General features: G+C 61.4%; 53 protein-coding genes (1 of these 53 running past the window's edge). 22 read left to right on the forward strand and 31 right to left on the reverse strand.

The window, feature by feature from the left end; genetic code table 11:
- A partial coding sequence (locus HXW87_RS14780; RefSeq protein ID WP_239776436.1) for a LysR substrate-binding domain-containing protein occupies positions 1–504 on the forward strand: 504 nt, incomplete at its 5' end.
- Here HXW87_RS14780 and HXW87_RS14785 read toward each other — a convergent pair.
- The gene (locus HXW87_RS14785) at positions 494–1,261 is read right to left on the reverse strand and encodes a substrate-binding domain-containing protein (RefSeq protein ID WP_239776437.1); all 768 of its coding nucleotides are present in this window, start codon (positions 1,259–1,261) and stop codon (positions 494–496) included. The two genes, HXW87_RS14780 and HXW87_RS14785, sit on opposite strands and share 11 nt — an antisense overlap.
- Before the next feature lie 11 nt (positions 1,262–1,272).
- Positions 1,273–2,565 carry an MFS transporter gene (locus HXW87_RS14790; protein WP_239776438.1) on the reverse strand — a complete coding sequence of 431 codons (1,293 nt, stop codon included), beginning with the start codon at positions 2,563–2,565 and terminating at the stop codon, positions 1,273–1,275.
- Between the two features lie 425 nt (positions 2,566–2,990).
- On the opposite strand from HXW87_RS14790, the gene HXW87_RS14795 reads away from it, so the two are divergent.
- The gene (locus HXW87_RS14795; RefSeq protein ID WP_027613230.1) at positions 2,991–3,299 is read left to right on the forward strand and encodes an RcnB family protein; all 309 of its coding nucleotides are present in this window, start codon (positions 2,991–2,993) and stop codon (positions 3,297–3,299) included.
- Positions 3,300–3,309: 10 nt separating this feature from the next.
- Here HXW87_RS14795 and HXW87_RS14800 read toward each other — a convergent pair whose 3' ends face one another.
- Entirely contained in the window at positions 3,310–4,389 is a 1,080-nt protein-coding gene (locus HXW87_RS14800; RefSeq protein ID WP_095668920.1) for a sensor domain-containing diguanylate cyclase, read from the reverse strand.
- Between the two features lie 163 nt (positions 4,390–4,552).
- On the opposite strand from HXW87_RS14800, the gene HXW87_RS14805 reads away from it, so the two are divergent.
- From HXW87_RS14805 to dmeF, 3 genes are all read left to right on the forward strand, one after another.
- On the forward strand, positions 4,553–4,891 hold the full coding sequence (locus HXW87_RS14805) for an FKBP-type peptidyl-prolyl cis-trans isomerase (RefSeq protein ID WP_041073359.1): 339 nt from the start codon (positions 4,553–4,555) through the stop codon (positions 4,889–4,891).
- Between the two features lie 496 nt (positions 4,892–5,387).
- Positions 5,388–5,663 carry a metal/formaldehyde-sensitive transcriptional repressor gene (locus HXW87_RS14810; protein ID WP_182404307.1) on the forward strand — a complete coding sequence of 92 codons (276 nt, stop codon included), beginning with the start codon at positions 5,388–5,390 and terminating at the stop codon, positions 5,661–5,663.
- Between the two features lie 12 nt (positions 5,664–5,675).
- The gene (gene dmeF / locus HXW87_RS14815; protein ID WP_131671310.1) at positions 5,676–6,605 is read left to right on the forward strand and encodes a CDF family Co(II)/Ni(II) efflux transporter DmeF; all 930 of its coding nucleotides are present in this window, start codon (positions 5,676–5,678) and stop codon (positions 6,603–6,605) included.
- Here the strand turns inward: dmeF and HXW87_RS14820 are convergent.
- The gene (locus HXW87_RS14820) at positions 6,602–7,705 is read right to left on the reverse strand and encodes a cytochrome P450 (protein WP_239776439.1); all 1,104 of its coding nucleotides are present in this window, start codon (positions 7,703–7,705) and stop codon (positions 6,602–6,604) included. The two genes, dmeF and HXW87_RS14820, sit on opposite strands and share 4 nt — an antisense overlap.
- A gap of 78 nt (positions 7,706–7,783) precedes the next feature.
- Here HXW87_RS14820 and HXW87_RS14825 point away from each other — a divergent pair, with 78 nt between their 5' ends.
- From HXW87_RS14825 to HXW87_RS14835, 3 genes are all read left to right on the forward strand, one after another.
- On the forward strand, positions 7,784–8,542 hold the full coding sequence (locus tag HXW87_RS14825) for a metalloregulator ArsR/SmtB family transcription factor (protein ID WP_239776440.1): 759 nt from the start codon (positions 7,784–7,786) through the stop codon (positions 8,540–8,542).
- A 123-nt stretch (positions 8,543–8,665) separates the two neighbouring features.
- Positions 8,666–9,886, forward strand: a complete 1,221-nt coding sequence (locus HXW87_RS14830) for a putative DNA modification/repair radical SAM protein (protein ID WP_239776441.1) — start codon at positions 8,666–8,668, stop codon at positions 9,884–9,886.
- Positions 9,883–10,704, forward strand: coding sequence for a TIGR03915 family putative DNA repair protein (locus HXW87_RS14835; RefSeq protein ID WP_239776442.1), 822 nt, complete (start codon positions 9,883–9,885; stop codon positions 10,702–10,704). The genes HXW87_RS14830 and HXW87_RS14835 overlap by 4 nt, the downstream gene beginning before the upstream one ends.
- 145 nt (positions 10,705–10,849) lie before the next feature.
- On the opposite strand, the gene HXW87_RS14840 is transcribed toward HXW87_RS14835, so the two are convergent.
- The 5 genes from HXW87_RS14840 to HXW87_RS14860 all read right to left on the reverse strand — a co-directional run bounded on the left by HXW87_RS14840 (position 10,850) and on the right by HXW87_RS14860 (position 17,065).
- Positions 10,850–11,869, reverse strand: a complete 1,020-nt coding sequence (locus HXW87_RS14840) for a branched-chain amino acid aminotransferase (protein WP_239776443.1) — start codon at positions 11,867–11,869, stop codon at positions 10,850–10,852.
- 241 nt (positions 11,870–12,110) lie between these two features.
- Positions 12,111–13,484 carry a dihydrolipoyl dehydrogenase gene (lpdA, locus tag HXW87_RS14845; RefSeq protein WP_239776444.1) on the reverse strand — a complete coding sequence of 458 codons (1,374 nt, stop codon included), beginning with the start codon at positions 13,482–13,484 and terminating at the stop codon, positions 12,111–12,113.
- A gap of 4 nt (positions 13,485–13,488) precedes the next feature.
- Positions 13,489–14,769: a dihydrolipoamide acetyltransferase family protein gene (locus tag HXW87_RS14850; RefSeq protein WP_239776445.1), complete on the reverse strand. Its 1,281-nt coding sequence runs from the start codon at positions 14,767–14,769 to the stop codon at positions 13,489–13,491.
- Positions 14,770–15,828 (reverse strand): alpha-ketoacid dehydrogenase subunit beta, encoded by a 1,059-nt coding sequence (locus HXW87_RS14855; protein ID WP_041073339.1) that lies wholly within the window; start codon positions 15,826–15,828, stop codon positions 14,770–14,772.
- Position 15,829: 1 nt separating this feature from the next.
- Positions 15,830–17,065, reverse strand: coding sequence for a 3-methyl-2-oxobutanoate dehydrogenase (2-methylpropanoyl-transferring) subunit alpha (locus tag HXW87_RS14860; protein ID WP_041073337.1), 1,236 nt, complete (start codon positions 17,063–17,065; stop codon positions 15,830–15,832).
- A 185-nt stretch (positions 17,066–17,250) separates the two neighbouring features.
- Between HXW87_RS14860 and bkdR the strand changes: the two genes are divergently transcribed.
- Positions 17,251–17,739, forward strand: coding sequence for a Bkd operon transcriptional regulator BkdR (bkdR, locus tag HXW87_RS14865; protein ID WP_027613216.1), 489 nt, complete (start codon positions 17,251–17,253; stop codon positions 17,737–17,739).
- A 93-nt stretch (positions 17,740–17,832) separates the two neighbouring features.
- On the opposite strand, the gene HXW87_RS14870 is transcribed toward bkdR, so the two are convergent.
- On the reverse strand, positions 17,833–18,696 hold the full coding sequence (locus HXW87_RS14870) for an MBL fold metallo-hydrolase (protein ID WP_239776446.1): 864 nt from the start codon (positions 18,694–18,696) through the stop codon (positions 17,833–17,835).
- A gap of 91 nt (positions 18,697–18,787) precedes the next feature.
- Here HXW87_RS14870 and HXW87_RS14875 point away from each other — a divergent pair, with 91 nt between their 5' ends.
- The 3 genes from HXW87_RS14875 (at position 18,788) to HXW87_RS14885 (ending at position 21,353) form a co-directional block, all read left to right on the forward strand.
- On the forward strand, positions 18,788–19,129 hold the full coding sequence (locus HXW87_RS14875; RefSeq protein ID WP_003224002.1) for a metalloregulator ArsR/SmtB family transcription factor: 342 nt from the start codon (positions 18,788–18,790) through the stop codon (positions 19,127–19,129).
- Positions 19,130–19,298: 169 nt separating this feature from the next.
- On the forward strand, positions 19,299–20,543 hold the full coding sequence (locus HXW87_RS14880) for an FAD/NAD(P)-binding oxidoreductase (RefSeq protein ID WP_239776447.1): 1,245 nt from the start codon (positions 19,299–19,301) through the stop codon (positions 20,541–20,543).
- 9 nt (positions 20,544–20,552) lie between these two features.
- Positions 20,553–21,353: a sulfite exporter TauE/SafE family protein gene (locus tag HXW87_RS14885; protein ID WP_239776448.1), complete on the forward strand. Its 801-nt coding sequence runs from the start codon at positions 20,553–20,555 to the stop codon at positions 21,351–21,353.
- Positions 21,354–21,455: 102 nt separating this feature from the next.
- Here the strand turns inward: HXW87_RS14885 and HXW87_RS14890 are convergent, their stop codons facing one another.
- The 5 genes from HXW87_RS14890 to HXW87_RS14910 form a co-directional block, all read right to left on the reverse strand.
- Positions 21,456–22,736, reverse strand: a complete 1,281-nt coding sequence (locus HXW87_RS14890; protein WP_182403998.1) for a TRAP transporter large permease — start codon at positions 22,734–22,736, stop codon at positions 21,456–21,458.
- A complete protein-coding gene (locus HXW87_RS14895) occupies positions 22,736–23,263 on the reverse strand; it encodes a TRAP transporter small permease (RefSeq protein WP_047293601.1) in 528 nt (175 codons plus the stop codon). Before HXW87_RS14895 ends, HXW87_RS14890 begins: the two co-directional genes overlap by 1 nt.
- Before the next feature lie 76 nt (positions 23,264–23,339).
- On the reverse strand, positions 23,340–24,311 hold the full coding sequence (locus tag HXW87_RS14900; protein WP_121186013.1) for a TRAP transporter substrate-binding protein: 972 nt from the start codon (positions 24,309–24,311) through the stop codon (positions 23,340–23,342).
- 61 nt (positions 24,312–24,372) lie between these two features.
- On the reverse strand, positions 24,373–25,266 hold the full coding sequence (locus HXW87_RS14905; RefSeq protein WP_239776449.1) for an SMP-30/gluconolactonase/LRE family protein: 894 nt from the start codon (positions 25,264–25,266) through the stop codon (positions 24,373–24,375).
- A 30-nt stretch (positions 25,267–25,296) separates the two neighbouring features.
- Positions 25,297–26,121, reverse strand: coding sequence for an NAD(P)-dependent oxidoreductase (locus HXW87_RS14910; RefSeq protein WP_239776450.1), 825 nt, complete (start codon positions 26,119–26,121; stop codon positions 25,297–25,299).
- A 204-nt stretch (positions 26,122–26,325) separates the two neighbouring features.
- Here HXW87_RS14910 and HXW87_RS14915 point away from each other — a divergent pair, with 204 nt between their 5' ends.
- A complete protein-coding gene (locus tag HXW87_RS14915; protein ID WP_239776451.1) occupies positions 26,326–26,550 on the forward strand; it encodes a hypothetical protein in 225 nt (74 codons plus the stop codon).
- Here the strand turns inward: HXW87_RS14915 and HXW87_RS14920 are convergent.
- Both HXW87_RS14920 and HXW87_RS14925 read right to left on the reverse strand, forming a co-directional pair.
- A complete protein-coding gene (locus HXW87_RS14920; protein ID WP_239776452.1) occupies positions 26,529–27,824 on the reverse strand; it encodes an OprD family porin in 1,296 nt (431 codons plus the stop codon). The genes HXW87_RS14915 and HXW87_RS14920 overlap by 22 nt on opposite strands.
- 170 nt (positions 27,825–27,994) lie before the next feature.
- A complete protein-coding gene (locus HXW87_RS14925; RefSeq protein ID WP_239776453.1) occupies positions 27,995–28,945 on the reverse strand; it encodes a polysaccharide deacetylase family protein in 951 nt (316 codons plus the stop codon).
- Positions 28,946–29,193: 248 nt separating this feature from the next.
- On the opposite strand from HXW87_RS14925, the gene HXW87_RS14930 reads away from it, so the two are divergent.
- Together HXW87_RS14930 and HXW87_RS14935 are read left to right on the forward strand one after the other, a co-directional pair.
- Entirely contained in the window at positions 29,194–30,849 is a 1,656-nt protein-coding gene (locus HXW87_RS14930; protein WP_239776454.1) for an MFS transporter, read from the forward strand.
- The gene (locus tag HXW87_RS14935) at positions 30,846–31,988 is read left to right on the forward strand and encodes an HlyD family secretion protein (protein ID WP_239776455.1); all 1,143 of its coding nucleotides are present in this window, start codon (positions 30,846–30,848) and stop codon (positions 31,986–31,988) included. Before HXW87_RS14930 ends, HXW87_RS14935 begins: the two co-directional genes overlap by 4 nt.
- An 86-nt stretch (positions 31,989–32,074) precedes the next feature.
- On the opposite strand, the gene copD is transcribed toward HXW87_RS14935, so the two are convergent.
- Positions 32,075–32,932: a copper homeostasis membrane protein CopD gene (gene copD / locus HXW87_RS14940; RefSeq protein WP_239776456.1), complete on the reverse strand. Its 858-nt coding sequence runs from the start codon at positions 32,930–32,932 to the stop codon at positions 32,075–32,077.
- Positions 32,933–32,935: 3 nt separating this feature from the next.
- Entirely contained in the window at positions 32,936–33,298 is a 363-nt protein-coding gene (copC, locus tag HXW87_RS14945) for a copper homeostasis periplasmic binding protein CopC (protein ID WP_239776457.1), read from the reverse strand.
- A 138-nt stretch (positions 33,299–33,436) separates the two neighbouring features.
- On the opposite strand from copC, the gene HXW87_RS14950 reads away from it, so the two are divergent.
- On the forward strand, positions 33,437–34,057 hold the full coding sequence (locus HXW87_RS14950; RefSeq protein ID WP_064587091.1) for a TetR/AcrR family transcriptional regulator: 621 nt from the start codon (positions 33,437–33,439) through the stop codon (positions 34,055–34,057).
- An 82-nt stretch (positions 34,058–34,139) separates the two neighbouring features.
- Here HXW87_RS14950 and preA read toward each other — a convergent pair whose 3' ends face one another.
- From preA to hydA, 3 genes are all read right to left on the reverse strand, one after another.
- Positions 34,140–35,414 carry an NAD-dependent dihydropyrimidine dehydrogenase subunit PreA gene (preA, locus tag HXW87_RS14955; protein WP_182404316.1) on the reverse strand — a complete coding sequence of 425 codons (1,275 nt, stop codon included), beginning with the start codon at positions 35,412–35,414 and terminating at the stop codon, positions 34,140–34,142.
- Positions 35,415–36,782 (reverse strand): NAD(P)-dependent oxidoreductase, encoded by a 1,368-nt coding sequence (locus HXW87_RS14960; RefSeq protein ID WP_239776458.1) that lies wholly within the window; start codon positions 36,780–36,782, stop codon positions 35,415–35,417.
- Between the two features lie 158 nt (positions 36,783–36,940).
- Entirely contained in the window at positions 36,941–38,380 is a 1,440-nt protein-coding gene (gene hydA / locus HXW87_RS14965) for a dihydropyrimidinase (protein ID WP_239776459.1), read from the reverse strand.
- A 623-nt stretch (positions 38,381–39,003) separates the two neighbouring features.
- On the opposite strand from hydA, the gene HXW87_RS14970 reads away from it, so the two are divergent.
- Both HXW87_RS14970 and HXW87_RS14975 read left to right on the forward strand, forming a co-directional pair.
- Positions 39,004–40,488 (forward strand): NCS1 family nucleobase:cation symporter-1, encoded by a 1,485-nt coding sequence (locus tag HXW87_RS14970; RefSeq protein ID WP_239776460.1) that lies wholly within the window; start codon positions 39,004–39,006, stop codon positions 40,486–40,488.
- A 154-nt stretch (positions 40,489–40,642) separates the two neighbouring features.
- Positions 40,643–41,926 carry a Zn-dependent hydrolase gene (locus HXW87_RS14975; RefSeq protein WP_239776461.1) on the forward strand — a complete coding sequence of 428 codons (1,284 nt, stop codon included), beginning with the start codon at positions 40,643–40,645 and terminating at the stop codon, positions 41,924–41,926.
- 129 nt (positions 41,927–42,055) lie between these two features.
- Here HXW87_RS14975 and HXW87_RS14980 read toward each other — a convergent pair whose 3' ends face one another.
- The 9 genes from HXW87_RS14980 to HXW87_RS15020 form a co-directional block, all read right to left on the reverse strand.
- Complete coding sequence (locus tag HXW87_RS14980) at positions 42,056–42,265, reverse strand: hypothetical protein (protein WP_239776462.1); 210 nt, start codon at positions 42,263–42,265, stop codon at positions 42,056–42,058.
- 220 nt (positions 42,266–42,485) lie between these two features.
- A complete protein-coding gene (locus tag HXW87_RS14985; RefSeq protein WP_239776463.1) occupies positions 42,486–43,874 on the reverse strand; it encodes an amidohydrolase family protein in 1,389 nt (462 codons plus the stop codon).
- A gap of 12 nt (positions 43,875–43,886) precedes the next feature.
- Positions 43,887–45,242 (reverse strand): nucleobase:cation symporter-2 family protein, encoded by a 1,356-nt coding sequence (locus HXW87_RS14990; protein WP_041073301.1) that lies wholly within the window; start codon positions 45,240–45,242, stop codon positions 43,887–43,889.
- A gap of 315 nt (positions 45,243–45,557) precedes the next feature.
- The gene (locus HXW87_RS14995) at positions 45,558–46,598 is read right to left on the reverse strand and encodes a GTP-binding protein (RefSeq protein WP_182404320.1); all 1,041 of its coding nucleotides are present in this window, start codon (positions 46,596–46,598) and stop codon (positions 45,558–45,560) included.
- 102 nt (positions 46,599–46,700) lie between these two features.
- Positions 46,701–47,330, reverse strand: coding sequence for a UbiX family flavin prenyltransferase (locus HXW87_RS15000; protein WP_239779157.1), 630 nt, complete (start codon positions 47,328–47,330; stop codon positions 46,701–46,703).
- Positions 47,331–47,341: 11 nt separating this feature from the next.
- A complete protein-coding gene (locus HXW87_RS15005) occupies positions 47,342–48,727 on the reverse strand; it encodes a UbiD family decarboxylase (RefSeq protein WP_239776464.1) in 1,386 nt (461 codons plus the stop codon).
- A 309-nt stretch (positions 48,728–49,036) separates the two neighbouring features.
- Positions 49,037–49,942 carry an amidohydrolase family protein gene (locus tag HXW87_RS15010; RefSeq protein ID WP_003224037.1) on the reverse strand — a complete coding sequence of 302 codons (906 nt, stop codon included), beginning with the start codon at positions 49,940–49,942 and terminating at the stop codon, positions 49,037–49,039.
- Between the two features lie 4 nt (positions 49,943–49,946).
- On the reverse strand, positions 49,947–50,876 hold the full coding sequence (locus tag HXW87_RS15015; protein WP_086792694.1) for an amidohydrolase family protein: 930 nt from the start codon (positions 50,874–50,876) through the stop codon (positions 49,947–49,949).
- A 337-nt stretch (positions 50,877–51,213) separates the two neighbouring features.
- Positions 51,214–52,104 carry a LysR substrate-binding domain-containing protein gene (locus HXW87_RS15020; RefSeq protein WP_239776465.1) on the reverse strand — a complete coding sequence of 297 codons (891 nt, stop codon included), beginning with the start codon at positions 52,102–52,104 and terminating at the stop codon, positions 51,214–51,216.
- Positions 52,105–52,222: 118 nt separating this feature from the next.
- Between HXW87_RS15020 and HXW87_RS15025 the strand changes: the two genes are divergently transcribed.
- The 4 genes from HXW87_RS15025 to HXW87_RS15040 form a co-directional block, all read left to right on the forward strand.
- Positions 52,223–52,687, forward strand: coding sequence for a (2Fe-2S)-binding protein (locus tag HXW87_RS15025; RefSeq protein WP_041073291.1), 465 nt, complete (start codon positions 52,223–52,225; stop codon positions 52,685–52,687).
- Positions 52,687–54,900, forward strand: coding sequence for a molybdopterin cofactor-binding domain-containing protein (locus HXW87_RS15030; protein WP_239776466.1), 2,214 nt, complete (start codon positions 52,687–52,689; stop codon positions 54,898–54,900). The genes HXW87_RS15025 and HXW87_RS15030 overlap by 1 nt, the downstream gene beginning before the upstream one ends.
- A 6-nt stretch (positions 54,901–54,906) precedes the next feature.
- Positions 54,907–55,800, forward strand: a complete 894-nt coding sequence (locus HXW87_RS15035; protein WP_095668952.1) for a LysR substrate-binding domain-containing protein — start codon at positions 54,907–54,909, stop codon at positions 55,798–55,800.
- Between the two features lie 188 nt (positions 55,801–55,988).
- A protein-coding gene (locus HXW87_RS15040) for a helix-turn-helix transcriptional regulator (protein ID WP_239776467.1) crosses the window boundary here: on the forward strand, positions 55,989–56,432 show its start. 1,053 nt of this gene lie beyond the right edge of the window; the window shows 444 of its 1,497 coding nt (coding positions 1–444); it begins with the start codon at positions 55,989–55,991; its stop codon lies beyond the right edge, outside the window.

The following is a 56,432-nucleotide window of genomic DNA, read 5'->3' on the forward strand; positions in this document are numbered from 1 at the left end:
AGTGCGGTGGTCAATGGCGAGGCGGATTTCGGTTTGAGCTTCATCGGCACACAGGATGCCAAAGTCGATTTCGAACCGCTTGTGCAGGAGTGCTACGTTGTCGCCTGTCGCCGTGATCATCCGTTGGCCGGGCGCAGCAGCGTGAGTTGGGACGAGTTCTATCAGCAGGATTACATCTCGCTGGACAAGACGTCCGGCAACCGGTTTCTGCTCGATCAGGCCTTGAGCCGAGTGGTGCCGCAACGCCAGAGCATCTGCGAGACGCGGCATGTGACGACGATGATTGGTCTGGTGGAAGCGGGGCTTGGCGTGGCGGCGGTGCCGCTGATGGCGATGCCCGGGCCGGATCATCCGATCCTGACCCGGATGCCGCTGACCGATCCGCAAGTGATGCGCAGTGTCGGCATCATCAAGCGCCGGGGTCGCACGTTGACCCCGGCAGCACTGGAGTTGGAACGGCTGGTGGTGGAAATGAAAGTCCAGCCGCCGACGCTCAGCGCTTGACCGAATCCAGCCCGGTGGCCTGTACGTCAGCCTGAGCGGCAGGCGCGGCGAGGTAGTCGAGCAGGGCCTTGGCCTCTTTTGGATGCTGCGCACCGACCGGGATGCCGGCGGCAAAACGCGTCACCGACTGCACCGATTCCGGAATCTTGCCGACAAAACTGACCCCCGGCACCGGCAGCAATTCGCTGACCTGCTGGAAGCCCAGTTGATAATCGCCGGTGGCAACCACTGAACCGACCGGGACTTTCGGGACCATCTTCGCTTTCGGTTTCAGCTGCTCCTCGATACCGAGTTTGTTGAACAACTCCTTCTCGATGTACACGCCGCTGGCACTGTCGGAGTACGCCACCGATGTTGCGTCGAGCAGGGTTTTCTTCAGGCTTTCGACGCTGCTGATGTCCGGCTTCGGCGCGCCCTCACGCACCACCAGACCGATCCGCGAATCCGCCAGTTCGACCCGCGAGGCCGGGTCGACCTTGCCTTGTTTGATCAGATCATCAAGGGCATAGCCGACCATGATCACCACGTCGGCGTGTTCGCCACGGGCGAGGCGGTTGGGGATCGCTTCCGGCGCCTTGCCCATCGACGGGCCGAGCTGGGTGTCGAGGGTGTTGCCGGTGGCCGCCGCGAATTTCGGGCCGAGGATTTTGTAGGCGGCGGTGAAACCGCCCGACGTCATCACGTTCAGCTGTTCAGCATGGGCCAGGGCGCTGAACGCGAAGAGGGCGATGGCGGTGAAATTGATCAGTTTTTTCAAGGTGTTGCTCCTTATGCGGCAACCGGTTGCAGACGGCCGCCTGCGCGGCGATAGAGGTACAACGTGGCGCCCAACGCGCACAGTGCGCCGACGCTCATCCAGTAACCCGGCGCGGCCTTGTCGCCGGTGTACTGGATCAGGAAGGTCGACATCGCCGGGGTGAAACCACCGAAAATCGCGGTCGCCAGACTGTAGGCGAGGGAGAAGCCGGCCACCCGCACTTCCACCGGCATGATCTCGGTCAGCGCCGGAATCATTGCGCCGTTGTACATGCCGTAGATGAACGACAGCCACAACAGCGACAGCAACATGTGGCTGAAGCTTGGTGCCTGCACCAGGTACGACAGCGCCGGATAAGTGGTGGCCAGCGCCAGTAGCGACATCGCAATCAACACCGGACGCCGGCCGATGCGGTCGGACAACATGCCGCCAATCGGCAGCCAGAAGAAGTTCGACACGCCCACCAGCAAAGTCACCAGCAACGCATCGGAGGTGCTCAGGTGCAGCACGGTTTTGCCGAAGGTCGGCGCGTACACGGTGATCAGGTAGAACGCGGTGGTGGTCAACGCGACCATCAACATGCCACCGAGTACCACGCCCCAGTTCTGGCCGAGGGTGCGGAACACTTCCTTCATGCTCGGGCGGTGTTTGCGTGCGGCGAATTCTTCGGTTTCCGCCAGGTTACGGCGCAGCAGGAAGATGAACGGCACGATCAGGCAGCCGACGAAAAACGGAATCCGCCAGCCCCAATCGGCCACCACGCTCGGCGCCATCCACGCGTTCAGCGCATAGCCCAATGCTGCCGCGACGATGATCGCGACCTGCTGACTGGCTGACTGCCAAGCGGTGAAAAAGCCTTTGCGGCCCGGTGTGGCGATTTCCGACAAGTACACCGAAACACCACCCAGTTCCGCACCGGCGGAGAAACCCTGCAACAGCCGTCCGACCAACACCAGCGCTGGCGCAAATAGACCAATGGTCTCGTATCCGGGCACCAGCACAATCAGGATCGTGCCGCTGGCCATGATCGACAGGGTGACGATCAGCCCCTTGCGACGACCGACGTCGTCGATATAGGCGCCAAGCACAATAGCGCCCAGCGGACGCATCAGAAAGCCTGCGCCGAATACGGCAAAGGTCATCATCAGGGAAGCGAACTCACTGCTCGCCGGGAAGAACACCGCCGCGATCTGCGTGGCGTAGAAGCCGAACAGAAAGAAGTCGAACTGTTCGAGGAAGTTGCCCGAGGTTACCCGGAAAATGGCGCCGGCCCGCGAGCCGCCGTGTGGGATTGAGGCTGTCATAGAAAAAATCTCCACCGCTTTTATGACGTGCGCGACGTGGAAGCGGCGCACGGTTGTTATTGCGGCGGATGGTCGCGCAGCTGTAACAGGATGTTAATTGCATTGTTGGCATGGATTGATGTGCAAAGTGGATCAATCCTGAAAACACCGTCTAACCTGTGGGAGCGAGCTTGCTCGCGAAAGCGGTGGTTCAGGCGGAAAAGTGTTGAATGTGCCGGCCTCTTCGCGAGCAAGCTCGCTCCCACAGTTTTGCGGGGCGATCACACATCCTGTTTCATCAGCGGACCTTGTGGGAGCTGAATTGCCAGCGATGACGTTCTGCCTGCCAACGACAAATCCCCAGCCAGCTCAGGCAAAAAACAAGGAATGATTCCAGTCCTCCGCAGTCGGAGTTCAGGTATCACACATCTGAAGGAGGTTCACCGATGAACAGCAAAACCCTAATCGCCAGTCTGGCCCTCGTCGCCGGCATTGCCGGGATCAGCCCACTTGTTCAAGCGGCGCAAACCTCAAGCGAACCCACCGTCCAGTCGCCGACCAGCGACCGTGAATTGAAGGTCAACGACCGCGCTCCAGACATTTATCAGCGCAGCGACAAAGCATTGAAAAACTGGAAACAGAAAGGCTTGAAAGCACCGGTTGACCAGGCGCAGTGGGTGCAGATCAACGACAAGTACGTGATGGTCATGATCACCAACGGCACCATTGTCGAGATGCAGCCTGTCGAGCGTTAAGTTCCCGGACTTAAAGGCCCTGGGCGTGCAACCGCGCAGGGCTCTCGCCCCCCAACCGATACTGATTATTCCCACTGCGCTTGGCCTCATACATCGCCAGGTCGGCAATGTGCAGCAGTCGGTCCATGGTCGGCGCATGGTCGGGAAATACCGCGACGCCAAGGCTGGTGCCGATGTGGCGCTGGTCGTTGCCGATGCTGATCGGCGGCGACAGTTCGATGAAAATCTTCTGACAGATGCTGCGGGCTTCCTCCTGCAGGTTGAGGCTCGGGGCCAGGCCTTGCAGGATCACCACGAATTCGTCGCCGCCAATCCGCGCGACGGTGTCGGTGGCGCGCAGGATGCGTTTCAGACGCGTCGCAGTGGTGATCAGCACGCGGTCGCCGGCGGCGTGACCGTAATGGTCGTTGATCGCCTTGAAACCATTGAGATCGATAAACACCAGTGCCACGCGGGTCAGGCTGCGGCGCGCCTGTTCCAGTGCTTCGGATAAACGCTCTTCAAGCACCAGACGATTGGGCAAACCGGTCAACGGGTCGAAGTGGGCGAGGTGCTGAAGGTAACTCGCCGAGGCTTTTTCCTCAGTGATGTCGCGCACCACACCCATCATCTTGATCACCGCATCGTGGTCGTTGCGCACCACATTGCCGGTTTCCCGCAGCCAGCGAATCGTGCCGTCGGGCCAGACCACGCGGTATTCCTCGTCATGGTTTTCACCGGTCTCCAGACAACGCAATTCACCCTCGCGCACTCTGACGCGGTCGTCCGGGTGCACACAGGCGCAGAACAGCGCATAAGACGGGGTGATTTCGCCGATCTTGAACCCGAACATGCCGTAGATCGCGTCCGACCAATACAGCCGGTCGGTGTCGACTTCCCAATCCCAAGTGCCGATGCGGGCAAAGTACTGGCTGCGTTTGAAACGCTCGGCGTCACCGTCCTGGTGGATGTTCTGGCGTTCGGCGGCGCGGGTCAGCAGCTCGCGGTATTCGTCCAGTTGCTTGCGCAAGCCGCGCTCGCGCCAGATCAGGACGACGATCAATCCAAGCATGACAACGCCAAGGGCAAGGCTGATCCAGAGGTCAGTCATTCGGGAACTGCCAGCATGAACAATCGATCCGTGAAGTAATGGCGGTTGGCTATCTTAATGGGTTGGCAGTCACTTCGGATACAGCGCCAATCTTCGTTAATGAGTTGCGAACAGCCGACATTTCTGGGAAAACGGCGGCCAGCTGAACAATAGAGTGAATGGCATGAATGATGAACTGCAGGTAATCGATCTCCAGGTGGGCGAGGGCAAGGCTGCCGTCAAAGGTGCACTGATCACCACCCACTACACTGGCTGGCTGGAAGACGGCAGCGAATTCGACTCTTCCCACAGCCGAGGCAAACCTTTCCAGTGCGTGATTGGCACGGGCCGGGTGATCAAGGGCTGGGATCAGGGGCTGATGGGCATGCAGGTCGGCGGCAAGCGCAAACTGCTGGTGCCGGCGCATCTGGGGTACGGCGAACGAACGATGGGCAAGATTCCGCCGAATTCGAATCTGGTGTTTGAGATTGAGTTGCTGGAGGTTTTGACGCGGGAGGATTGAGGCGGGCAACCGCCGATCAATCAATTTCCATGTAACCTGTGGCGAGGGGATTTATCCCCGATGGACTGCGCAGCAGGCCTTCTTGAGGTATCGCTTGGCGATCCCCCTCGTCACGGTTACTCAGGTCACCATTGCCATCGCGTTCTGCGCCCGGTGCCGATCCCGCTCATTGAGGCCCATGGCGACTTATGCGACGACGACGTGGGCATCTGTTTTATTGGTCATGTGAAATTCTCCTTTGCGCCGTTTTCCTTGTGGCGAGGTAGCTTGCTCCCGCTGGGTTGCGAAGCGACCCCAAGATCCATCGATCCGGATCGGATCCGGATTTCGACTGCCGTGCAACTAGCAGGTCCACCGCTTTCGCGAGCAGGCTCACTCCCACAGGGGGAGTGAAGTCGCTTTCCGCATCCCGTTCATCCCTTGAATGCTCACCGAACTTGCGATTGCCCAAGCCATCGGCGACTATGCGCGCCATATAGGGGTAGGGGGTATAGGTATGTCGCACATTCACGAACACAAAGACGAGTTGCTCAACCGCGTGCGGCGGATTGCCGGGCAGGTGCAGGCGGTGGAGAAAGCGCTGGAAGGCGATGCCGATTGCGCCAAGACCTTGCACCTGGTGGCGGCGATTCGCGGGGCGGTCAACGGTTTGATGGAGCAGTTCATTGAGGCTCACACCCGTGAGCACGTGGCGCATCCCGACCTCACCGACGAACAGCGTGCCGAAGGCGCCGAAGATCTGTTGCAAGCCATCCGCCGTTATTCCAAATAGAGCATCCGCCTCATGAGCCTGACCCCAAGCGCTGAGCGTTTCAGCCACGATCACCAGTTTCTCGGCGCATCTCACGACGAAAACGCCCGCCGCACTTTGTGGGTGGTGGCGCTGACGTTGGTGATGATGATCGGCGAGATTGCCGCCGGCTACATCACCGGCTCCATGGCCCTGCTGGCCGACGGTTTCCACATGGCGACCCATGCCGGCGCGTTGGGTATCGCCGCGGCAGCCTATGGTTTTGCCCGGCGTAATGCCAACAACCGCCGCTACAGTTTCGGCACCGGCAAAGTCGGCGATCTGGCCGGATTCGCTTCGGCGATGGTGCTGGGGCTGGTGTCGCTGGGCATTGCCGGCGAGTCGATTTTTCGTTTGTTCGAACCGACCACCGTGGCGTTTGGCGAAGCGACTGTCATTGCGATTGTCGGCTTGGGCGTAAACGTCCTCAGCGCCTTCCTGTTGATGGGCCATCACGGCCATGACCACGGCCATCAGCATGACCACGGTCATGATCATCATCACCATCACGACAACAATCTGCGCTCGGCCTACGTCCATGTGCTGGCCGATGCCCTGACCTCGGTGCTGGCGATTGCCGCGTTGCTGGCCGGGCGCTATCTCGGTTGGGTATGGCTGGACCCGGCGATGGGGATTGTCGGTTCGATTGTCATCGCGAAATGGGCGTACAACCTGATGCGCGACAGCGCCGCGGTGCTGCTCGACACCACCGACGAACCGGTGGCAGCGGAGATCCGCGAGTTGCTGGAAACCTCCGACGATGTGCGCATCAGCGATCTGCATGTCTGGCAGGTCGGCCCGCAGGCGCGGGCGGCGATTGTCAGTGTGGTCGCGGCGGCGGGCGTGACGGCGGAGGCGATTCGCGAGCGGCTGGCGCCAGTGCATGAGCTGTCGCACCTGACCATCGAGTTGCGCAGCGCTTAAGGCTGCACTGCGCTGAACAGTGGAATCCGCCCATTGAGCGATGGGCGGTAATGCCACGTCAGTTGTTGCAGATTCACGCCCTGATCAAGGATTTCTCTGACAGTCGCAGCGGCAATGCTCAGCGCCAGCGTCTGCCCTGGACACTGATGCCGGCCGCTGCCAAAGCTGAAACTGCGCCGGTCAGGACGATCCAGCAGAAACCGCTCGGGCTCTGCATTTAACAAAGGATCGCGGTTGGCCGAGGCCAGCAGCACCAGAATCACCTCGCCAGCCTCGAGCCGCACGCCATCGATCTCGCAAGTCTGTGCGACAAAGCGCCGAGTGTTCTGCACCGGCGGATCAAAGCGCTGAACTTCAGCCAACAGTGCGTCCACAGAGGCATCGCGCAACTCAGGTTCACGCCGTAACGCAATCAGTGCATTGCCGATCAGCCCGGCTGTCGCCTCAAATGTCTGCGAGCAGAGTCCGATCAGGTTGGCGATCAGGGTTTCTTTGTCCCCCGCGAATCGCTGCTCGATCGCCTGGAGCAAATCGCTGTTGGCTTCAGCCAGCAACTCGATGAAGTAACCGCGCAATTGCTCAGCCGCCGCATGCGCCGCCGCCAGTTGCAGGTCATTGCTCAGCGGCGACAGGCAGGCGACGAAATCCGCCGTCAGCTCACTGATCGCCCGACCTTGCGTCGGGGTGAAGCCGAGCAGCGTCGCGACCACACACACCGGGCCGCGAAACATCGCCTTATATAAGCCGTCCGCGTCCGCTGTCATCAGCCGTGCTGCCACCAATGCGCGTACCTGATCGTCATCGATCAACTGCAGCGCCGGTTCCACCGCAGAGCGTGGGCAGCGCTGACGCTCGCCATCGTTCATCCGCATCAACTGTCCAAACACCTTGCCAGCCAGCCCCGAGGCAATCGCCTTGGGCACCGGTTCCTGCGACGGTCGCACCCGACAATCGGCATGCGTCAGCACCGCACGCACCGCTCGGGCGCTGCTGGCGACCCACAGTTTCAAGCCATGATCAAAGGTCAGTCCGCCCTCGGCGCGCAGTTTGGCGTAGTAAGGGTAGGGATCGGCATGCGTCGCAGCGATGATCGGGTCCATGGTGAACAGCCTTGTCGTCGGGAAAGTGATGCGAGTATCTTCAGTTCGCAGCGAGGACGATTCGTCGGGGAGCGAAATATGCACGCAGAACATCAAGACATCGGCGTTTCGCAGGTAGCGGCTGCCATCGCCGAACCGGCACGCACCAAAATCCTCTGCTCGCTGATGGACGGCCACGCCCGCACCAGCACTGAATTGGCCGCCGTTGCCGAGGTCAGTGCCTCCACTGCCAGCGCGCACTTGGCCAAACTCAAGGAGCTGTCGCTGGTGCGCTTGCACGTGCAGGGCCGCCATCGTTATTACAGCCTTGCCGATCAACGGGTGGCGCAGGCGCTGGAAGCGTTGATGGTGATCGGCCAGAACGCCGTGCCGAGCTTCAAGCCGCACACTCCAGATCGTCTGCAATTCGCGCGCACCTGCTATGACCATATGGCTGGCACGCTGGCGGTGTTGCTGCATGACCGTTTGCTCGCGGCGGGATGGCTGGTGGAAACCGACGAGCGGGCTTATCGCTTGAGCGAGAGTGGCAAGGCGCTGTTCGAGGGCTTGGGGATAGAGGTGCAGGACTTGAGTACCTTGCGCCGCAAGTTCGCTTGCCCGTGCCTGGACTGGAGCATGCGTCGGCCGCATCTGGGCGGTTCGTTGGGCGCGGCGTTGTTGCAGATGGCGTTGAAACGCAAGTGGGTGACGCAGGATCTTGACAGTCGGGCGTTGGCACTGACCGTGGCGGGGCGCAAGGCAATGGGTACGCGGTTTGGTCTTGAGTTGCCGTTAGACGCGAAGGTCAAAAGATCGCAGCCTGCGGCAGCTCCTACAGTAATCGCGTACACCCGATAATTCTCGGCCCTGCCCAGTCCCTGTAGGAGCTGCCGAAGGCTGCGATCTTTTGATCCGGTTTTGCACCTTGTGCCAATCCAACAGACTCGATACTGTACGCATAACCAGTACAGGGTCTTCGCCATGCAAATCATCGACAAGCTCAGCATTCTCGCCGACGCCGCCAAGTACGACGCCTCCTGCGCCAGCAGCGGTGCGCCCAAGCGCAGCTCCGAGGGCAAGAGCGGGTTGGGTGCGACCGACGGCATGGGCATCTGCCACAGCTACACGCCGGACGGTCGTTGCGTGTCGTTGCTGAAAATCCTCCTGACCAACTTCTGTCTCTACGACTGCCAATATTGCGTCAACCGCCGCTCCAGCGATGTGCCGCGCGCACGCTTCACCCCCGAGGAAGTGGTGACGCTGACCCTGGATTTCTACCGGCGCAACTGTGTCAGCGGGCTGTTTCTCAGTTCCGGGATCATCCGCTCGGCGGACTACACCATGGAACAACTGGTACGCGTGGCGAAGCTGTTGCGCGAACAGCATGAGTTTCGCGGCTACATTCACCTCAAGACCATTCCCGAGGCCGATCCGGCATTGATCGAGAAGGCCGGGCGTTATGCCGATCGCCTCAGCGTCAATATCGAATTGCCCACCGATGCCAGCCTGCAAACCTTGGCGCCGGAGAAGCAGATCGGTTCGATCAAGCAGGCGATGAGCACCATTTACACCGGCGTGCAAACGGTGCTCAACGAACCGCGTTCGGCGAAATTCGCTCCCGCCGGGCAGAGCACGCAAATGATCGTCGGCGCCGATGACACCGACGACAGCACGATCCTGCACAGCGCTCAGTCGCTGTATGGCAACTACCGCTTGCGCCGCGTCTACTACTCGGCCTTCAGTCCGATTCCCGACAGCCCGAAAAGCGTGCCGCTGGCCGCGCCACCGCTGATGCGCGAACACCGTCTGTATCAGGCCGATTTCCTCTTGCGCAGCTACGGCTACAACGCTGATGAGTTGCTCAAGGGCCCGGGTAATCTGGCGCTGGACATCGACCCCAAACTGGCCTGGGCGCTGCAGAATCGCGAAGTGTTTCCGCTGGACCTGAACCGCGCCGAGCCATCGCTGATCGCGCGCATCCCGGGCATTGGCCTGCGTACCACCGAGCGTCTGGTGCAATTGCGCCAGCAACGGCGCATTCGCTACGAAGACGTGGCGCGCATGCGCTGTGTGCTTGCCAAGGCCAAGCCATTCATCATCACCTGCGACTACCACCCGCAGCAGGCTGAAGTCACCAGCCACATGCTCTATCAGCAACTGCGCGACCGGCCGCAGCCGCAACAGATGGGATTGTGGGGATGATCAATCTCGATTGCGATGACCTGTTCGACACCTGGCGTCAGCAGGCGCGCTGGCTGCTCAGCCATGAAGTCGACCCGAGTCTGGTGAGTTGGGCGTCGGAAGGGGTGAGCGATCTGTTTGCCAGTGACGTACATGTGCCGGAGGGGCAGGGACCGTTTCAGGCGCGCATCCCCCGTGCACTGCTTGATACCCTGGAGCAAGCCGCACGCTACCGGGGCGAACAGCGCTGGAGTCTGTTGTATGAAGTGCTGTGGCGGGTCAGCCACGGCGACCGCACGGCGATGATGGCCGGCGATAAACTCGGCAGCGAGTTGCAGCGGCGCATCAAGCAGGTACAGCGGGAAGCCCACCATTTGCATGCGTTCGTGCGCTTCATCGAACGCCCGCAGGATCAGCCGGGCCCGCAATACGTCGCATGGCACGAGCCGGCCCACGACATCCTGCACAGCGCCAGCGAGCATTTCATCGGGCGCATGGGCCGGCATCGCTGGTTGATCGCCACGCCGCGTGACGGGGTTTATTACGATGGCGAGCAATTGATCCATCAACGCCAATGCCCGCTGGAATGGCAGCAACTGGCGCAGAACGTCGATGACCCGCACGGCGAGTTGTGGCTGACGTACTACAGCCACATCTTCAACCCGGCGCGGTTGAACGAGAAGGTCATGCAAGGGCACTTGCCGGTGCGTTTCTGGAAGAATCTGCCGGAAGGGGAGTTGATTCCCGGATTGATTACCCAGGCGCGCACGGGCAAGCAACAGAATGGTCAGGCCAGCGGGATCGCCGCGCGAGGCGGCAAACGGATTGCGCTGAAATAGAAAATCAAAAGATCGCAGCCTGCGGCAGCTCCTACAGGAGATCTGTGTAGGAGCTGCCGCAGGCTGCGATCTTTTGATCTTGCTTCCAATAAAAAGCCCCCCATCGATCACTCGATGAGGGGCTTTTGTGCAACTGGCCGTCAGATCAAACCTTGACGATCCAGCCCGCTGGCGCTTCGATGTCGCCGGTCTGCACGCCAGTCAGCTCTTTGTAGAGCTTCTGGGTGACCGGACCGACTTCGGATTCGCTGTGGAACACGTGCAGGTGGTCGTTGTAGCTGATGCCGCCGATCGGGGTGATCACCGCAGCGGTACCGCAGGCGCCGGCTTCCTTGAAGTCCGACAGCTTGTCGATCAGCACGTCGCCTTCCACCACTTCCAGGCCCAGACGGGTTTTCGCCAGTTCGATCAGCGACAGGCGGGTGATGCCTGGCAGTACGGAAGGCGAGTTCGGGGTGACGAACTTGTTGTCGTGGGTGATCCCGAAGAAGTTGGCCGAACCGACTTCCTCGATTTTCTTGTGGGTCAGCGGATCCAGGTAGATGGCGTCAGCGAAGTGCGCCTTCTTGGCTTGGGAGCCCGGCATCAGGCTGGCGGCGTAGTTGCCACCGACCTTGGCCGCACCGGTGCCTTGTGGGGCAGCGCGGTCGAAGCTGGAGATCTGGAAATTGTGCGGGGTCAGGCCGCCCTTGAAATAGGCGCCGACCGGGATCGCGAACACCGAGAAGATGAACTCTGGCGCGGTGCGCACGCCGATGTTGTCACCCACGCCGATCACGAACGGACGCAGGTACAGCGCGCCGCCGGTGCCGTATGGCGGGATGAAGCGCTCGTTGGCGCGAACCACTTCTTTGCACGCTTCGATGAACTGCTCGGTCGATACGTGCGGCATCAGCAGGCGGGCGCAGCTGCGCTGCATGCGCGCGGCGTTCTGGTCGGGACGGAACAGGTTGATCGAGCCGTCCTTGCAACGATAAGCCTTCAGGCCTTCGAAGCACTGCTGGCCATAGTGAAGGGCCGTCGAGCCTTCGCTGATGTGCAGCACGTTGTCTTCGGTCAGGGTGCCTTTGTCCCACTCGCCATTGCGAAAGTACGACAGATAGCGTTTGTCGGTCTTGATGTAGTCAAAACCCAGCTTGTCCCAATTGATGCTTTCGTTACCCATGACACCCTCTATCACTGAACAACCGTCGAAACGGTTCAAGGCTTCTGACGTTTTTTTGGATGGGCACAACAATACTTCATTCTGGAGCGGTTTCGCAGCCCGGACGATGGGGGAAAAAACAGATTTATTAGCCTGCTTATGAAAAATCCTTGTCCATCGCTGAAAAGATCGCAGCCTGCGGCAGCTCCTACAGAATCGGCAACCCCCGTAGGAGCTGCCGCAGGCTGCGATCTTTTGATCTTTAAAGGTGCAACGCATGCCCCAAAGCCCGCAACGCCGCTTCCTGCACCGCTTCACCCAGGGTCGGATGCGCATGGATGGTGCCGCCGATGTCCTCCAGGCGCGCGCCCATTTCCAGGCTTTGCGCAAACGCGGTCGACAATTCGGAAACACCTGCTCCGACCGCCTGCCAGCCGACAATCACATGATTGTCGCGACGCGCGACTACGCGCACGAAGCCGCTTTTCGATTCCAGGGTCATCGCCCGGCCATTGGCGGCGAACGGGAAGCTGGAAACGATGCAGTCCAGCCCGGCAGCCTTGGCCTCGTCCGGGGTCTGGCCGACCACCACCAGTTCCGGGTCGGTGAAGCACACGGCGGCAATGGCGGTCGGATTGAATTCGCGGTGCTTGCCGCTGATCAGTTCGGCAACCATTTCGCCCTGGGCCATGGCGCGGTGCGCGAGCATCGGTTCGCCGCTCAGGTCGCCGATGGCGTAGACGTTGCGCATGCTGGTCTGGCAGCGGTTGTCGATCTGGATCGCCGAGCCGTTCATGTCCAGATTCAGCGCTTCGAGGTTCCAGCCCTGCGTATTCGGCTTGCGACCGACGGCCACCAGCACCTGATCGGTTTCCAGATTGAGGGTGTCGCCGTTCGGGTCACGCACCTGCAGAGTGCCGTCGAAACCCAGCACGCTGTGCTTGAGATAGAGCTTCACGCCCAGTTGCTTCAGCGCTTCGTGCACCGGTTGCGTCAGCTCGGCGTCATAGGCCGGCAGGATGCGATCCTGCGCCTCGACCACGCTGACTTCGGCGCCGAGCTTGCGGTAAGCAATGCCCAGCTCCAGACCGATGTAACCGCCGCCGACCACCACCAGACGTTTGGGTACCGCTTTCGGTGCCAGCGCTTCGGTGGAGGAGATGATCGGCCCGCCAATCGGCAAAATCGGCAGGTTGACGCTGGTCGAACCGGTGGCCAGCACCAGATGTTCGCACTGGATCCGCGTGTCGCCGACTTCCACGGTTTTGCCGTCGATGACTTTGGCCCAGCCATGGATGACCTGGACCTTGTTCTTTTTCAGCAGCGCGGCGACGCCGGTGGTCAGGCGATCAACGATGCCGTCCTTCCACTCGACGCTTTTAGTGATGTCGAGGGTCGGCGCGGAAACGCTGATGCCCAGTGCCGAATGCTGGTTGTGGTGTTGAGTCTGGTGAAACTGCTCGGCGACATGAATCAGCGCTTTCGACGGAATGCAGCCGATGTTCAAGCAGGTGCCGCCGAGCGATTGGCCTTCGACCAGAATCGTCGAGATGCCCAGTTGCCCGGCGCGAATCGCCGTGACGTAGCCGCCGGGGCCGCCGCCAATGATCAGCAGCGTGGTGTTCAAGGTTTGCATGGCGTCACTCCACAAACAGGGTCGCGGGTTGTTCGAGCAGACCACGAATGGCCTGGATGAAGAGCGCCGCGTCCATGCCATCGACCACGCGGTGATCGAAGGAACTGGAGAGGTTCATCATCTTGCGGATCACCACTTGGCCTTTGACGACCATCGGCCGTTCGACGATTTTGTTCACGCCGACGATGGCCACTTCCGGCAGGTTCAGCACCGGCGTGCTGACGATGCCGCCAAGGGCGCCGAGGCTGGTCAGGGTGATGGTCGAGCCGGACAACTCGTCGCGGCTGGCCTTGCCATTGCGGGCGGCATTGGCCAGACGCGAGATTTCTGCGGCGCTGTCCCACAGGCTGCGCGCCTCGGCGTGACGCACCACCGGCACCATCAGGCCGACATCGCTTTGGGTGGCGACGCCGACATGCACCGCGCCAAGGCGGGTGATGACCTGGGCTTCGTCGTCGTAACGGGCGTTCATCTGCGGAAAGTCGCGCAGGGCCACGACCAGTGCGCGGACGAGGAACGGCAGTAGGGTCAACTTGCCCCGGCTGGCGCCGTGTTTCTCATTCAGATGCGCGCGCAGTTCTTCGATGGCGGTGACGTCGATTTCCTCGACGTAGCTGAAGTGCGCGGCACGCTGGGTGGCGTCCTGCATGCGTTGGGCGATCTTGCGGCGCATGCCGATCACCTGAATCTGTTCTTCGTCGTTGCGCTGGGCGTAAGCGGCGGCGAGCGGTGCCGAAGCGTTCGACTGCCCCTGCGCCAGGTAGGCTTCGAGGTCTTCGTGCAACACGCGACCGGCCGGGCCAGTGCCGCGGACCAGACGCAATTGAATGCCCAGATCCAGCGCATGTTTGCGCACGGCCGGCGAGGCCAGCGGACGTTCATCGGCTTCGCGGGCAACCATCGGGCCCTGGCACACTGGCGCCGGACGCGGTGCGGCAGCGGCGGCAGGTTTGCTTTCAACGACAGCTTCAACTTTGGGTGCGACTGGCGTTTCTTTCGCCGCAACAGGCGCCGGTTTGTCCGACTCCTTCAGATTGCCGGCACCTTCCACTTCGATGCTGATCAGCACACTGCCGACCGCCATCACTTCCCCCGGCTGACCGCCGAGGGCAATCACTTTGCCGTGGACCGGTGACGGAATATCGACCATTGCCTTGTCGGTCATCACGTCCGCCAGCACCTGGTCTTCAACGACCAGATCACCGACCTTGACGTGCCACTGCGACAGCTCTACTTCTGCGATGCCTTCGCCGATGTCCGGCATCTTGATAACGTGCGTGCCCATTCAGACCTCCATGACCCGTTTCAACGCCGCGCCCACTCGGGACGGCCCTGGGAAATACGCCCACTCTTGCGCGTGCGGGTAGGGCGTGTCCCAACCGGTGACGCGTTCGATCGGCGCTTCCAGGTGATGGAAGCAATGCTCTTGCACCAGCGCTACCAGCTCGGCGCCGAAACCGCAGGTGCGAGTGGCCTCGTGTACCACCACGCAACGCCCGGTTTTTTTCACCGATTTGACGATGGTGTCCAGGTCCAGCGGCCACAGGCTGCGCAAGTCGATGACTTCGGCATCCACGCCGGATTCTTCGGCAGCAACTTGCGAAACATACACGGTGGTGCCGTAGGTCAGCACGGTCACGTCCTTGCCTGGACGGGTGATCGCGGCGACGTCCAGCGGTACGGTGTAGTAACCGTCCGGCACCTGAGCTTGCGGGTGTTTCGACCACGGGGTTACCGGGCGGTCGTGGTGGCCGTCGAACGGGCCGTTGTACAGGCGTTTTGGCTCGAGGAAGATCACCGGGTCATCGTTTTCGATCGAGGCGATCAGCAGGCCCTTGGCGTCATACGGATTGGACGGCATCACGGTGCGCAGGCCGCAGACCTGAGTGAACATCGCCTCGATGCTCTGGCTGTGGGTCTGGCCGCCGTAGATGCCGCCGCCGCAGGGCATGCGCAGGGTCATCGGCGCGGTGAACTCGCCGGCCGAGCGATAACGCAGGCGCGCGGCTTCGGAAATGATCTGGTCAGACGCCGGGTACACGTAGTCGGCAAACTGGATTTCGGCCACCGGACGCAAGCCGTAGGCGCCCATGCCCACCGCCACACCGACGATGCCGCTTTCGGAGATCGGTGCGTCGAATACCCGCGAGGTGCCGTACTTGGTCTGCAGGCCTTCGGTGCAACGGAACACGCCGCCGAAGTAGCCGACGTCCTGCCCGAACACCACCACATTGTCGTCACGCTCAAGCATCACATCCATGGCCGAGCGCAGGGCCTGGATCATGGTCATGGTGGTCGTGGTCATGGCGGTTTCCAACTGAATATTGTTGTTGTGATCGTTCATGTCAGATCCCCAACTGCTGACGCTGGCGCTTCAAGTGCTCCGGCATCTCTTTGTAGACGTCTTCGAACATGGTCGCGGCGCTTGGAATCTGGCCGCCGGCGAGGGTGCCGTACTGTTCGGCCTGTTTCTGCGCGGCAATCACCTCGGCTTCGAGTTCGGCGCTGACGGCGGCGTGCTCTTCTTCCGACCAGTGGCCAACCTTGATCAGGTGCTGCTTCAGGCGGGCAATCGGGTCGCCCAGCGGGAAGTGGCTCCAGTCGTCAGCAGGACGGTATTTCGACGGATCGTCGGAAGTCGAGTGCGGGCCGGCGCGGTAGGTGACCCACTCGATCATGGTCGGGCCGAGGTTGCGCCGGGCGCGTTCAGCCGCCCAGGCGGAGGCGGCGTAGACTGCGTAGAAGTCGTTGCCATCGACGCGCAACGAGGCGATGCCGCAACCGACGCCGCGTCCGGCGAAAGTGGTGGCTTCACCTCCGGCGATGGCCTGGAAGGTCGAGATTGCCCATTGGTTGTTGACCACGTTGAGAATCACTGGCGCGCGGTAAACGTGGGCGAAGGTGAGGGCGGTGTGGAAGTCCGATTCGGCGGTGGCACCGTCACCGATCCACGCCGAGGCGATTTTGGTGTCGCCCTTGATTGCCGAGGCCATGCCCCAGCCGACGGCTTGAATGAACTGAGTGGCGAGGTTGCCGGAGATGGTGAAGAAGCCGGCGTCCTTGACCGAGTACATGATTGGCAACTGCCGGCCCTTGAGTGGATCGCGCTCGTTGGACAGCAGCTGGCAAATCAGGTCGACCAGCGGCACTTCGCGGGCCATCAGGATGCTTTGCTGGCGGTAGGTCGGGAAGCACATGTCGTCGATGTTCAAGGCCAGGGCCTGGGCGCTGCCGATGGCTTCTTCGCCAAGGCTTTGCATGTAGAACGACATTTTTTTCTGGCGCTGGGCGACCACCATGCGGTTGTCGTAGATCCGCGTCTTGAGCATGGCGCGCATGCCCTTGCGCAGGATGTCGACTGGCACATTTTCAGCCCAGGGACCGAGAGCGTTGCCCTGATCGTCGAGCACCCGAATCAGCCCACGCGCCAGGTCGGCGGTGTCGGCAGGTTCGACGTCAATGGAAGGTTTGCGCACTGTGCCGGCATCGGTCAGATGCAGGTAGGAGAAGTCGGTTTTGCAGCCTGGGCGGCCCGAGGGTTCAGGGACGTGCAGACGCAGCGGTTCATACGCTTGGGTCATGGCTTCTACGCTCGATCTTGTGAATTTCTTGTAGTGAGCTGGCAATCATTCTTGGGTGAAAGAAATCTTGTCCTACAACAATCATAGGCCCGGCCAAGAAGAATATTTCTCTCTGTTTCGTTGCGTTGGAGACGATTTGCAGATAGAAATTCTGCATAAACATAAAAAACAGGTGGTTTTGTCTCATGCGCAAACTGGACCGTACCGACATCGGCATTCTCAACAGCCTTCAGGAGAATGCGCGCATCACCAATGCCGACCTCGCACGCTCGGTGAACCTGTCGCCGACGCCGTGTTTCAACCGGGTCAAGGCAATGGAGGAATTAGGCCTGATTCGCGAGCAGGTGACGCTGCTGGATGCCGATCTGCTGGGGCTGCACGTGAACGTGTTCATTCACGTCAGTCTGGAGAAGCAGGTCGAGGAGGCGTTGCAGCATTTCGAAGAGGCGATTTCCGACCGCCCCGAGGTGATGGAGTGCTACCTGATGGCCGGCGACCCGGACTATCTGATCCGGGTGCTGGTGCCGACGATTCAGGCGCTTGAACGCTTCATGATGGACTTTCTGACCAAGGTGCCGGGGGTGGCGAACATCCGGTCGAGTTTTGCCTTGAAGCAGGTGCGCTACAAGACCGCGTTGCCGTTGCCGGCGAATGGGTTGACGCTGGGTTCTTGAAGATCAAAAGATCGCAGCCTGCGGCAGCTCCTACGCAGGGCACGCACAAACCATGTCCCTGTAGGAGCTGCCGAAGGCTGCGATCTTTTGCTTTTAGAGCTTATTGATCGGCACCTTCAGGTAAACCACACCATTGTCCTCGGCCGCCGGAAAATTCCCCGCCCGCACATTCACCTGAATCGCCGGCAGCAACAGCGTCGGCATGCCCAACCCCGCATCGCGCTGGGTGCGCATCTCGACAAACGCCGCCTCGTCGATCCCGTCATGTACATGAATATTGCTCAGACGCTGCTCACCGACCGTGGTCTGGCACTGCGCGGCGCGGCCTTCGGGCGGGTAGTCGTGGCAGACGTAGAGTTTGACGCTGGCGGGGAAGGCCAGCAGTTTGTGGATCGAGCTGAACAGCTGATGCGCATCGCCGCCGGGGAAGTCGCAGCGGGCGGTACCGACATCGGGCATGAACAACGTGTCGCCGACCAGGATCTGCTCGCCGTCGATCAAGTAGGCCATGTCCGCCGGGGTGTGGCCGGGGACGTGCAGGGCGGTGGCTTTGAGATTGCCGATCCTGAACGACTCGTTCGGGGCGAACAGGTGATCGAACTGCGAGCCGTCGACGCAGAATTCCGGCTCCAGATTGAACAGCGTCTTGAACACATTCTGCACTTTGCTGATCGACTGACCGATGGCGATCTTGCCGCCCAGTTCGCGGCGCAGGTACGGCGCGGCGGACAGGTGGTCGGCGTGGGCGTGGGTTTCCAGCAGCCATTGCACCTGCAGGCGGTGGTCACGAACGAAGGCGATGATTTTGTCGGCCTGTACGGTGCTGGTGCGACCGGCGGCGCCGTCGTAATCGAGGACCGGATCGACGATTGCACATTGCCCGCCATCGGCTTCATAGACCACATAGCTGTAGGTCGAAGAGGCGGGGTCGAGGAAAGCTTCAATCTGCGCGGGCATGGACACCAACCTGAATCAGGGAAATGGGTTGCAACACTTTATCTAAAAACATAATGTTCGCAGCTTAAGTGACGTTGAAGGCATCGTGCAAATGCAATCCAGTCTGACCGAATGTGAAGTCGCCCAATTGCGGGCCTCCGCCTCCAAGGCCTGCGCGCTGCTCAAGGCGTTGGCCAATGAGGACCGTCTGTTGATCCTGTGCCAGCTGACTCAGGGCGAACGCAACGTCGGCGAGCTGGAAAAAATGACCGGTGTGCGCCAGCCGACGCTGTCCCAGCAACTGGGCATCCTGCGCGACGAAGGCCTGGTGGCGACCCGCCGTGAAGGCAAATACATCTTTTACGGCCTGGCCAGCCCTGAAGTGATTCAGGTGATGAAGACCCTTTCCGGGTTGTATTGCGGGGCGGTGCTCAAGAGCTGGGGCCACCCATAAATGTCAGCCAACACAATACAAAACCTGTGGGAGCTGGCTTGCCAGCGATGGCGGAGTGTCAGTCGCCATCAATAGCGGTTGACACGTCCCTATCGCTGGCAAGCCAGCTCCCACAGGTTTCGTGGTTTGATTCGAAAAAATCCTTGCGTGCAGCAATAAGGAACAAGCAATGAACGATCAACACTGGGGCCCATCCATCAGTGCAGACATCGTGGTCATCGGCGGCGGCACCGCCGGCATCGGTTTTGTCGCCAGTCTGCTCAAGCGTGATCCCACTCTGAACATCACCGTGATCGAGCCGAGCGCCCACCACTACTACCAACCGGCGTGGACGCTGGTCGGCGGTGGCGCCTATGACGTCAAGGACACCGTGCGGCCGATGAGCAAAGTGATGCCGCGTCAGGCCACCTGGATTCAGGCGGCGGTGACAGCGGTGGATCCCGGCACACGTCACCTCACGCTCAACGATCAACGCCGCGTCAGCTACCAGAACCTGATCGTCTGCCCCGGCCTGCGTCTGGCCTGGGAGAAAATCGAAGGCCTGCAGGAAAGCCTCGGCCAGCATGGCGTGACGTCCAACTACAGCTATCAGCATGCGCAGTACACCTGGGATCAGGTGCAGAAACTGCGCGGCGGCAAGGCGCTGTTTACTCAGCCGGCGATGCCGATCAAATGCGCTGGCGCGCCGCAGAAGGCGTTGTACCTGTCGTGCGATCACTGGCACAAGACCGCTGTGCTGAACAACGTTAACGTCGAGTTCAACCTGGCCGGTGCCGCACTCTTCGGTGTCGCGACCTTCGTCCCGCCGCTGATGAAGTACATCGAGAAGTACAACGCGCACCTGGCCTTCAACAGCAATCTGGTCAGGGTCGACGGCCCGGCGAAAACCGCCTGGTTCGAGATCAAGGACGCTGACGGCAACGTCACCACACAGGCGAAAACCTTTGACCTGCTGCATGTCGTGCCGCCGCAAGTCGCGCCGGACTTCATCGCCCAGAGCCCGCTGGCCGACGCCGCCGGCTGGTGCGAAGTCAATCCGCACAGCCTGCAACATCCGCGTTACCCCGAAGTGTTTGGTCTCGGTGACATCTGCGGCACCCCTAACGCAAAAACCGCTGCCGCCGTGCGCAAGCAGGTCGTGGTCGTCGCCGAAAACCTTCTGGCGCTGCGCAAGCGGCAGCCGTTGCCACTGAAGTACGACGGCTATGGTTCCTGCCCGCTGACGGTGGAGAAGGGCAAGGTGATCCTCGCCGAGTTCGGTTACGGCGGGAAGTTGCTGCCGACCTTCGCCCTTGATGCGACCGTGCCGCGCCGCTCGGCGTGGTTTCTCAAGGCGACGCTGCTGCCGTGGTTCTACTGGAATGGCATGCTCAAGGGCCGCGAGTGGCTGACCGGTTTGTCCAAAGTCGACTGAGAACTCCCTATGTTGCTGGCAAGTCTGTTTGGCGTGTTGATGGGGCTGATTCTCGGGCTGACCGGGGCGGGCGGCGGGATTCTCGCGGTGCCGGCGCTGGTGCTCGGCCTCGGCTGGAGCATGACTCAGGCCGCGCCCGTGGCGTTGTTCGCGGTGGGCAGTGCGGCAGCCGTCGGTGCCATCGACGGTTTGCGTCATGGCTTGGTGCGTTATCGCGCGGCGCTGCTGATTGCCGCGCTCGGTGCGGTGTTTTCGCCGCTGGGCATCTATTTTGCGCACCAGTTGCCGGAGAAGATCCTGATGATCCTCTTCAGCCTGCTGATGGTCATGGTCGCCTGGCGCATGCTGCGCCGTGAGCGTGCGCAAGAGGGGCCGAGCGACCACGGCCATGCGAGCTGGGGGCAGAAGAACTGCATGCTCAATGAACAGACCGGTCGCTTCGACTGGACCGCCAAATGCACCGCGACTCTTGCGGCCCTGGGCGCGGTGACCGGCGTGGTTTCGGGCTTGCTCGGCGTCGGCGGAGGGTTCCTGATCGTGCCGGCGTTCAAGCAACTGACCGATGTGCAGATGCGCGGGATCGTGGCGACGTCGCTGATGGTGATCAGCCTGATTTCCGCGATTGGCGTGATCGGATCGTTTCACGCAGGCGTGCGGATTGACGCACAGGGCGCGGCGTTTATCGTCGCCAGCATCGTCGGCATGATCATCGGGCGCAAGCTTTGTGAGCGGGTGCCAGCGCGGACGTTGCAGGTGGGGTTTGCCAGCGTGTGTCTGGTGGTGGCGGGGTATATGTTGTTGCGTGCCTGAATGTTGGCAGATCAAAAGATCGCAGCCTTCGGCAGCGCCTACAGGAATCGCATTCCCATGTAGGAGCTGTCGAGTGAAACGAGGCTGCGATCTTTCAGGCTGTTACAACACCAAGTGCGGTAGCCACAGGGAAATGGCGGGGATGTAAGTGACCAGCATCAACACCAGAAACAGCACGGCATAGAACGGCAGCAGCGCTTTCACGGTGCGCTCGATACTGACCTTGCCCACCGCCGAGCCGACAAACAGCACCGCGCCCACCGGCGGTGTTATCAGCCCGATCCCGAGGTTGACCAGCATGATCATGCCGAATTGCACCGGGTCGACACCGATGCCGAGAATCACCGGCATCAGAATCGGCGTGAGGATCAGGATCAACGGCGCCATGTCCATCACCGTGCCGAGCAACAGCAGCATGACGTTGATGCACATCAGGATCACGTAGCGGTTGTCCGACAGGGTCAGGAACAGCGTGGTGATCTTCGCCGGGATCTGCATCAGGGTCATGATGTAGCCGAAGCTTGCGGCGAAACCGATCAGGATCATCACGATCGAAATCGTCCGCACGGTGCGGTGCATCAGTTTCGGCAGTTCGCTCCACTTGTAATCGCGGTAGATGAACATGGTCACGAAGAATGACCACAGCACGGCAATCGCCGCCGATTCCGTGGCGGTGAAGATCCCCGAGAGGATGCCGCCGAGGATGATCACCATCGCCATCATGCCCCAGAGTGCTTCGCCGACGATTTTCAGCGCCTGGCGCATCGGGATCACTTCACCCTTGGGGTAGTTGCGCTTTTTCGCGAAGATCAGGCACAGCACCATCAGGCAAGCGCTCATCATCAAGCCCGGCACGATGCCGGCCATGAACAGCGAGGCAATCGAAACCGTACCACCGGCAGCCAGAGAATAGAGCACCGAGTTATGGCTTGGCGGCGTGAGCAGGGCTTGCACCGAGCCGCTGACGGTCACCGCGGTGGAGAAGTCTCGTGGATAGCCCTTGCGTTCCATTTCCGGAATCAGCACTGAACCCACCGACGCGGTGTCGGCCACCGAGGAACCGGAGATCGCGCCGAAGAAGGTCGAGGCGACGATGTTGACCAGCGACAGACCACCGCGCACGAAGCCCACCAGCACTCCGGCACATGCCACCAGCCGGCGGGACATGCCGCCCTCGGCCATGATCGCACCGGCCAGGACGAAGAACGGAATGGCCAGCAGTGAGAATTTGTTCACCCCCGACGCGACCTGAATCATCACCGCCTGGAACGGGATGTCGATCCACCATGCACCGATCAGTGCGGCGGCGCCCAGCGCGTAGGCGACTGGCATGCCGATCAGGATCAATACGATAAAACTGCCCAGCAGAATCAGAGCGTCCATTAAGCGGCACCTTCGCTTTCTTCAACCAGATCGAACTGCACGACACGCCGTTTGCTCTGGTCACCGAGCAAGAGCTTTTCCAGAACGAAAACCAGCGTCAGCAAGCCGCCCACGGGAATCGGCAAGTAGGTCACGCCAACCCGCAGATCGGGCAGGGCTGCCATGAACTGATTCCAGGTGGACATGCACAGCTTGGCGCCCCAGATGGTCATGAAAATGCAGATCGACGCCATGAGCAGTTGCGAGAATATCGCCGCCGCAGCTCTCAGTTGTGGGGGCATGCGATCGGTGAGCATGGCCACGGCCATGTGTGCGCCGGCGCGGTAACTGGCGGCGGCGCCGATGAAGGTAAACACCATCATCAGCAGGATCGCCGTGGGCTCTGGCCAGCTCGAACCGGTGCCCAGGACGTAGCGGGCGAACACGCCCCAGGGAATCATCAGGGAAATCGCCAGGACGGCAAGGCCGGCGACCCAGATGCACGTCATGTAGATCTTGTCGTTGATACGCAGCAGCAGATTCTTCATCGGGTTCCACCGTAACCGGGCGCACCTGAGTCATCAGGTGCGCCGGGCCTGGTTAATGAGTACGGAGCGGGAGGCGTTACTGAACGGCTTCGATTTTCTTGATCAGGTCGGCGTACGCCGCGCCATACTTTTCCCGCACTGGCGCGGTGGCGTCGTAGAAGGGTTTCTTGTCGACCTGGATGAACTCGACGCCCGCGGCCTTGAGTTTTTCTTCGCTGGCAGCGGACTTCTTGTCCCACAGCACGCGTTCTTCAGCCTGGGCAGCCTTGGCGGCGGTCTTGACCAGCGCCTGTTGTTCCGGGGTGAGTTTTTCCCAGGTGATTTTTGACATCACAATCGGCTCCGGCAGGATCAGGTGACCGGTCAGGCTGTAGAACTTGGCGTTCTGGAAGTGGTTGTGTTCGAGCAGGGTCGGCGGGTTGTTTTCCGCGCCGTCGATCACGCCGGTCTGCAAAGCGCTGAAGATTTCCCCGGTGTCCATGGCGATACCGTTACCGCCCATGGCGTTCATCATGTCGATGAACATCGGGTTGCCTTGCACGCGAATCTTCATACCCTTGAGGTCTTCGAGCTTGCGTACCGGTTTCTTGGTGTAGACGTTGCGCGTGCCGCCGTCCATCCAGGCCAACGCCACCAGGCCGAATTCGGAGTGGGTGATTTTGTCGAGGATCTCGTCGCCCACCGGGCCATCGATGACGTTACGCATGTGTTGATGGTCGCGGAAGATAAACGGCATGTTGAACACGTTCACGTCCGGGACCACGGGGCCGACAATACCCAGGCTGACGCGAGACAGCTGCACCGCGCCGACTTGCATCTGCTCGATGACTTCCTTTTCAGAGCCCAGCACGCCGCCGGGGAAGTATTGGAAGGTCAGCTCGCCGTTGGTTTCCCGGGTCAGGGTCTTGCCCATGTTTTCTTCGGCCACTACCGTTGGATAACCGGCGGGGTGGATGTCAGCGAATTTGAGTTGCAGGGCCTGGGCGGCGCCAGTGAAGGTAAACATCAGTGGGAGTGCGGCGGCCAGCAAGGTGCGTTTGAAGTTCATGGGGGTGAGTCTCCAGTCTTGTTATTGTTGTGTTCAAGGCGCAGCGGTGCAGCAGAGGGGTTTAAAGCAGATCGTTGAACAAGGATTCGGCAAGGCCTTTGACGTTGGGCTTCAACGCGAACACGCCGCCGGCCAGGGATTGCGGATCGCGGTCGTCGCCGGGACGAATCGAGGCGACAAACAACGTGTCCATGTCGCTGCCGCCGAAGGCACACATCGTCGGTTTCTGCACCGGCACTTGCAGCGAGAAGTCGAGGCGCCCGTCCGGAGCAAAACGGTGAATCAGTCCGGCGTCGTTGGCGCAAATCCAGTAGCAGCCTTCGGCATCCACGGCAGCGCCATCCGGTCGGCCGGGGAAGTGGTTCATGTCGACGAAAACGCGGCGGTTCGATGGCGTGCCGGTCTCGGTGTCGTAATCGAAGGCCCAGATCAATTGCACGTGCGGATGTGAGTCCGACAGGTACATCGTCTTGCCGTCGGGGCTGAAGCCGAGGCCGTTCGGCACGATGAACCCGTCGAGCTGCGCTTCGATCACGCCTGACGAGACGGCGCCGTAGCGGTAGAGTCGGCCTGCAGGCGCGTTCAGGCCCATGTTCAGCACCATGCTGCCGGCCCAGAAACGGCCCTGGCGGTCGCAGCGACCATCGTTGAGGCGCATGTCTGCCCGGCTGTGCTCGACGGTGGCGAGTCGTTCGCTGTCGAGGCTGCCATCGCTGTGCGGATGCAGATGAAAAAAGCCGCTCTCCATGCCGGCAACCCAGCCGCCACCGCTGTGACGGGCGATGCAGGCGAGCATTTCAGGGGTTTTCCAGGCGTGCACATGGCCGGTGTCAGCGCTCCAGCGTTGCAGCCCGCCGTTGGGAATATCGACCCAATACAGCGCGTTTTCCTGCGGCACCCAGACCGGGCTTTCACCCACGGCGTTGCGAGCATCGACGATCAATTCGGCTTGCATACTCATTCCTTTGCGTCGTTGTCAGGGTGTTCAGTCGCCGAAGGGGCCGGCGGCGACGAACGCGCCACCCTGGTAGATCCGTGCCGGGTCATCGGCGGCGGGCATGGGTTGCGCTTCGACTTTTTCACGGAACACTTCGGAGCTGTCCCTGGCTTCAAAACCGAGGTGGCTGGCGAAGCGGTTGTCCCACCAGACGTCCTTGTTGGCGGACATGCCATAGACCACGGTATGGCCAACATTGGGCGTGTACAGTGCGCGTTCGAGCAATTGGGTGAGGTCGTCGAAGCTGAGCCAGGTGTGCATCATTCGGCGGTTCTGCGGCTCGGGAAATGAGGAGCCGATGCGGATGCTGACGGTCTCGATGCCGTAGCGATCGAAGTAGAAACTGGCCATGTCTTCGCCGTAGGACTTGGACAATCCGTAGTAGCCGTCGGGGCGGCGGGCGCAGCTGGCGTCGAGCGGTTCGTCCTGTTTGTAGAAGCCGATGACGTGGTTGGAACTGGCGAAGATCACTCGCTTGACACCATGGCGGCGTGCAGCTTCGTAGATGTGAAATACGCCGCAGATGTTGGCGCCGAGGATCTCTTCGAAGGGCCGCTCCACGGAGACACCGCCGAAATGCAGGATCGCGTCGACGCCTTCGACCAGTTGGTGCACCGCCTGTTTGTCGGCCAGATCGCAGGGGATTATTTCTTCGCGATCATCAACGGCCGGGGCGAGAGCCGCGATGTCCGACAGGCGCAGGACACGGGCATAAGGGCGCATACGTTCGCGCAGGACTTTGCCCAGGCCACCGGCGGCGCCGGTCAGCAGCAGACGATTGAACGGGGCACGGGGAATAGAGGTGGACGTCATGGCACTCCCTTACACGTTGTTATTAGGTTTGTTGTAGGTTGTCGTATGACTGTGCTGAAGTATCGGTAGGCTTTCCGGAACTTGTCAACGCGACTTTTGGTGTAAATGACGGAAGGGGCTCATTTACTTTTCAATCACCGCGATGCCTTCGTTGCACTGCAATTTCCTTGTGGGAGCGAGCCTGCTCGCGAAAGCGCTGTGGCAATGAACATCAATGGTGAATCTGCCGCCGCCATCGCTGGCAAGCCAGCTCCCACCGGTACCAGCGTTGTTTTCAATGACCGCATTCACTACAAATTCTGTGGGAGCTGGCTTGCCAGCGATGTGGCCATCCAGGCAACGCTTGCATCGACTGACAAGGCGCCTTCGCGAGCAGGCTCGCTCCAACAGGGTAAAGCGAAACCTGCTTACAACAACGAAATCGGGTAGCTGACAAAGATCCGGTTCTCATCGAACTCATTGGTGCTGAAGTCCCGGCGTATCGTCGCGTTGCGCCATCTCACATTGAGGTTTTTCAGCGGCCCGCTCTGCACGGTGTACCCCAGTTCCGACTCGCGGCCCCATTCCTTGCCGTCGGTAATCGTCCCGGTGTGCACGTTGTCGCCGCTGATGTAGCGGTTCATCAGGGTCAGGCCGGGAATGCCGAGGGCGACGAAGTTGTAGTCATGCCGCAACTGCCAGGAGCGCTCTTTGGCGTTGTCATAACTGGCGTTATAGCTGTCGTTGGCCAGGGTGCCGCCGCTGGTGCCGTTGACCCGCATCCAGGCGTCGTCGCCGCTGAGTTTTTGCAAACCGACGTAGAAGGTGTTGCCGCCGTAGCGGGCCGAAAGCAGGGCGAACGCAGTCTTGTTATCGAGGTCGCCGGCCAGGGCGCTGCCGTCTTCCTTGCCGGTGAAGAAACCGAGGTTGGCGCCCAGCGTCCAGTCGCCCAGCGGCTGACTGTGGCTGAGGTTGAAATACTGCTGCTGGTAGATGTCGCTGAGTTCGGCATACCACACGCCGAGCAGGGTGCGCTTGTCGTTGAAGGTGTATTCGCCGCCACCGAAGTTGAAGCGGTCGGAGGTGAAGGCACCGCGGCCGTTCATCGACATGTCTTCCATGCTGGCATCGTTGCGTGGGCTGTTGCCACGGAACTGCCCGCCGTAGAGGGTCAGGCCGTTGATTTCGGTGGAAGTGACCTGGCCACCGCGAAAGGTCTGCGGCAGGGAGCGGCCATCGTCCGAGCGCAGAATCGGCAGCACCGGCATCCATTCGCCAACCTTCAATTCAGTCTTCGACACCTTGGCCTTCAGCGCTACACCCAGGCGCCCGAAATTGTCTGCCGGGCGACCATCATCGTGGATCGGCAACAGTTGCGTACCGCCGGTGCCTTTGCCGCCATCGAGTTTTTGCGAATACATGCCCAGCACATCGAGACCGAAACCGACCGTGCCTTGGGTGAAGCCGGATTTGGCATCGAGGATGAAGTTCTGCGTCCACTCTTCAGCCTTGCCCTGCGGATAGTTCGGGTTGACGAAGTTGCGATTGAAGTAGGCGTTGCGCAGGTTCAGCGTGGCTTTGCTGTCTTCGAGGAAGCTTTCGGCGTCTGCGCTCATGGGCAAAACCAGAGCGAGGCTGCTGCAGCCGATCAAAGTCAGGGTGGAACACGGGCGGGGCATGGAAATACGGGACGTGCGAACGGAATTGCAGACGAGTGTGCTCACGGTGACGCTCCCTGTTTCATTTGTTGTTTTTATTATTGTTATACGTCGTCGTACAACATGGTTGCGGATAGTTGCGAGGTTTTCCGCAAAAGTCAACAGGGCTTTTTACGATGAGTTTTGCGCGAGTTGGCAGCCCTCCAGATGCTGCGAAGAGGGCTGTTTTCGGCGGCTTACCGGTTGTAGAGCGCCTCCGCGTTGTCGATCAGCGGGTTTTTCTCGGTCAGGACGACCCGGGCGATCTGATCCTTGCGCATGAAACTTACCTTCGGATGCGCTTGCGCATAACGAATGAACCGCTCCATCGCCTCGACCATCGCCGGTGTGCCGCCGATGCGGTCGTGCAGACTCACCGACATCATCCGTCGCTGGCTCGCGCCTTCGGCGTACAGGCGATCAAATTCCAGCATCAGTTGCTGATAGAACTGCTCGGCGGAGAAATGCCGGCCCTCGATCAGCACGATGTCGTTATTGCGCAGGGTGTACGGCACCACGGCAAATTTGCGTCCACGGACCATGGTCACGAACGGTTCGTCGCGGCTGACGTCATCGATGTGATAGGTGAAATTCAGGTCTTGCAGAATCTTCAGCGTATTGGGGCTGCGCCGCAGCCAGTTGGCGTTGTAGCCCACTGAGCGCTGGCCGGTAAGTTTTTCCACCGCGTTGACACCGTCGCCGATGAACTGTTTTTCCTGGTCGTAACTCATGTTGTACGAATCGGCCCAACGCATGCCATGGGCCGCCAGTTCATGGCCGCGCGCAGCAATCGCTTTCGCCAGTTCCGGGTGCTTGAGCGCCGCTTCGCCGACCACATGCGAGGTGACCTTGATGCCGGTGCGATCCCACAGGTCGAGCATCCGCCACAAGCCTTCCTTGTAGCCATAATCAAACCAGGTCTGCGCCGGCAGATCCGGATAACCCTTGGGCAGCGGCGTGCCGGAGAACGGACTTTCCGCGCCTTCAGGCTGACCGCCGGTTTCGAACTGCATCGACACCGAGATCACCAGTTGCGAACCGTCCGGCCACGGGCGTTCCTGAGCGAAGGCGAGGGCAGGCAGCAGCAGGGCGGTCGCCACAAGGTTTTTTAAAAGATGTAGGGAGCGTTGCCGGTGGGGCGTGGTCATAACGGGCACCTTGCAGGTTGAGAAGGGCTGCAAGGGTGGCAGTTGCCCGGTGCGGGAAAAATCCGTTGCGGGCGAGAAGACCTTTAAACAGAATTTACGAATCCGCCGCAAACCTGTGGGAGCGGGCGGCCGGTCACCCTGTTGCCGAGCCGAGTGTCGCCATCGCTGGCAAGCCAGCTCCCACAGGATTGTGGGTTTGCCGCAAGATGTGCGGCAAACTCCCGGCAACACAAGCACAAGGTCTTTCAATGGATCGATACGCCCCGCGCAACTGGCAGCCGCACGAGAAGCCCAGTCTGCCCGGTTCCCCCTCGACGCCGCTGCACTCCAACCCCAAGCGCCTGGCCTATGCGCTGGTCGGGCTGTTGGTGGCGGTGACCGGTGGTCTGGGCAACTCGCTGGTGGTCGCCAACCTGCCTTACCTGCAAGGTGCGCTGGGCGCGACCACGGCAGAGATGGCCTGGCTGCCGGCCGCGTACGTGATGACCAACGTGTCGATGAACCTGCTGCTGGTGAAGTTTCGTCAGCAGTTCGGCCTGCGTGCATTCACTGAGGTGTTTCTGGTGCTGTATGCGCTGGTGACCTTCGGCCACCTGTTCGTCAACGACTTGAACTCGGCCATCGCGGTGCGCGCGGCGCACGGCATGGTCGGTGCGGCGCTGAGTTCGCTGGGTCTGTATTACATGATCCAGGCATTTCCGGCCAAGTGGCGGCTGAAGGCGCTGGTGCTGGGCCTGGGGGCTTCACAACTGGCGCTGCCGCTGGCGCGCCTGTTTTCCGAAGACTTGCTGCAGATTGCCGAATGGCGCGGCTTGTACCTGTTCGAATTGGGCATGGCCTTGTTGTCGCTGGGCTGCGTGTTGCTGCTCAAGTTGCCGCCCGGTGACCGCTTCAAAACCTTTGAACCGCTGGACTTTCTGACCTTCGCCATCCTCGCCAGCGGCGTGGCCCTGCTCTGCGCGGTGTTATCGCTGGGGCGGATTGACTGGTGGCTCGAGGCCGACTGGATCGGCTATGCGCTGGCGGCCTCGATTGCTCTGATCCTCGCGGGCCTGGCGATCGAGCACAACCGCAGCAACCCGATGCTGATGACCCGCTGGCTCGGCAGCGGCACGATGATCCGCCTGGCGCTGGCGGTAACCCTGATTCGCATGGTCACCTCGGAACAATCCACCGGCGCGGTCGGTTTCATGCAGAACCTCAACATGGGTTATGAGCAACTGCACAGCCTCTACGTGGTGATGCTGATCGGCAGCATCGCCGGGCTGGCGACCAGTGCGCTGACCATCGACCCCAGGCACCTGCTGATGCCGCTGATCATCTCGCTGGCGCTGATGGCCACCGGCTCGGTGATGGACAGTTTCTCCAACAACCTGACCCGTCCGCAAAACCTGTATTTCAGCCAGTTCCTGCTGGCCTTCGGCAGCACGTTTTTTCTGGGCCCGACCATGGTCTTCGGCACCCGCAACGTATTGACCAACCCGCGCAATCTGGTGAGTTTTTCGGTGTTGTTCGGGATCTGCAACAACCTCGGCGGCCTGCTCGGCGCGGCGTTGTTGGGCACATTCCAGATCGTGCGCGAGAAGTTCCACTCCAGCCACCTGGTCGAGCACCTGACGCTGTCCGATCCGCTGGTGGCCGCCCGCGTACAGAGCGGCGGTTCGGCCTATGGCTCGTTGCTGGCCGACCCGAGCCTGCGCAATCTGGCCGGGATTCGCAGCCTGTCCAACGCGGCCACTCGTGAAGCCAACGTGCTGGCCTATAACGATGTGTTCATGCTGATCGCCGTGATTGCGGTGCTGACCATGATCTGGCTGTCCATTCGTGCGCTGTGGCTGATGAGCACCACCAAAGCCGTCGACCCAGCGCCTTCCGTACCTCCTGACGGTGCCTCCCATTCATGACCGATCCGACCACCACAACCACCAATGCCATCGCCGCCACCCCGGAAGGCGTGGCGCCGCCGTCCTCGCCGAACACCGAGCCGCGCTCGTTGCGGGTACGGATCATCTCGTCGCTGGGCTTTGCCGCGATTGCCATCGTCGGCGTGCTGATCGTGCTCTACGCCTGGCAACTGCCGCCGTTCAGCAGCGCCGTCGAAACCACGGAAAACGCCCTGGTGCGCGGGCAGGTGACGATCATCGGCCCGCAGCTCAGTGGCTACGTGTTCGAGGTGCCGGTGCAGGATTTCCAGTACGTGAAGGCCGGCGACTTGCTGGTGCGCCTGGATGACCGGATTTACCAGCAACGCCTCGATCAGGCGCTGGCGCAACTGGCGGTGCAGAAAGCCGCGCTGGCCAATGTGGTGCAGCAACGCAACAGTGCCGAAGCGACGATCAAGTTGCGTCAGGCGGTGGTGGCCGACAGCGAGGCGCAGTTGCGTAAAAGCGAGGCGGATCTGCGCCGTAACAAGGAGCTGGTGAGTGACGGCTCGGTGTCGAAACGCGAAATGGACGTGGCGCTCGCGGCCAATGCACAAGGTATTGCGGCGGTGGCGCAGGCCAAGGCTAATCTGGAAATCGCCCGGCAGGATCTGCAGACGGTGATCGTCAATCGCGGTTCGCTGGAGGCGGCGGTGGCCAGCGCTGAAGCGGCGGTGCAGCTGGCGCGAATCGACTTGTCGAATACGCGCATTGTCGCCCCGCGAGACGGCCAGCTCGGGCAGATCGGCGTGCGCCTGGGCGCCTACGTCAATTCCGGGGCGCAGCTGATGGCGTTGGTGCCAAACCAGAAATGGGTGATCGCCAACATGAAGGAAACCCAGATGGACAACGTGCGCGTCGGGCAGCCGGTGCGCTTCACCGTTGATGCGCTGAACCACCGCCAGTTCACCGGGCATGTGCAGCACATTTCGCCCGGCACCGGTTCGGAGTTCGCCCTGTTGCAGGCGGATAACGCCACGGGCAACTTCGTGAAAATCGCCCAGCGCGTGCCGGTGCGGATCACCATCGATCCGGATCAGCAGGAAGAGGAACGCTTGCGCCCGGGGATGTCGGTGGTGGTCAGCATCGACACCGCAGCGGGCGACACGCAACCGCATTGAGAGCAAAAAGATCGCAGCCTTCGGCAGCTCCTACATTGGAAGGCGATTCCCTGTAGGAGCTGCCGAAGGCTGCGATCTTTTGCTTTTCAGACTGCAATCATCGGCGGCAGGGTACCGAGCAGGGAGACCGCCGCCACCGCACCCATTCCCAACAACCACTCCAGCAGGACACTGCGCTTGAGCGCGTCCATCCGCTGTTCGCAATCCTCGATCCGCAAGCGGTTGAACAGCGCCAGTGCAAGCATGCCCAGCACCAGCAACGCCTTGATCAGCAGGATCAGGGCAAAGCCACTGAACAGCGGCGTCGGCCACCATTGCCCGGTCAGCACGCGCACATTGATCAGGCCGGTAATCAGCAGCCCGCCAACAATGGCGTAACCGACACCGCTGAAGCGTTGCAGGATCCGGCTCATCGTTTCGCCGGGTTGACGCAGGATCAATACCAGCAGCAACAGCCCGCCGAGCCATGCGGCGACGCAGGTCAGGTGAACGATCTGGTTGAGGATCAGCAGTTGCCCATTCAGACCGTCGAGCATCGCGCCGTGACCGACCGGCGCCAGGGTTGCCAGGAGCAGCGCGCTCAAGCCCAGGCGCAGCGGCAGGCTCGATCGCCACGGCGTAAACAGCAACGCCAGCAACAGCGCGTTGATCAGCAGATGCCAACGCCAGACCTGACCGAAAAACGTATTGCCCAGCACCAGGCTAATCGTGTCCGGATCGAACGCGGCCGCCGCTGAACCGGCCATGCTCGCGGTGATCAGCAGCGCCCAGGTGACACCGCTGACCAGCGCAATTGCCGTCAGCCAGCGCGCCAGTTGCGCCAGATGCCGATCCAGTGTCGGCACTGGTGCCTTGAGCAGCCGTGGCCGAAACAGCCAGGCGCCGAACAGCATCAATACCGCGCTGAAATGCACGAAGCGGCACAGCACCAGCGCTTCACTCATGAATTACTGGCCGACCTTGAACTGATAGGCGCCTTCGCTCTTGTGCGTGTCGACCGACACCGCATGCCATTCGACTTTGTATTCACCGGCACTGAGTGGCGCGGCGGGGGTGACGATCAGGGTTTTCTTGTCGCCTTCGGTACTCAAAGGTTTGATGGCGACCGGGGCGCCGTCGTGGGTCAGGCTGACTTTGGTGAAGCTGGCCTCGACGCCTTCGGAAAAGGTCAGGCGCAGATCGGTCGGAGCGGCGACGGTGCTGTCGGCGGCCGGGGTCTGGCTTTTCAAGTGGGCGTGGGCAAAAACGGAGGATGCGGCGCACAGCGAAGCGAGCAGGGCAGTGGTGGTCAGGACGTTCTTGAACAGCATCGCGGGTACCTCTGAGGCAGGACAAAGAAACGCCAGTTTAGCCATGCGCAGACCTTCGTACGAAGTTTTGTTTGCAGCGGTCGCCCCGAGGCCAGAGCGGATGCTAGTCTTCAACAACGTCGTTGTCAGGGAGCCCTCATGGGCAATCACAAGATCGAGATTCGTCGCAGTAACGTCGAGAAAATCCTGCTGGCGGCGGAAAAAGTCTTCGCCGAAAAAGGCTTCGGCGGCACCGCCATGGCCGATATCGCCGCCGAAGTGCAACTGCCGCGCTCCAACCTGCATTACTACTTTTCCACCAAGAGCGAACTGTACAGCGCGGTGCTGTTCGACCTGCTGGAGGTGTGGAAACAGGACGCGCTGTGCTTTGAGATGTTCGACGATCCACGGGTGGTGCTCAGCAGCTACATCCGCGCCAAGATGAACCACTCGCGCAGCCGGCCTTATGGTTCGAAAGTCTGGGCCAACGAGATCATCCACGGTGCGCCGACCCTGGGCGAGGCGCTGGACGTCAGCCTGTACGACTGGGCAAAGATGAAGGAAGCGAAGATCCGCCAGTGGGTGGAGGACCAGCGGATTCTGCCGGTGGAGCCGTCGAGCCTGCTGTACATGATCTGGGCCTCGACCCAGCACTACGCCGACTTCGATCATCAGGTGAATATTCTGAACGAGCACCAGCCGCTGTCGGACATGCAGTTCGAGCGGGCGGTGCAGACGGTGACCAGTGTGATTTTGCGGGGGATCGGGTTGGAGCCATAAATCAAAAGATCGCAGCCTGCGGCAGCTCCTACAGAGATCGGTGTAGGAGCTGCCGCAGGCTGCGATCTTTTGATCTTAAGAATCAGACCGCGACATGATAGGGATTGCGCGGATCATGATTCCAGTCCAGAAACGGCTTGCCGGTCTCCATCGGCACCATCTCGATACAGTCCGCTACCGGGCAGGTGATTTGGCACAGGTTGCAGCCGACACACTCATCATCGATCACTTCATATTTATGCGTGCCGTCGGCCTGCTTCAGGCTGCTGATCGCCTGGTGTGACGTGTCCTCGCAAGCAATGTGGCAACGCCCGCAACCGATGCACGCGTCCTGATCAATCCTGGCAATGACCTGATAGTTGATGTCCAGGTACTTCCAGTCAGTGGTATTGCCCACCGCACGCCCGGAAAACTCGGCGATGTTGGCGTAGCCTTGGCTGTCCATCCAGCGCGACAGCCCGTCCTTCATCTCCTCGACAATCCGGAAGCCATGCAGCATCGCCGCCGTGCACACCTGCACCGCGCCGCTGCCCAGCGCCATGAACTCCGCCGCGTCACGCCAGCTGCCGATGCCGCCAATGCCGCAGATCGGCAGGCCTTGGGTCTGCGGATCACGGGCGATCTCGGCGACCATGTTCAGCGCAATCGGTTTGACCGCCGAGCCGCAATAACCGCCGTGGGTGCTTTTGCTGCCGACGGTGGGCAGGGCGACCATGTGTTCCAGGTCGACGCTGGTGATCGAGTTGATGGTGTTGATCAGCGACACCGCATCGGCGCCACCGCGATGGGCCGCGCGGGCGGCGACGCGGATGTCGGTGATGTTCGGCGTCAGCTTGACGATCACCGGCAACGAGCAATAGGTCTTGCACCAGCGAGTGACCTGCTCGACGTATTCCGGCACCTGACCCACCGCCGCGCCCATGCCGCGTTCGGGCATGCCGTGCGGGCAACCGAAATTCAGCTCGATGCCGTCAGCGCCGGTGGCCTCCACCAGTGGCAGGATGTGTTTCCACGATTCCTCCACGCACGGCACCATCAACGAGACGATCAGCGCACGATCCGGCCAGTCCTTCTTCACCTGGGTGATTTCACGCAGGTTGATTTCCAGCGAGCGGTCGGTGATCAGTTCGATGTTGTTGATCCCCAGCACCTCGCGGTTGTTGCCGTAGTGCGCCGAGTAGCGCGACGAGACGTTGACCGCCGCCGGGTCTTCACCCAGGGTTTTCCAGACCACACCGCCCCAGCCGGCCTCGAAGGCGCGGACCACGTTGTAGGCCTTGTCGGTCGGTGGCGCGGAGGCCAGCCAGAACGGGTTGGGGGCTTTGATACCGGCGAAGACAATCGAGAGATCGGCCATTTACGCAGCCTCCACGTTGAGCATCAGTTGTGCGTTGATCGCCTCGGCGGCGCGTTTGCCGTGCTGTACGGCTTGCACGGTGAGGTCTTGATCGAGACTGGTGCAGTCGCCGCCGGCATACACGCCGGGGATGCTGGTGCGCAGGTTGTCGTCGACCTGAATCCGTTCGCCCTGACGCTTGAGTTCATGCGCCAGCGGGTCGGCGAGGGCGCTGCTGTCGAAGGCCTGGCCGATGGCTTTGAAGATCGCGTCGGCGGCCAGTTCGAAAGTTTCGCCCGTGGTTTGCAGGCGACCGTCGACCAGATCGGTTCGGGCAAAACGCATGCCGCGCACCTTGCCTTGCGCATCGAGCAGCACTTCTTCCGGTTGCGCCCAGGTCAGCAGGCGTACCTGATTGGCCTTGGCAATGTCCTGTTCATGACTGGTCGCGCCCATGTCCGCCGCACCCCGGCGATACACCAGATTCACGTCACGCGCTCCGAGGCGGGCCATTTGCACGGCCATGTCGATGGCGGTGTTGCCGGCGCCGAGGACGATGCAGCGTTCGGCCAGTGGCAGTTGCGTCAGGTCATCGGCCTGGCGCAGTTCGCGGATGTAGTCAGTGGCGGCGAGCAGGCCGGGCGCGTCTTCGTGGGCCAAGCCGAGCTGTTTGCTGGCATTCAGGCCGAGGCCGAGGAACACCGCGTCGAACTGCTGATGCAGCTCGCTGAGGGACAGATTCTCGCCGAGTTTCTGTCCGTGACGGATTTCGATACCGCCGATCTGCAGGAGGAAATCCAGCTCCTTTTGCGCGTAGTCGTCGACCAGTTTGTACTTGGCGATCCCGTATTCATTGAGGCCGCCTGCCTTTTCCCGTGCTTCGAAAATCACCACGTCGTGGCCGTGCATGGCACTGCGGTGGGCACAGGACAAACCCGCTGGCCCGGCGCCGACCACGGCGATGCGCTTGCCGGTGCTCGCCGCACGCTGGAACGGGTGCTCGGTGAAATTCGCGTTGTCCACGGCATAGCGCTGCAGCAGGCCGATCAGCACCGGCGCACATTCCTGAGCGTTGTTGCGCACGCAGGCTTGCTGACAGAGGATTTCCGTCGGGCAGACCCGGGCGCAACTGCCGCCGAGGATGTTCGCCGAAAGGATTTTCTGCGCCGCACCGGGCACGTTGTCCTGATGGATGTTGCGGATGAACGACGGAATATCGATCTCGCTCGGGCACGCATTGACGCAAGGCGCGTCATAGCAATACAGGCAGCGCGAGGCTTCAAGATGTGCCTGCCGGGCATTGAGCGGTGGTGCCAGATCAGTGAAATGGCCGGCGAGGGCGGCCGCACTTTCGTGCGGGTGCGGGAGATGGTTCAGGGTCTCGATCACGGTTTTTTGCCTCACGGTTATTGAGGTTCTCTGCCTCTGTCGGGCAGTGGTTTTTGTGTTGTCTGGACGGGCCTCTTCGCGAGCAAGCTCGCTCCCACATTTGGAATGTGTACACCCTGTGGGAGCGAGCTTGCTCGCGAAGGCCGAAGGCCTGGATTTCAGCGTTTCACAGCCGTCGGCTTATGCATCTCAGCCCGCTTGCTCAGCAAATCAAACACCGCCGGATACGCCGGCCGTTCGATGTATCGCCCGGCGCCGCGCTCGGCGCGCAGGTCGCCGTCGGCCCAGACCACTTTGCCCTGGCTGACGGTATGGCTCGGCACGCCGCGCACGGTCTTGCCTTCGAAAATGTTGAAGTCCACCTGCTGATGGTGGGTCTTGGCGGAAATGGTGCGGGTGCCGTGCGGGTCCCACAGCACCAGGTCGGCGTCGGCGCCGACGCGAATCGAGCCTTTGCGCGGGTAGAGGTTGAAGATTTTTGCGGTATTGGTGGAGGTGAGGGCGACGAAATCCTGCATCGACAAACGGCCGCTGTTGACCCCTTCATCCCACAACACCGCCATGCGGTCTTCGATACCGGCGGTGCCGTTGGGGATCTTGCTGAAGTCGTCGCGCCCGGCGGCTTTTTGCTCGGCGCAGAAGCAGCAGTGGTCGGTGGCGGTGGTGTGCAGATTACCGCTCTGCAGGCCATGCCAAAGGGCCTCCTGATGCCCGCGCGGGCGGAACGGCGGGCTCATCACGTAACCGGCGGCGGTCTGCCAGTCCGGGTGCTGGTAGACACTGTCGTCGAGCAGCAGATGCCCGGCCAGCACTTCGCCGTATACCGGTTGGCCCTTGCTGCGGGCGTAAGTGATTTCATCCAGCGCTTCTTTGGTCGAAACGTGCACCAGGTACAACGGCGTGCCGATGGTCTCGGCAATGCGAATCGCCCGGCTCGCCGCTTCGCCTTCCACCTGCGATGGCCGCGACAGAGGATGGGCTTCCGGCCCGGTGATGCCCTGGGCCATCAACTTGCGTTGCAGGTGATAAACCAGTTCACCGTTTTCCGCATGCACGGTCGGCACGGCGCCGAGTTCCAGGCAGCGCTCGAAACTCGCCACCAGCGTGTCGTCGGCGGCCATGATCGCGTTCTTGTAGGCCATGAAATGCTTGAAGCTGTTGATCCCGTGGTGGCTGACCAGCTCGGCCATTTCCTCGCGCACCTGCTCGCTCCACCAAGTGATCGCGACGTGAAAGCCGTAGTCCGAGGCGGACTTTTCGGCCCAGCCACGCCACTGATGAAACGCTTCCATCAATGACTGCTGCGGATTGGGAATCACGAAGTCGATGATCGACGTGGTACCGCCAGCCAGACCTGCGGCAGTGCCGCTGTAAAAGTCTTCACTGGCCACGGTGCCCATGAAGGGCAATTGCATGTGGGTGTGTGGATCGATGCCGCCGGGTATCAGGTATTGGCCGCTGCCGTCGAGCACTTCGGCACCGGCGGGAATATCCAGGTTTTGACCAATGGCGTTGATCACGCCGTCGGCGCAATAGACGTCGGCGCGATAACTTTCATCATGGGTAACAACGGTGGCGCCACGGATCAACAGAGACATTCCGAGTTCCTCGCAGGCATGACCGACTTGTGCCGGTTCTCATGTTTTATTGATGTACAACGCTGATCGGCGTATTCCTGTCAGCGCTGTCAGGAATAGAAGCTAGCCGCAGTTCTGCAATTGATCAAGATTATTTTTTATAAGCTTATTGCTGTTTTAACTCATTGAAAAATAACGATAAAAAACATAAATCACCAAAATGGTGAGGCTGTTCACCATTTTGACGCACTTGACAGGATGAAAATATGAGCAAGATTTCCTATGTGAAATCAGCTGCTTGAAGTTGAGCTGCGGTTAATCGCCTGTAATGAAAAAAAGTGCAGTGCACCAGATTGAGTCCTGACAGTTCGGACAACTTGGCAAACGTTTAGCCTGAGCGTGCAGACAGGTTTTCGCGGACTCCTCCGGTGAATAATTAAAAGCGTGAATTATCAGAAAGTTGCAATGCGTTTGTAGCACCGCCTGAGCGTCAGACGGAGTACCCGGCACGTTTATTGATGCCGCCGCTGACACCATGGCCGGTGCAAGAAAGTTGTCAGTTCCTCCGGCCATCGTCCGGCTCGCACCTTGGTGTGCAGCCGTCTGATGAGCAAAAAAATAATCAGAAGAACAGTGGAGCGGCCATGCAACAGAACAGATCGCAAGTGACCGAGCGCGACGGCTTGTTCGAACTCGAAGCCGGCAGCGACGTCCTCGACAGTCCCCGTTACAACCACGATATGGCACCGACCAAGGTGCGCGAGCGGACCTGGAACAAATGGCACATCACCGCGCTGTGGGTCGGCATGTCGATCTGCGTGCCGACCTACACCCTCGGCGGGGTGCTCACCGCTTACTTTGGCCTGACTGTCGGCGAAGCGCTGATGGCGATTCTGCTGGCCAACGTCATCGTGCTGATCCCGCTGACCCTCAACGCCTTTCCCGGCACCAAGTACGGCATTCCATTCCCGGTGCTGCTGCGTTCGTCGTTCGGCGTGCTTGGCTCCAACGTGCCGTGCCTGATTCGTGCGCTGGTGGCGTGCGGCTGGTTCGGGATCCAAACGATGTTTGGCGGGCTGGCGATTCACCTGTTTCTCGGCTCGGTATTCGAGGGCTGGAAATCCCTCGGCGGCACGGGGGAGGTGATCGGCTTCATGATTTTCTGGTCGCTGAACCTGTGGGTGGTGATCCGTGGCGCCGAGTCGATCAAATGGCTGGAAACCCTGTCCGCGCCGTTGCTGGTGGCGGTCGGCATCGGCCTGCTGGTGTGGGCGATGCCCAATGTGTCGATGAGCGAGCTGCTGGCGATTCCACCGAAACGCCCGGAAGGCGCGAGCGTGGTCAGTTACTTCGCTGCGGGGCTGACGGCGATGGTCGGCTTCTGGGCCACGTTGTCGCTGAACATTCCCGACTTCAGCCGTTACGCCAAAAGCCAGAAAGACCAGATCCTCGGGCAGATTTTCGGCCTGCCGCTGACCATGTTCCTGTTCGCTTCGCTGGGGGTGGTGATGACCGCCGCGTCGGTGAAGCTGGTCGGTGTCACGGTATCGGATCCGGTCAGCCTGATCGGCCATATCCAGAGCCCGCTGTGGGTGGCGGTGGCCATGGCGCTGATCATCATCGCCACGCTGTCGACCAATACGGCGGCGAACATTGTTTCGCCAACCAACGACTTCCAGAACATCGCGCCCAAGGTGATCAACCGTACCAAAGCGGTGTTGCTCACCGGCTTCGTCGGGCTGGCGTTGATGGCCCACGAGCTGCTGAAAAAGCTCGGTCTGATCGTTTCCGATGTCAGCCTGGAAACCGTGTATTCCAACTGGCTGCTCGGCTATTCGAGCCTGCTCGGACCAATCGCCGGGATCATGGTGGTGGACTATTTCCTGATCAAGAAGCAGCAACTGGACCTGGCCGGGTTGTACCGGGACGACGTGTATCCGGCGTGGAACTGGGCCGGGTTTGCCGCGTTTGGCGTGCCGGTGGTGCTGACCTTGCTGTCGCTGGGCAGCGATGCGTTCAGCTGGTTTTACAGTTATGGCTGGTTTACCGGTTCGGCGCTGGGCGGGGTGATTTATTACGGGTTGTGCGTGATGCGGGCGCAGCCTTCGGTCGTGAAATCACCGGTGTGAGGGAGGGCCTCATCGCTGGCAAGCCAGCTCCCACAAAGATCAAGTCGTACACAAACCATGAGTTCACTCAAAACCTGTGGGAGCTGGCTTGCCAGCGATGGCGGCCTGGAAAACACCAAAGAAATACCCTAAGAAACTGCCTGAGGAGATCAACATGAACGCAGCCGTAGACGTTCTGCAATCCACCCATCAGCACATCAACCGCGACCGCCTCTGGGCCTCGCTCATGGAACTGGCCAAGCTCGGTGCCACGGTCAAGGGCGGGGTCTGTCGCCTGGCCCTGACTGACCTTGATCGCCAGGCCCGTGACCTGTTCGTGCAGTGGTGCAAGGACGCCGGATGCAGCGTCACGGTGGATGAAGTCGGCAACATCTTCGCCCGTCGTCCGGGGCGTAACCCGAACCTGCCGCCGGTGATGACCGGCAGCCACATCGACACCCAGCCCACCGGCGGCAAGTTCGACGGCTGCTTCGGCGTGCTTGCCGGGGTCGAAGTGCTGCGCACCCTCAATGACCTCGGCGTGGAAACCGAAGCACCGCTGGAAGTGGTGGTCTGGACCAACGAAGAAGGCTCGCGCTTTGCTCCGTGCATGATGGGTTCCGGCGTGTTCGCCGAGAAATTCACCCTCGAAGAAACCCTGGCCAAGGTCGATGCCGACGGCGTCACGGTTGGCGAAGCGCTCAACGCCATTGGTTACGCGGGGTCACGCAAAGTCAGCGGGCACAAGGTTGGCGCCTATTTTGAAGCACACATCGAGCAAGGCCCGATCCTCGAAGACGAGCAGAAAACCATCGGCGTGGTGCTCGGCGCGCTCGGGCAGAAGTGGTTTGATCTGAAACTGCGCGGCGTCGAAGCGCACGCCGGGCCAACGCCGATGCACCTGCGCAAGGACGCCCTGGTCGGCGCCTCGGTGATTGTCGGTGCAGTCAACCGCGCCGCCCTCGGCCACCAACCCCACGCCTGCGGCACCGTCGGTTGCCTGCAAGCCTACCCCGGTTCGCGCAACGTCATCCCCGGCGAAGTGCGCATGACCCTCGACTTCCGCCATCTGCAGCCAGAGCGCCTCGATTCGATGATTGCCGAAGTGAAGCAGGTCATCGACGCGACCTGCGAAGAACACGGCCTGACCTATGAACTGACCCCGACCGCCGACTTCCCGCCACTGTACTTCGAAAAGGGCTGCGTCGAAGCCGTGCGCAGCGCGGCGAAAGGCCTGGGCTTGTCACACATGGACATCGTCAGCGGCGCCGGCCACGACGCGATTTTCCTCGCCGAACTCGGCCCGGCCGGGATGATCTTCGTGCCGTGCGAAGGCGGCATCAGCCACAACGAAATCGAGAATGCCGCGCCGGATGATCTGGCGGCCGGGTGCGCGGTGTTGTTGCGGGCGATGTTGGCGACATCGGCGATGGTAGCGGCGGGGCAGCGCGCGGCCTGAAGATCAAAAGATCGTCCGATCGCGGCCCGAGCCTGCGGCAGCTCCTACAGGGGATTTGTATCCATCTCTGTAGGAGCTGCCGAAGGCTGCGATCTTTTAGTGATCACCTGTAGGAACGATTTGGTTTGATCAACCGGGTCGGTCATTTTTACTCGCAGTGCCCTGGCGTCTGTCCAGTCCGTTGGGGTTGCCCACATCCAGCAACCGTCGTTCGACCAACACATTCTCCAGTGCCTGACGCTCGACCGGCGCCATCTGGTGTTCGCGCTTTTTCAGCTCCAGCAGAATCGGGCTGGACCAGGTGCGATAAGTCTGTTCGATGTTGCGACGCGACGTCATCAGTCTCTCCTTGATCAAGAGCCCGGTGTAGCTGGCAGGGGCTCAATCCGATGAGGGAATAACGTTAGTCGACAAACCCCGAATCCGCGAATGACTCAATGTTTTGTGGGAGCTGGCTTGCCAGCGATAGCAGTGGGTCAGTCTCTGCTGCATTGACTGAACGCCCGCCATCGCTGGCAAGCCAGCTCCCACAGGGTTTTGCATTGAATGTGAGATCGGATCAATCGTCGACATTCATCATCGCCTGCACACCTTCCCACGCCTCGGCGCGCATCCGCTCAATATCCAGCCCCGGAATCACGCCGTTATCGACCACGATCCGGCCGCCCACCACACTGTATTTCACCGTGATCGGTTCCCCTGCGACGACGGGTGCAACCGCGCTGTCGTGGAAGCCGAAGAAGCGTGGATGGTCGAGGCTGTAGATCACCAGATCCGCCGCTTGCCCGACTTGCAGTGTACCGACCGCGCCCAGTCCCAATACCTGGGCGCCGCCCGCTGTGCCCCAGTGGATCACGTCTTCGGCGGTGGTCGCCGAGGCGCCTTGTTCGGCGCGGTGGATCAGCCACGCGGTGTTGGCTTCGCCGACCATGCTCCCGGATTCGTTGGACGCCACGCCGTCGACGCCGAGGGAGATCGGCACGCCAGCCTCAAACATTTGCGGCACCGGCGCGACGCCGCTGCCCAGGCGTGCATTGCTTACCGGGCAGTGCGAGACGCCGCTACCGGTCTGGGCGAGCATGCGGATTTCCCCCGGTTGCAGGTGCACGGCGTGGGCGAACCAGACGTCGGGGCCGAGCCATTCGTGTTCGGCGACGAACTCCACCGGGAGGCAGTTATATTTCTCGCGGCAGAAATTCACGTAGTTCTGCGTTTCCGACAGGTGTGTGTGCAGGCGCAAACCGAGGCCGCGCGCGGTGTGCGCCAGTTCGCGCAGCAGGGTCGGCGGCAGCGAGAAGGTCGGCGTGGTGGGCGCGACGACCACTCGGCGCAGGGCGTCCGGGGTGTCCTGGTGATACCGCGATTTCAGCCGCTCGATATCGCCGACCATTTGCTCTAGGCTTTCCGGTTGCAGCGCGGTTTTCGAGAAGCCCGGGTGCGCGCTCGCCGATTCCAGCGCGCCACCGCGACACAACACAAAGCGCAGGCCGAACTCATCGGCCAGATCAAACAACAGATCCCCGGTCTCGGTGCTGCCGTGGGCATGGTAGAGATAGTGGTGATCGGCGCATGTCGTCACACCCGATAGCAGCAACTCGACCATGCCCAGACGGGCGGCGATCCTTGCCAATTGCGGGGTAAAGCGGTTCAAACGCGGGTAGGGCACACTCGCCAGCCAGCCTTGCAGATCCTGATTCAAACCTTCGGGCACGGCTTTGAGCAGGTTCTGGAACAGGTGATGGTGGGTGTTGATCCAGCCCGGATAGACCACGCTGTTGCGCGCATCGATCACCCGTTCGCCGGGGTGTGGCTCAAGGTCGGCGGCCATTTCGGCGATGCGTCCGTTGATCACGCGAATGTCCACCGCGCCGGCCCGGGCACGTGGACCGCGCAGGCCGGTCATCACCGCGAGCGGATTTTTGATCAGGATGTTTTGAAGTTGAGTCATGGCAGGCTCCAGTCAGAGAATGTGCGAGGCGGATTTGCCGGGTGTGGTGTCTGGCACGCTGACGCCGTTGAGCGCCGCGTTGAGCAGCACCGACACCAGGCAGGCGATGACCACGCTGCTGTGCAGGAACGGCTGTGACCACTCGGGCAGTTGTTTGAACAGGGTCGGGGCGAGCACCGGTACCAGCGCGGCGGCGATGGTGAAGCCGACGATCAACACGTTGTAGCGATTGCGTTCGTAGTCGACCTTGGCCAGGGTCTGGATGCCCGCCGCTGCGACCACGCCGAACATGGCAATGCCGGCACCGCCCAGCGCCGCCGTCGGCATCGAGGCGATGATCGCCCCGGCCTTGGGCACCAGCGCAATCGAACACATCAGCAGGCCACTGACGGCGACCACCCAACGGCTGCGCACGCCGGTCAGGATCACCAGACCGACGTTCTCCATGAAGGCGATAAACGGGAATGCGGCGAACATTCCGGCGATGGTGCTGGCCAGGCCATTGGCGCGCAGGCCGTTGACCACTTGCTGGTCTTCCACCGGTTTGTCGACGATGTCGCCGATGGCCACGAACAGCCCCATCGACTCGACCATCTGCACGATCATCACCACCACCATGGTCGCAATAGGGATCAGGCTGAACGTCGGCAGGCCGAAGTAGAACGGGTAGGGCACGGTCAGCCACGGCGCCTCTTCAACACTGTGGAAATTGCCCATGCCCAGACCGTAGGCCAGACCGGCGCCGACCAGCATGCCCACCAGCACCGCCATGTTGCGCAGCAGCGGACTGCCATAGCGATTGACCAGCAGAATGGTCAGCAGCACCACCACCGCCACCGCGAGAAAGGCTGGCGCGCCGAAGTTGCTCGCGTTGCGTCCGCCACCGACCCATTCATAGGCAATCGGGAACAACTGCAGACCGATCACGGTGACGATGCAACCGGTCACCACCGGCGGGAAAAACCGCCGTAATCGGCCCACGAACGGCGCCATCAGCAGGGTAAAAATCCCGGCACCGATCACCGCGCCGCAGACCCCGGGGAAGCCCACCTCGGGGTTGCTGCCGATGGCGATCACCGGGCCGACGCTGCTGAACGCCACGCCTTGCAGGATCGGCAGGCGCACGCCGAATTTCCAGAAACCGACGGTCTGCAACAGGGTGGCGATGCCCGAGCAGAACAGCGTGGTGCTGATCAGCACCACGGTATCGGCGTGGGACATTTTCAGGGCGCTGGCAACGATCAACGGCACGGCGATGGCGCCGATGTACGAGACGGCCATGTGTTGCAGGCCGAGGGTGAGCATCTGTCGCACCGGCAAAACGCGGTCGACGGGGTGCACGGTGGAGGAAGGAGTGGCTGACGACATGGGGAATCACCTCTGGCTGTTGTTATGCGGTAGAGAGGGGTATTCGTCTGATGCCTGCTGCAGATCCCCTGTAGGAGTGAGCCTTTGTGGTGAGGGGATTTATCCCCGATGGGGTGCGAAGCCCCCCCAAAACTTGAACTTGCGGTTTACCAGACAAACCGCATGTGCTGGATTTGCGGCTGCTGCGCAGCCGATCGGGGATAAATCCCCTCGCCACGGGTGACCTCATTATCGGGTTCACTCCACAGATTTCAGTGCCACTGGGCATCAGTCATTCGTGCCCGAAGCCGCCATCCACCGGCTCCGATGCCTTGTTCAGCCTGCCAGGCAGGCGGCAAAGCCCTGGTTCAGCGCCGCGCGATCCAGGTCGCGGCCGATGAACACGATCTTGCTCGAGCGGGGCTCCGTGCCCCAGGCGGTCGAGGCGCGGAACTCCACCAGGCTGTGCACGCCTTGCAGCACGTAGCGCTGGTCTTCGTTGGCCACGGCGAGCACGCCTTTCATGCGGTAGAGGTTATCGGCCTGGGACGAGCGCAGTTCGCTGATCCAGCGGTGGAACGCCATCAGGTTGACCGCACCGTCCACGGCGATGCCCACCGATGACACGCTCGGGTCGTGTTCGTGGTCGGGCTCATCATGGTCGTGGTGGTCATGGTGAGCGTGCTGTTCAGCGCCGATTTCCATGAGCTTCTGCGTGCATTCGAAGGCGCCGATGCCGAGGATTTTCGTCAGATCGATCTGCGCATGAGTGGAGGTCACCAGATCCGCCGTGGCGTTCAAACCACGGATCTTGTCGCGCAGGGTTTCCACTTCATCGCTGCTGACCAGATCGACCTTGTTGATGACGATGCGGTCGGCGCAGACGATCTGATCCACGGCCTGATTGTCGACGCCATCCAGTTGCAGATCCTCCAGATGCTGGGCGATGTGCTTGGCATCGACCATGGTCACGATCGCATCGAGTTCGACGTCTTCGGCAATCGGGTCATTGATGAAAAAGCTTTGCGCCACCGGGTACGGATCGGCGAGGCCGCTGGTCTCGATCAGGATGTGATCGAGGCGCACCGGGCGCGCCACCAGTTCGCGGACGATGCGCACCAGATCCTCACGAACCTCGGCGGTGCAGCACACGCAGCCATTGACCATTTCGTAGATTTCTTCGGTCTCGGAGCTGAGCACCAGATCGCCGTCGATGCCGACCTCGCCGAACTCGTTTTCGATCACGGCGATCTTGCGTCCGTGGTTTTCCTTGAGGATGTAGTTGAGCAGGGTGGTTTTGCCGGCACCGAGGAAGCCGGTGAGGATGGTCACGGGGATTTTGGTATTGCGGGTTGGGGCGTTGAAGGGGGTGTTCATCTGGAGCTCCTTTGATTGGCGTTTGTGGCGAGGGGATTTATCCCCGATGGGTCGCGAAGCGGCCCCAAAATCTGCAATTGCGCTGTGTCAGGAAAACCTCATTCACAGGTTTTGCGACTGCTGAGCAGTCGGTCGGGGATAAATCCCCTCACCACAGGTATTCATATCCACATTGGGATTTGGGTGTTCTTTCCAGCGGGCGGCAACGCCAGCATCGAGGCCGAACAGGTCGAGCACTCTGCCCAGGCTGTGATCGACCATCTGCGCCAGGCTTTCGGGCCGGGCATAGAACGCCGGCACCGGCGGGGCGATGATCCCGCCCATCTCGGTCACGGCCGTCATGTTGCGCAGGTGGGCGAGGGTCAGCGGCGTTTCGCGGGCCATCAGCACCAGCGTGCGGCGTTCCTTGAGGGTGACGTCGGCAGCGCGACCGATCAGCCCGGACGACGTGCCGGTGGCAATCTCCGCCAGGGTGCGCATCGAACACGGCGCGACCACCATGCCCAGGCAGCGAAACGAACCGCTGGCGATCCCGGCGGCGACGTCATCGGCGCGGTGGTAGTGGCTGGCGAGCGCAGTGACCTCGGCCAGTTTGTAGTCGGTCTCGTGGGCCATGGTCAGCAGCGCGGCGCGGCTGATGATCAGGTGGCGCTCAATGTCCAGTTCGGCGAGCAATTGCAGCAGACGCACGCCATAGATGAAGCCGGACGCACCGCTGATGCCCACAACCATCCGCTGGCGGCTCACGATGCAAGGCCTTTGAGCAACACCCGCGCACGTTCAAGCACATCCTGATCCAGCTGCGCCTTGATCCCGTCGAAGCCCGAGCCACGGGTGGCGTCAAGACCCATGCGCGACGTGGTGCCGTTGACCGAGGACGACGGGTCCAGCGGGCTGCCGGGCAAACCGTCGATCATGAACAGGTCCAGATGCGGCTGGAAGTGCGTGGCCAGTGCCCACAACACCTGACTGTCGTCGGTGATCTCAATATCGCTGTCCACCGCGATCACGTTTTTCAGGTACGGATCCCAGCCGAGCAGGGCGAGCATGATCTGCCGCGCCTCGCCGTCACGGCTCTGATCCAGCGCCACATAGCAATGAAAGTGGGTGCCGGAATTCGGGTAGTGCACGGCGGTGACAGCGGGGAAACGCGCCTTGAGTTTCTCGCTCATTTCCGCTTCGCGGGGCAGTCGGGCGAGGGTCAGGTGTTCGGCGTAGCGGCCGCCCATCACGTCCACCAGCCAGGCATCCTTGCGCCGCAACAGGGTGTCGACGCGCAGCACGTTGTTGGTCGAGCGATCCGAGGAATAACCGCTGAACTCACCGAACGGGCCTTCCTCGGCGTAGGCCGTCGGGTCGATGGCGCCTTCGAGGACGAACTCGGCGTATGCCGGGACGCCGATGCCGTAACGCGGGGTCTCGACCAGTTCCAGCGGCGCGCCGAACAAGCCACCGGCGACGGCACGTTCATCGCTGCCGTAGGGCAAGCGCGCTGCCGCCGCGAGCATGAACAGCGGATGCGCGCCGACCACCATCGCCACGCGCAATTCTTCACCGCGTTCACGAGCGGTCTGCAGCATCCGCCACAAATGTCCGCGCGAGTGCAGGCTGGTCGCCAGGGACTGGCGGGCGTGGCGCATCGAGCGGTGGTAGCTCATGTTGGCGATGCCGGTCAGCGGGTCCTCGGCAATGATGATCGCGTTGGTGATGTACGGCCCGCGATCACTGTCGAAGTGCTTGAGCATCGGCAGCAGCGCCAGATCCACGGCTTCGCCTTCGAACACTTCATCAAGCACCGGGCCGCTTTCTACGTAACGCGGGGCAATGGGCTGGTTGGCGCGCTGCTGGAAGGTTTCGTGCAGTTGCGCAGGCGTGACACCGAACAACCGCGCGATGCGGGTGCGGGAGGCGAACAGGTTGGTCGCCACCGGCACCTTGAGGCCGCCGACGTTTTCGCAGATCAGCAACGGATCGCGGCCCTGTGCGGCGAGGGCATCGACCAGGGCGGTGACGTCCTGATCGGCAGAAACGGGTTGGGTGATGGTCAGCACATCGTCCGGGTACTCTCGGCGATAGGCATCGATGAACACGTGAAAATCCTGAGAATCGCCGAGCGTCGAACGGGTCATGGTTTCACCTCATAAAAAGCAGGCACGCAGGGGTGAGAAGGCGTTCGATCGAGCAGCCGTTGGCCTGCCGGTCGAGCAAACGCCGGGTCATCTTCGTGCCTGTAAAGTCGCTGTGTTGTTGCAGTGTTGCCTTGTGGGTGTCATTTGTGGTGAGGGGATTCATCCCCGATCGGCTGCGAAGCAGTCGTAAACCAGTCAGCGCGGTCTGCCTGATACAACGCGGTTGCAGGTTTTGGGGCCGCTGCGCAGCCCATCGGGGATGAATCCCCTCACCACAGGGTTACCTTGTGTCCCAGGGATCAGCGTTGCCTAGAGGTACGTGGTCGTCAGGCGAATATCCGCCTCAACCAGATCCTTCGGCGGTGGCGTCGGTTCGATTCCGCACAACCGCGCGATGTTGTTGCCCAGGTAGTCCTCCAGATGATCCTCATCGATGCCCAGACCTTGCGGCGCCGGTGAGCACAACACCTCCAGCTCGCGCAGCCACATGCCCGGTTCGTTCGGCGGCGAGTCGGTGCCGAACACGATCTTGTTGCGCGGCAATTCCTTGGCGAATTCGACGATCCGCGACTGGAAGCACCAGCCGGATTCGCAGTACACGTTCGGCGTGTCCATCGCCATCCAGAACGCCTCGAACGAGTAGTTGCCACCGGTCTGGATGCCGAAGTGGCCGATGATGAAATTGACCATCGGGAACTCGCGGATGATCGGGTAGAACATCGTCGGAATGGTGTACGGTCCGTCGCCGGTATGGATCAGCACCACGATGTTGTACTTGGCGCAGACTTTCATTGCCGGACGCAGCCAGTCCAGTGCCCGATCCGGGCGATAGCCGTGCATGTTGGCGTGCAGCTTGAGCATCTTGAAACCGTATTCCTTGATGTGGAATTCCAGCTCCGCCGCACCGTTTTCCGGTCCCCAGCGCGGGTTGAAGTTGAAGTTGCCGATGAAGCGGTCCGGGTACTTCACACAGAGTTCGGCGACGTACGACATGTAGTCACGCACGCCTTCGCGGCCCCGACGGTTGCCGTCGCGATAACCGGTGTTGCCCGGTGGCGGCTGGATGAAACCCATGTCGATGCGGCGTGGCTTGCCGTTGATCATGTACGGGCCGTCCATCAGCTTGAGCATGCGCTCGCCGGTGAACGGTTCGCCGGTGTGGCGCCAGGCCTCGTCGACCAGATTGGTGGGGTGCAGATGGGTGTCGATGATCATCGGTTCAGCTCCTGGCCAGTTGCGTGGTGACGGGGCGCTTGAGTTGCGCCTCTGCTTCGGAAACGGAACGCGGCGGCGGGGTCGGTTCGAGGCCGATCATCCGCGCGGTGTTGTTGCCCAGATACTCTTCGAGGGTGTCCTCGTCGAGGTTCAGGCCCTGCGGCGGTTCGTGGCACAGCACTTCGAGCAGGCGCAGCCACATGCCCGGTTCGTTCGGCGGGGTGTCGGTGCCGAACAGGATCTTGTGCGTCGGCAGCACCTTGGCGAACTCGACGATCCGCGATTGCAGGCACCAGCCCGATTCGCAGTAGACGTTGGGCAGCTCCATCGCCCATTGCATCGGTTCGAACACGTAGACGCCGCCGGTCTGCACGCCGAAGTGGGCCATGATGAAATTCACGTTGGGGAATTCCTTGATCATCGGCACCCATTCCGACGGGATGCTGTACGGCCCGTCGCCGGTGTGCAGCTTGACCGGAATCCCCAGCTCGGCGCATTTCTCGAAGCACGGGCGCACCCAGTCCAGCGCCCGGTCAGGCCGGTAGGCGTGCATGTTGGCCTGCATCTGCACCATCTTGAAACCGTGTTGCTTGACGTAGCGCTCGATCGCCTCGACGCCGTTTTCCACGCCGCAGCGCGGGTTGTAGACGAAGCAGCCGATGAAACGGTCCGGGTAGGTCTGGACCATTTTCAGGGTGTAGGCCATGTAGGCGTCGATGGATTCACGGCCCGAGAGTTCGCCGTCGGTCCAGGTGTAAATCGTGTTGCCCTGCGGCGGCTGGATGAAGGCTTTGTCGATCCGGCGAGGCTTGCCGTTGACCATGTACGGGCCATCCATCATCTCCAGCAGACGCTCGCCGGTGAACGGGTCACCGTCATGCCTCCAGGCGAGGTCCACGAGATCCGTGGGATAGCAGCTGATATCGATGATCATTGAAGTCGATCTCCTGATAGCGGGGAAGGGAGCCTTGCGGCTCTCGGCATCCACGCCCCGGGCAATCGGCCATTTCTATGCGCAGGTCTCGCGCATTCCCTCGCCTGTTCGCATCCGGCCCGGGTGGGTGGTTGCTGAGGGCGAGTATTGGAAAGGGGGGAGGGGTTCGTACAATATTAATTGGGCGCGGTGGTGATACTTGGGCGATATGGTTTGGGTTTCAGGGTGAATGTGCCGACGCCATCGCTGGCGAGCCAGCTCCCACAGGTTTTTGTGGTGTGACAAAGATCGGATCAACACTTCGATCACTGTGGGAGCTGGCTTGCCAGCGATGGCGTCAAGTTTGTGTACGCAGGGCCAACTGTTTGATGGCTTCAACCACCGGCGCCACCCGCTCAGCCTGCCCATGCGGCCACACCGCATAAAGATTGTAATGCGCAGCAATCTGCGCCTCGTTCAACGCCACCAGCCGCCCACTGCGCAACGCATCGGCGGCGAGCAAACCGCGCACCAGCCCGGCGCCAACCCCGGCTTCGGCAGCCGCAATCAGGTTGGCCGCATTATCGAAAATCACCCGCGCCGCTGGCTCCACCGGGGGCATTCCGGCCGCATCCAGCCACGGAATCCACGAGCGTCGTGTATAGCCCAACAGCGGCAATTCAAGGATCTGCGCCGGGCTCAACGGCAACTGCAAACCACAGCGCTCAAGCAACGCCGGCGAAGCCACCGCCAGCACCCGATCGCCGCAGATCTGCGTCATCTCGCAGTCATCCCAATCGCCATAGCCGTAACGCAACGCCAGATCCACCCGCTCGAAGCTGCTGCGATCACTGCGCGGCATCGACAGCAGCGTCACCTCGTAATCCGGCAGTCCGTCGAGCAGTTCCGGCAGGCGCGGATTGAGCCAGCTCTGCGCCAGTTCACTGTCCACATCCAGGGTCAGGCGCTGCGCCACGCTGCGGTTTTTCACCGAGGACAGGGCCCGGTCGATCTGCGCCAGCCCGTCCGCCAGTACGCTGGCAAACAACTGCCCGGCATCGGTGAGGTTGCTGCCGCCGCCTTCACGCACGAACAACGGCTGACCGATGAAATCTTCCAGTGCGCGAATCTGCTGGCTGATCGCACTGTGAGTCAGATCGAGCTTGCGCGCCGCGCTGGAAAAACTGCCGCTGCGCGCCGCGTGGATAAACGCAATCATGGACTGCACCGACGGGTATCGCTTGTACATGTTGTTAGTCCTGCTTACAGCGGTTGGCAGAAATCGTCGCTGGCTGCGGTTTGCCCGGGTTTCCAATAATCGGTCACCAGGCCCGCACAAAGACGGGCCGCTCTTTTGGAGCCTGACAATGATCGCATTCACGGTAAACGGCGAACGACGCGAGCTGGATGAAGCGTCCCCCTCCATGCCCTTGTTATGGGTACTGCGTGATCAACTGAAACTTACCGGCACCAAATTCGGCTGCGGCATGGGCCTGTGCGGTGCCTGCACCGTGCATCTGGACGGCGTCGCGGTGCGTTCCTGCCAGTTGCCGCTGGCCGCCGTCGCGGGCCACAGCATCACCACCATCGAAGGCTTGTCGCCGAGCGAGAGTCATCCGCTGCAACTGGCCTGGGTCGCCGAAGATGTGCCGCAATGCGGCTACTGTCAATCCGGGCAGATCATGTCCGCCGCCGCGCTGCTCAACACTGGCGCGGCAGTGACCGACGATTCGATCCGCAATGCGATGAGCGGCAATATCTGCCGTTGCGGCACCTACGGGCGGATCAACAAAGCGATCAAACGTGCGGCGAACGCGCCGAAGGAGGCGTGATGAGGCTGCGCGACGACACCTTGCTCGAACCGTCCCGCCGGGTGTTTCTCAAGCAAGCGGCGACGGTCGCTTCGGGCCTGGCGATTGCTCTGTATCTGCCATCCGGTAGCGCCGCCAGCGACTCGAAAACCCCGGCGCCGGCCACGGAATTCGAGCCTAACGCCTGGGTGCGGATCTTCCCCGACGGCACGGTAAAGCTGGTGGTGCACAAGCACGATTCCGGCACCGGCACGCAAACGGCACTGGCCGCATGCGTGGCCGAAGAACTGGATGTGAACCCGATGACCGTGCAGGTCATCACCCCGGAAGATCCGTTCTTCGAGACCTACATTCACCCGGTCTGGAAAGTCTTTTCCACCGGCGGCAGCACCAGTGTTTCTCTCGAATACGAGCGCTTGCGCATGGCCGGCGCCACGGCGCGGGCGTTGCTGATTGCGGCAGCAGCGAAGCAATGGAAAGTCAGGCCCGACAGCTGCAGTACCGAAGACGGCCGGGTCATTCACCCTGCCAGCAAACGCAGCCTCAACTACGGCGAACTGGTGGGCGTGGCGGCGCATTTGCCGGCACCGGCCAATGTCACGCTGAAAGATCCGGCGCAGTTCAAATACATCGGCAAACTGCGGCACAAGCGCGATGCCGCGGCCAAGGTCTGCGGGCGCTTCAAGTACAGCATCGACGTGCAACTGCCGGGGATGCTGGTGGCAGTGATTCAGCGCGCGCCGGTCGTCGGGGCGAAGGTTCTCAGCGTGGATTCGGCGGCGGCATTGCAGGTGCCGGGCGTGCGCCAGGTGATTGCAGTCCCCGGGCGCCCGGACGTGCTCGGTGGCAACCTGGAAGGCGTCGCGGTGCTGGCCGAGACGTTCTGGGCGGCGCAGCAAGGCCGCAAAGTGCTGGAGATCAAATGGAGCGACTCGCCACTGGCCGGGTTCGACAGCGCGGAACTGGCCACGGCGCAAGCGGCCGCTATTTCCGACCCGAAAAGCCAGACCATCAAGGCCATGACGCAGGGTGATGTTGACGCGCAATGGCCGCAGGCGGCGCAGCTGATCGAAGCCGATTACCACATGCCGTACAAAGTGCAGAACCCGCTGGAACCGATCTGTATCACCGCACAGGTCAAGGACAACGCGATCACCTATTGGGGCGGCGTGCAGGTGCCGTCGTCGGCGCTGGAAGCCGCGCAAACAGTCTGCGGCATCGCCAAGGACATGGTCACCATCAACGAGCTTGTGTCCGGCGGCAGCTTCGGTGCGCGGGAGGCCAAATACTGGTTGTTCGAAGTGGCATTTCTGGCGCAACAGACCGGCGTGCCGGTGAAGTTGCTCAACAGCCGCGAAGACGAAATGCACGCACTGTTCAATCACCCGGCGACGCTGCACCGGGTCAAGGGCGCGCTGGATGCCCAAGGCAAACTCAACGCACTGCGACTGCACGCGGTGTCACCGGCCTCGCCGGAGCAGTGGGAGCCGGGTTACTTCGAGCGCCCGGATCACATGGATTACAGCACCACCGAGGCGATCACCGCATGGGACTTCGCCTACCGTCCGCCGCATCTGCAGTTGAACTGGGTCAAGCACGAAAGCCATGTGCCAAGCGGCTGGTATCGCTCGGTGAGCTTCATTCCCAACGTGTTTGCCGTCGAGAGCTTCATGGACGAACTGGCCCACGCGGCCGGCGCCGATCCCTTGGCCTTCAGACTGGCGAACATGCAGGAACGGCCACGGCATGTGGCGGTGCTCAAACAGGCTGCCGAACGCGCCGGGTGGGGCCAGCCGCTGCCGCCGGGCACTGCGTTGGGGATTGCGACCCATCAGGGTTACAGCAGTTTTATCGCCGTGGTGGCGCGGGTCGCGACGGTCGATGGCAAACCGAAAGTCGAGAAGCTGACCTGTGTGGTCGACTGCGGTCTGGCCGTGTCGCCCGGCGGCGTCGAGGAGCAGATCTACGGCGGCCTGATGTGGGGCCTCGGTCATGCGTTGTTCGACCGGCTCGACATCCAACAGGGCAGGGTGGTGCAGAGCAATTTTCACGACTACCGCGTGACCCGCATGTCGGACATGCCGGCCACCGATATCGTGGTGCTGGATGGCGAGCCGGGCAAACCCGGTGGCGTCGGCGAGTTGGGCAGTCCGTCGGTGGCCCCCGCGATTGCCAACGCTCTGTTTGCGTTGACCGGCGTGCGCCAGCGGTCGACACCGCTGAGCCTAGGGTAAGCCGCCATGGACCTGCGCCTGCTGCGGTATTTCATGGCCCTGGCCGATGAGTTGCATTTCGGCCGGGCTGCGGAGCGGTTGCACATTTGTCAGCCGCCGTTGAGCCAGCAGATCCGTCTGCTGGAGGAGGAGTTGGGCACGCCGCTGTTCGAGCGCAGTCATCACCGGGTCGAGCTGACAGCCGCGGGGCAGATGCTTAAGGAGCAGGCACCGCTGGTGTTCGAACAACTGGAACGGGCGCTGGACCTGACCCGTCAGACCGGGCGCGGGCAGCTTGGTGAGCTGGAGATCGGCATGATCAGTTCGGTGATGGTCGGCGTGTTGCCCAAGGCCCTGCACCTGTTTCGTGAACGCTATCCGCAGGTGAACTGGCGTCTGCATGAAATGACCCCGGCGGCGCAGGTCAAGGCATTGAAGGAAAAACGTATCGACGCCTGCGTGTTTCGGGTCGGTTATGACGATCCGTTGCTGCGCAACGAGTTGCTGATCTACGAGCCGATTCACGTGGTGATGCCGGCTGATCATCCGCTGGCAAGGCGCGAAGTACTGGCTCCGGCGGATCTGGCGCAGGAACCGTTCGTTGCGCTGGAACTGAAGCAGTCGCGGTTTGCCAACTTCCTTTATCAGTGCTGCGTTCAGGCCGGGTTCACCCCGCAGATCCGCCAGCAGGTGATTGAAGTGCAGACGCTGCTCAGCCTGGTGCGCGCCGGGTTCGGGGTGGCGCTGCTGCCGGCTTCTATCGAGCAACTGGCGCCGGCAGGGCTGGTGTTTCGCAGGCTGACGCCGGCGCTGCCGGAAGTGCCGCTGTACGCGACTTACCGCGCCGATGATGCTTCGCCGGTGCTCAGGCTGTTTCTCGATACGTTGCGCGAGCTGGTGGAAACCTCAGATCAACCTTGATCCCCTTGTGGGAGCGAGCCTGCTGGCGAAGACGGTGTGTCAGCCGACAGATTATTTGCAAGAAATACCGTATTCGCGAGCAAGCTCGCTACCACAGGGGGACTGTGGTGGGGCGCACATTTATGTTCGGCACGATCACGCACGCCTGCGGTCGTAATCTTCACACGCGCATTCCCTGTGGAGATCCAATGAGCCAGGAAGTCCTGACCACTGAAACCAATCGTCGCCAGTTGCAGCAGATCATCGCCGGGCTGTCCGACGGGGTGATTTTGCTGGAACTCGATCAGAGCATCCTCTGGGCCAACGAGGCAGCACTGGCCATGCACGGTGTCAGCCGGATCGGCGAGCTGGGCACTAATGCCGATGAGTATGCCAAGCGTTTCACGCTGCGTTATCGCAACAACCACCTGTTGCCGCCCGAGAACTATCCGATCAGCCGCGTCGCACGCTGTGAGGTATTCAGCGATCTGTTGGTCGAAATGTCTGCCATGGATGACCCGGAACGCGTCTGGGTGCACAGTGTGCGCAGCATGGTACTGACCAACCGCGAAGGGCAGCCGGAGTCGCTGGTGCTGATCATGAGCGACGTCACCGATTGGGCCAATGCCGAGCAGCGCTTCGAAAAGACCTTC

The sequence above is a fragment of the Pseudomonas sp. Y5-11 genome (assembly GCF_022368695.1).
Lineage (GTDB): Bacteria > Pseudomonadota > Gammaproteobacteria > Pseudomonadales > Pseudomonadaceae > Aquipseudomonas > Aquipseudomonas parakoreensis.

Excerpts from the sequence above, each read along its gene's own strand:
- HXW87_RS14905 (WP_239776449.1), bottom strand. The coding sequence starts at position 25,266 with ATGCAAGCCGAATTGATCGTCGATGCTCGCAACGCCGTGGGTGAAAGC.
- HXW87_RS14925 (WP_239776453.1), bottom strand. The coding sequence starts at position 28,945 with ATGACCACGCCCCACCGGCAACGCTCCCTACATCTTTTAAAAAACCTT.
- HXW87_RS14885 (WP_239776448.1), top strand. The coding sequence starts at position 20,553 with ATGTTGCTGGCAAGTCTGTTTGGCGTGTTGATGGGGCTGATTCTCGGG.
- HXW87_RS14890 (WP_182403998.1), bottom strand. The coding sequence starts at position 22,736 with ATGGACGCTCTGATTCTGCTGGGCAGTTTTATCGTATTGATCCTGATC.
- HXW87_RS14910 (WP_239776450.1), bottom strand. The coding sequence starts at position 26,121 with ATGACGTCCACCTCTATTCCCCGTGCCCCGTTCAATCGTCTGCTGCTG.
- bkdR (WP_027613216.1), top strand. The coding sequence starts at position 17,251 with ATGCGCAAACTGGACCGTACCGACATCGGCATTCTCAACAGCCTTCAG.
- HXW87_RS14810 (WP_182404307.1), top strand. The coding sequence starts at position 5,388 with ATGTCGCACATTCACGAACACAAAGACGAGTTGCTCAACCGCGTGCGG.
- dmeF (WP_131671310.1), top strand. The coding sequence starts at position 5,676 with ATGAGCCTGACCCCAAGCGCTGAGCGTTTCAGCCACGATCACCAGTTT.
- HXW87_RS15035 (WP_095668952.1), top strand. The coding sequence starts at position 54,907 with ATGGACCTGCGCCTGCTGCGGTATTTCATGGCCCTGGCCGATGAGTTG.
- lpdA (WP_239776444.1), bottom strand. The coding sequence starts at position 13,484 with ATGCAAACCTTGAACACCACGCTGCTGATCATTGGCGGCGGCCCCGGC.
- HXW87_RS14970 (WP_239776460.1), top strand. The coding sequence starts at position 39,004 with ATGCAACAGAACAGATCGCAAGTGACCGAGCGCGACGGCTTGTTCGAA.
- HXW87_RS14835 (WP_239776442.1), top strand. The coding sequence starts at position 9,883 with ATGATCAATCTCGATTGCGATGACCTGTTCGACACCTGGCGTCAGCAG.
- HXW87_RS14860 (WP_041073337.1), bottom strand. The coding sequence starts at position 17,065 with ATGACCCAAGCGTATGAACCGCTGCGTCTGCACGTCCCTGAACCCTCG.
- HXW87_RS14880 (WP_239776447.1), top strand. The coding sequence starts at position 19,299 with ATGAACGATCAACACTGGGGCCCATCCATCAGTGCAGACATCGTGGTC.
- HXW87_RS14950 (WP_064587091.1), top strand. The coding sequence starts at position 33,437 with ATGGGCAATCACAAGATCGAGATTCGTCGCAGTAACGTCGAGAAAATC.
- HXW87_RS14840 (WP_239776443.1), bottom strand. The coding sequence starts at position 11,869 with ATGGGTAACGAAAGCATCAATTGGGACAAGCTGGGTTTTGACTACATC.
- HXW87_RS14875 (WP_003224002.1), top strand. The coding sequence starts at position 18,788 with ATGCAATCCAGTCTGACCGAATGTGAAGTCGCCCAATTGCGGGCCTCC.
- HXW87_RS14980 (WP_239776462.1), bottom strand. The coding sequence starts at position 42,265 with ATGACGTCGCGTCGCAACATCGAACAGACTTATCGCACCTGGTCCAGC.
- HXW87_RS14800 (WP_095668920.1), bottom strand. The coding sequence starts at position 4,389 with ATGACTGACCTCTGGATCAGCCTTGCCCTTGGCGTTGTCATGCTTGGA.
- HXW87_RS15030 (WP_239776466.1), top strand. The coding sequence starts at position 52,687 with ATGAGGCTGCGCGACGACACCTTGCTCGAACCGTCCCGCCGGGTGTTT.
- HXW87_RS14985 (WP_239776463.1), bottom strand. The coding sequence starts at position 43,874 with ATGACTCAACTTCAAAACATCCTGATCAAAAATCCGCTCGCGGTGATG.
- HXW87_RS15025 (WP_041073291.1), top strand. The coding sequence starts at position 52,223 with ATGATCGCATTCACGGTAAACGGCGAACGACGCGAGCTGGATGAAGCG.
- HXW87_RS14915 (WP_239776451.1), top strand. The coding sequence starts at position 26,326 with ATGAACATCAATGGTGAATCTGCCGCCGCCATCGCTGGCAAGCCAGCT.
- HXW87_RS14935 (WP_239776455.1), top strand. The coding sequence starts at position 30,846 with ATGACCGATCCGACCACCACAACCACCAATGCCATCGCCGCCACCCCG.
- HXW87_RS15010 (WP_003224037.1), bottom strand. The coding sequence starts at position 49,942 with ATGATCATCGACACCCATCTGCACCCCACCAATCTGGTCGACGAGGCC.
- hydA (WP_239776459.1), bottom strand. The coding sequence starts at position 38,380 with ATGTCTCTGTTGATCCGTGGCGCCACCGTTGTTACCCATGATGAAAGT.
- HXW87_RS14795 (WP_027613230.1), top strand. The coding sequence starts at position 2,991 with ATGAACAGCAAAACCCTAATCGCCAGTCTGGCCCTCGTCGCCGGCATT.
- preA (WP_182404316.1), bottom strand. The coding sequence starts at position 35,414 with ATGGCCGATCTCTCGATTGTCTTCGCCGGTATCAAAGCCCCCAACCCG.
- copD (WP_239776456.1), bottom strand. The coding sequence starts at position 32,932 with ATGAGTGAAGCGCTGGTGCTGTGCCGCTTCGTGCATTTCAGCGCGGTA.
- HXW87_RS15015 (WP_086792694.1), bottom strand. The coding sequence starts at position 50,876 with ATGATCATCGATATCAGCTGCTATCCCACGGATCTCGTGGACCTCGCC.
- copC (WP_239776457.1), bottom strand. The coding sequence starts at position 33,298 with ATGCTGTTCAAGAACGTCCTGACCACCACTGCCCTGCTCGCTTCGCTG.
- HXW87_RS14895 (WP_047293601.1), bottom strand. The coding sequence starts at position 23,263 with ATGAAGAATCTGCTGCTGCGTATCAACGACAAGATCTACATGACGTGC.
- HXW87_RS14995 (WP_182404320.1), bottom strand. The coding sequence starts at position 46,598 with ATGAACACCCCCTTCAACGCCCCAACCCGCAATACCAAAATCCCCGTG.
- HXW87_RS15000 (WP_239779157.1), bottom strand. The coding sequence starts at position 47,330 with ATGGTTGTGGGCATCAGCGGTGCGTCCGGCTTCATCTATGGCGTGCGT.
- HXW87_RS14825 (WP_239776440.1), top strand. The coding sequence starts at position 7,784 with ATGCACGCAGAACATCAAGACATCGGCGTTTCGCAGGTAGCGGCTGCC.
- HXW87_RS14870 (WP_239776446.1), bottom strand. The coding sequence starts at position 18,696 with ATGCCCGCGCAGATTGAAGCTTTCCTCGACCCCGCCTCTTCGACCTAC.
- HXW87_RS14850 (WP_239776445.1), bottom strand. The coding sequence starts at position 14,769 with ATGGGCACGCACGTTATCAAGATGCCGGACATCGGCGAAGGCATCGCA.
- HXW87_RS14790 (WP_239776438.1), bottom strand. The coding sequence starts at position 2,565 with ATGACAGCCTCAATCCCACACGGCGGCTCGCGGGCCGGCGCCATTTTC.
- HXW87_RS14855 (WP_041073339.1), bottom strand. The coding sequence starts at position 15,828 with ATGAACGATCACAACAACAATATTCAGTTGGAAACCGCCATGACCACG.
- HXW87_RS14830 (WP_239776441.1), top strand. The coding sequence starts at position 8,666 with ATGCAAATCATCGACAAGCTCAGCATTCTCGCCGACGCCGCCAAGTAC.
- HXW87_RS14820 (WP_239776439.1), bottom strand. The coding sequence starts at position 7,705 with ATGGACCCGATCATCGCTGCGACGCATGCCGATCCCTACCCTTACTAC.
- HXW87_RS15005 (WP_239776464.1), bottom strand. The coding sequence starts at position 48,727 with ATGACCCGTTCGACGCTCGGCGATTCTCAGGATTTTCACGTGTTCATC.
- HXW87_RS15020 (WP_239776465.1), bottom strand. The coding sequence starts at position 52,104 with ATGTACAAGCGATACCCGTCGGTGCAGTCCATGATTGCGTTTATCCAC.
- HXW87_RS14930 (WP_239776454.1), top strand. The coding sequence starts at position 29,194 with ATGGATCGATACGCCCCGCGCAACTGGCAGCCGCACGAGAAGCCCAGT.
- HXW87_RS14975 (WP_239776461.1), top strand. The coding sequence starts at position 40,643 with ATGAACGCAGCCGTAGACGTTCTGCAATCCACCCATCAGCACATCAAC.
- HXW87_RS14805 (WP_041073359.1), top strand. The coding sequence starts at position 4,553 with ATGAATGATGAACTGCAGGTAATCGATCTCCAGGTGGGCGAGGGCAAG.
- HXW87_RS14900 (WP_121186013.1), bottom strand. The coding sequence starts at position 24,311 with ATGAACTTCAAACGCACCTTGCTGGCCGCCGCACTCCCACTGATGTTT.
- HXW87_RS14990 (WP_041073301.1), bottom strand. The coding sequence starts at position 45,242 with ATGTCGTCAGCCACTCCTTCCTCCACCGTGCACCCCGTCGACCGCGTT.